Origin of the sequence: Burkholderia sp. WP42, assembly GCF_000745665.1 — a bacterium.
In the GTDB taxonomy this organism is placed as follows: domain Bacteria; phylum Pseudomonadota; class Gammaproteobacteria; order Burkholderiales; family Burkholderiaceae; genus Burkholderia; species Burkholderia vietnamiensis.
On sequence record NZ_JQJT01000022.1, the window covers coordinates 1 to 56,860 of the forward strand.

The 56,860-nt window shown below is 67.4% G+C and carries 51 protein-coding genes (1 of these 51 cut by a window edge); 30 read left to right on the forward strand and 21 right to left on the reverse strand.

Going from position 1 to position 56,860, the window contains the following annotated elements; all coding sequences use genetic code 11:
• A partial coding sequence (locus EX20_RS32890) for a hypothetical protein (protein WP_208449665.1) occupies positions 1-261 on the forward strand: 261 nt, incomplete at its 5' end.
• A gap of 307 nt (positions 262-568) precedes the next feature.
• On the opposite strand, the gene EX20_RS14285 is transcribed toward EX20_RS32890, so the two are convergent.
• A complete protein-coding gene (locus tag EX20_RS14285; RefSeq protein WP_011883164.1) occupies positions 569-1,345 on the reverse strand; it encodes an enoyl-CoA hydratase in 777 nt (258 codons plus the stop codon).
• A 129-nt stretch (positions 1,346-1,474) separates the two neighbouring features.
• On the opposite strand from EX20_RS14285, the gene paaN reads away from it, so the two are divergent.
• From paaN to paaK, 5 genes are all read left to right on the forward strand, one after another.
• Positions 1,475-3,181: a phenylacetic acid degradation protein PaaN gene (gene paaN, locus EX20_RS14290; protein WP_034193964.1), complete on the forward strand. Its 1,707-nt coding sequence runs from the start codon at positions 1,475-1,477 to the stop codon at positions 3,179-3,181.
• 96 nt (positions 3,182-3,277) lie between these two features.
• Complete coding sequence (gene pcaF / locus EX20_RS14295; RefSeq protein WP_034193965.1) at positions 3,278-4,480, forward strand: 3-oxoadipyl-CoA thiolase; 1,203 nt, start codon at positions 3,278-3,280, stop codon at positions 4,478-4,480.
• Positions 4,481-4,525: 45 nt separating this feature from the next.
• A complete protein-coding gene (gene paaG / locus EX20_RS14300; RefSeq protein WP_034193966.1) occupies positions 4,526-5,317 on the forward strand; it encodes a 2-(1,2-epoxy-1,2-dihydrophenyl)acetyl-CoA isomerase PaaG in 792 nt (263 codons plus the stop codon).
• Between the two features lies 1 nt (position 5,318).
• A complete protein-coding gene (gene paaI, locus EX20_RS14305; RefSeq protein ID WP_034193967.1) occupies positions 5,319-5,771 on the forward strand; it encodes a hydroxyphenylacetyl-CoA thioesterase PaaI in 453 nt (150 codons plus the stop codon).
• 38 nt (positions 5,772-5,809) lie between these two features.
• A complete protein-coding gene (paaK, locus tag EX20_RS14310; RefSeq protein WP_011883159.1) occupies positions 5,810-7,108 on the forward strand; it encodes a phenylacetate--CoA ligase PaaK in 1,299 nt (432 codons plus the stop codon).
• Positions 7,109-7,300: 192 nt separating this feature from the next.
• On the opposite strand, the gene EX20_RS14315 is transcribed toward paaK, so the two are convergent.
• Both EX20_RS14315 and apaG read right to left on the reverse strand, forming a co-directional pair.
• Positions 7,301-8,533, reverse strand: coding sequence for a murein transglycosylase A (locus EX20_RS14315; RefSeq protein WP_011883158.1), 1,233 nt, complete (start codon positions 8,531-8,533; stop codon positions 7,301-7,303).
• Positions 8,534-8,612: 79 nt separating this feature from the next.
• Complete coding sequence (gene apaG / locus EX20_RS14320; RefSeq protein WP_034193968.1) at positions 8,613-8,987, reverse strand: Co2+/Mg2+ efflux protein ApaG; 375 nt, start codon at positions 8,985-8,987, stop codon at positions 8,613-8,615.
• A 176-nt stretch (positions 8,988-9,163) separates the two neighbouring features.
• Here apaG and rpe point away from each other — a divergent pair, with 176 nt between their 5' ends.
• The 8 genes from rpe to EX20_RS14360 all read left to right on the forward strand — a co-directional run bounded on the left by rpe (position 9,164) and on the right by EX20_RS14360 (position 16,473).
• Complete coding sequence (gene rpe, locus EX20_RS14325; RefSeq protein ID WP_034193969.1) at positions 9,164-9,850, forward strand: ribulose-phosphate 3-epimerase; 687 nt, start codon at positions 9,164-9,166, stop codon at positions 9,848-9,850.
• A 4-nt stretch (positions 9,851-9,854) separates the two neighbouring features.
• Positions 9,855-10,610, forward strand: a complete 756-nt coding sequence (locus EX20_RS14330; protein WP_034193970.1) for a phosphoglycolate phosphatase — start codon at positions 9,855-9,857, stop codon at positions 10,608-10,610.
• 358 nt (positions 10,611-10,968) lie between these two features.
• Positions 10,969-12,462, forward strand: a complete 1,494-nt coding sequence (gene trpE, locus EX20_RS14335) for an anthranilate synthase component I (protein ID WP_011883154.1) — start codon at positions 10,969-10,971, stop codon at positions 12,460-12,462.
• A 13-nt stretch (positions 12,463-12,475) separates the two neighbouring features.
• A complete protein-coding gene (locus EX20_RS14340) occupies positions 12,476-13,075 on the forward strand; it encodes an aminodeoxychorismate/anthranilate synthase component II (protein WP_011883153.1) in 600 nt (199 codons plus the stop codon).
• 13 nt (positions 13,076-13,088) lie between these two features.
• Positions 13,089-14,120, forward strand: a complete 1,032-nt coding sequence (gene trpD / locus EX20_RS14345) for an anthranilate phosphoribosyltransferase (RefSeq protein ID WP_011883152.1) — start codon at positions 13,089-13,091, stop codon at positions 14,118-14,120.
• A gap of 29 nt (positions 14,121-14,149) precedes the next feature.
• A complete protein-coding gene (gene trpC, locus EX20_RS14350) occupies positions 14,150-14,935 on the forward strand; it encodes an indole-3-glycerol phosphate synthase TrpC (protein ID WP_011883151.1) in 786 nt (261 codons plus the stop codon).
• Positions 14,935-15,561 carry a CYTH domain-containing protein gene (locus EX20_RS14355; protein WP_034193971.1) on the forward strand — a complete coding sequence of 209 codons (627 nt, stop codon included), beginning with the start codon at positions 14,935-14,937 and terminating at the stop codon, positions 15,559-15,561. Before trpC ends, EX20_RS14355 begins: the two co-directional genes overlap by 1 nt.
• A gap of 12 nt (positions 15,562-15,573) precedes the next feature.
• A complete protein-coding gene (locus EX20_RS14360; protein ID WP_034193972.1) occupies positions 15,574-16,473 on the forward strand; it encodes a uracil-DNA glycosylase in 900 nt (299 codons plus the stop codon).
• 123 nt (positions 16,474-16,596) lie between these two features.
• Here the strand turns inward: EX20_RS14360 and EX20_RS14365 are convergent, their stop codons facing one another.
• From EX20_RS14365 to EX20_RS14380, 4 genes are all read right to left on the reverse strand, one after another.
• Positions 16,597-17,193: an FMN-dependent NADH-azoreductase gene (locus EX20_RS14365; RefSeq protein WP_014722373.1), complete on the reverse strand. Its 597-nt coding sequence runs from the start codon at positions 17,191-17,193 to the stop codon at positions 16,597-16,599.
• Between the two features lie 144 nt (positions 17,194-17,337).
• Positions 17,338-19,137 (reverse strand): M61 family metallopeptidase, encoded by a 1,800-nt coding sequence (locus EX20_RS14370; protein ID WP_034193973.1) that lies wholly within the window; start codon positions 19,135-19,137, stop codon positions 17,338-17,340.
• Positions 19,138-19,263: 126 nt separating this feature from the next.
• Positions 19,264-19,992, reverse strand: coding sequence for a DsbC family protein (locus EX20_RS14375; RefSeq protein ID WP_034193974.1), 729 nt, complete (start codon positions 19,990-19,992; stop codon positions 19,264-19,266).
• Positions 19,993-20,082: 90 nt separating this feature from the next.
• Positions 20,083-21,261 carry a UbiH/UbiF family hydroxylase gene (locus EX20_RS14380; RefSeq protein WP_011883145.1) on the reverse strand — a complete coding sequence of 393 codons (1,179 nt, stop codon included), beginning with the start codon at positions 21,259-21,261 and terminating at the stop codon, positions 20,083-20,085.
• A 248-nt stretch (positions 21,262-21,509) separates the two neighbouring features.
• Here EX20_RS14380 and ychF point away from each other — a divergent pair, with 248 nt between their 5' ends.
• Entirely contained in the window at positions 21,510-22,604 is a 1,095-nt protein-coding gene (ychF, locus tag EX20_RS14385) for a redox-regulated ATPase YchF (protein WP_011883144.1), read from the forward strand.
• Positions 22,605-22,768: 164 nt separating this feature from the next.
• Here the strand turns inward: ychF and gabP are convergent, their stop codons facing one another.
• On the reverse strand, positions 22,769-24,160 hold the full coding sequence (gene gabP, locus EX20_RS14390) for a GABA permease (RefSeq protein ID WP_034193975.1): 1,392 nt from the start codon (positions 24,158-24,160) through the stop codon (positions 22,769-22,771).
• Positions 24,161-24,740: 580 nt separating this feature from the next.
• On the opposite strand from gabP, the gene EX20_RS14400 reads away from it, so the two are divergent.
• Together EX20_RS14400 and ettA are read left to right on the forward strand one after the other, a co-directional pair.
• On the forward strand, positions 24,741-25,049 hold the full coding sequence (locus EX20_RS14400; RefSeq protein ID WP_034193977.1) for a DUF3761 domain-containing protein: 309 nt from the start codon (positions 24,741-24,743) through the stop codon (positions 25,047-25,049).
• A 187-nt stretch (positions 25,050-25,236) separates the two neighbouring features.
• A complete protein-coding gene (gene ettA / locus EX20_RS14405; RefSeq protein ID WP_014722364.1) occupies positions 25,237-26,904 on the forward strand; it encodes an energy-dependent translational throttle protein EttA in 1,668 nt (555 codons plus the stop codon).
• A 131-nt stretch (positions 26,905-27,035) separates the two neighbouring features.
• Here the strand turns inward: ettA and EX20_RS14410 are convergent, their stop codons facing one another.
• From EX20_RS14410 to EX20_RS14425, 4 genes are all read right to left on the reverse strand, one after another.
• Positions 27,036-27,659, reverse strand: a complete 624-nt coding sequence (locus EX20_RS14410) for an HAD family hydrolase (protein ID WP_011883140.1) — start codon at positions 27,657-27,659, stop codon at positions 27,036-27,038.
• Positions 27,656-28,207, reverse strand: a complete 552-nt coding sequence (locus tag EX20_RS14415) for an isochorismatase family protein (RefSeq protein WP_034193978.1) — start codon at positions 28,205-28,207, stop codon at positions 27,656-27,658. Before EX20_RS14415 ends, EX20_RS14410 begins: the two co-directional genes overlap by 4 nt.
• Before the next feature lie 74 nt (positions 28,208-28,281).
• On the reverse strand, positions 28,282-30,096 hold the full coding sequence (locus EX20_RS14420) for an aminopeptidase P family protein (RefSeq protein ID WP_011883138.1): 1,815 nt from the start codon (positions 30,094-30,096) through the stop codon (positions 28,282-28,284).
• Between the two features lie 18 nt (positions 30,097-30,114).
• Positions 30,115-30,369 (reverse strand): hypothetical protein, encoded by a 255-nt coding sequence (locus tag EX20_RS14425; RefSeq protein ID WP_011883137.1) that lies wholly within the window; start codon positions 30,367-30,369, stop codon positions 30,115-30,117.
• A gap of 176 nt (positions 30,370-30,545) precedes the next feature.
• On the opposite strand from EX20_RS14425, the gene EX20_RS14430 reads away from it, so the two are divergent.
• The 7 genes from EX20_RS14430 (at position 30,546) to EX20_RS14460 (ending at position 36,649) form a co-directional block, all read left to right on the forward strand.
• Entirely contained in the window at positions 30,546-31,262 is a 717-nt protein-coding gene (locus tag EX20_RS14430) for a response regulator transcription factor (protein WP_011883136.1), read from the forward strand.
• 71 nt (positions 31,263-31,333) lie between these two features.
• Positions 31,334-32,632 (forward strand): glutamyl-tRNA reductase, encoded by a 1,299-nt coding sequence (hemA, locus tag EX20_RS14435; RefSeq protein ID WP_011883135.1) that lies wholly within the window; start codon positions 31,334-31,336, stop codon positions 32,630-32,632.
• 80 nt (positions 32,633-32,712) lie between these two features.
• Positions 32,713-33,795, forward strand: coding sequence for a peptide chain release factor 1 (gene prfA, locus EX20_RS14440; RefSeq protein ID WP_014722360.1), 1,083 nt, complete (start codon positions 32,713-32,715; stop codon positions 33,793-33,795).
• A gap of 7 nt (positions 33,796-33,802) precedes the next feature.
• Positions 33,803-34,645, forward strand: a complete 843-nt coding sequence (gene prmC, locus EX20_RS14445) for a peptide chain release factor N(5)-glutamine methyltransferase (RefSeq protein ID WP_011883133.1) — start codon at positions 33,803-33,805, stop codon at positions 34,643-34,645.
• 67 nt (positions 34,646-34,712) lie between these two features.
• Positions 34,713-35,024 (forward strand): Grx4 family monothiol glutaredoxin, encoded by a 312-nt coding sequence (grxD, locus tag EX20_RS14450; RefSeq protein ID WP_011883132.1) that lies wholly within the window; start codon positions 34,713-34,715, stop codon positions 35,022-35,024.
• Positions 35,025-35,036: 12 nt separating this feature from the next.
• Entirely contained in the window at positions 35,037-35,633 is a 597-nt protein-coding gene (locus tag EX20_RS14455; protein ID WP_011883131.1) for a UbiX family flavin prenyltransferase, read from the forward strand.
• A 224-nt stretch (positions 35,634-35,857) separates the two neighbouring features.
• Positions 35,858-36,649 carry a DODA-type extradiol aromatic ring-opening family dioxygenase gene (locus EX20_RS14460; RefSeq protein WP_034193979.1) on the forward strand — a complete coding sequence of 264 codons (792 nt, stop codon included), beginning with the start codon at positions 35,858-35,860 and terminating at the stop codon, positions 36,647-36,649.
• Between the two features lie 106 nt (positions 36,650-36,755).
• Here EX20_RS14460 and EX20_RS14465 read toward each other — a convergent pair whose 3' ends face one another.
• On the reverse strand, positions 36,756-38,354 hold the full coding sequence (locus tag EX20_RS14465) for an APC family permease (protein ID WP_011883129.1): 1,599 nt from the start codon (positions 38,352-38,354) through the stop codon (positions 36,756-36,758).
• A 420-nt stretch (positions 38,355-38,774) separates the two neighbouring features.
• On the opposite strand from EX20_RS14465, the gene EX20_RS14470 reads away from it, so the two are divergent.
• On the forward strand, positions 38,775-38,978 hold the full coding sequence (locus EX20_RS14470; protein ID WP_006477070.1) for a cold-shock protein: 204 nt from the start codon (positions 38,775-38,777) through the stop codon (positions 38,976-38,978).
• A 122-nt stretch (positions 38,979-39,100) separates the two neighbouring features.
• Here EX20_RS14470 and EX20_RS14475 read toward each other — a convergent pair whose 3' ends face one another.
• The 3 genes from EX20_RS14475 to EX20_RS14485 all read right to left on the reverse strand — a co-directional run bounded on the left by EX20_RS14475 (position 39,101) and on the right by EX20_RS14485 (position 42,930).
• The gene (locus tag EX20_RS14475; RefSeq protein WP_011883128.1) at positions 39,101-40,351 is read right to left on the reverse strand and encodes an Hsp70 family protein; all 1,251 of its coding nucleotides are present in this window, start codon (positions 40,349-40,351) and stop codon (positions 39,101-39,103) included.
• Between the two features lie 280 nt (positions 40,352-40,631).
• Positions 40,632-41,237, reverse strand: a complete 606-nt coding sequence (locus EX20_RS14480; RefSeq protein ID WP_014722357.1) for a nitroreductase family protein — start codon at positions 41,235-41,237, stop codon at positions 40,632-40,634.
• A gap of 406 nt (positions 41,238-41,643) precedes the next feature.
• Positions 41,644-42,930 (reverse strand): MFS transporter, encoded by a 1,287-nt coding sequence (locus EX20_RS14485; RefSeq protein WP_011883126.1) that lies wholly within the window; start codon positions 42,928-42,930, stop codon positions 41,644-41,646.
• A gap of 217 nt (positions 42,931-43,147) precedes the next feature.
• Between EX20_RS14485 and EX20_RS14490 the strand changes: the two genes are divergently transcribed.
• Positions 43,148-43,771, forward strand: coding sequence for a TetR/AcrR family transcriptional regulator (locus EX20_RS14490; protein ID WP_011883125.1), 624 nt, complete (start codon positions 43,148-43,150; stop codon positions 43,769-43,771).
• An 82-nt stretch (positions 43,772-43,853) separates the two neighbouring features.
• Positions 43,854-44,435 (forward strand): DUF1415 domain-containing protein, encoded by a 582-nt coding sequence (locus tag EX20_RS14495; RefSeq protein WP_034194014.1) that lies wholly within the window; start codon positions 43,854-43,856, stop codon positions 44,433-44,435.
• A gap of 64 nt (positions 44,436-44,499) precedes the next feature.
• Here EX20_RS14495 and EX20_RS14500 read toward each other — a convergent pair whose 3' ends face one another.
• The 3 genes from EX20_RS14500 to EX20_RS14510 form a co-directional block, all read right to left on the reverse strand.
• On the reverse strand, positions 44,500-45,390 hold the full coding sequence (locus EX20_RS14500) for a class I SAM-dependent methyltransferase (RefSeq protein WP_011883123.1): 891 nt from the start codon (positions 45,388-45,390) through the stop codon (positions 44,500-44,502).
• Between the two features lie 89 nt (positions 45,391-45,479).
• A complete protein-coding gene (locus tag EX20_RS14505) occupies positions 45,480-46,613 on the reverse strand; it encodes a methyltransferase (protein ID WP_034193980.1) in 1,134 nt (377 codons plus the stop codon).
• A 98-nt stretch (positions 46,614-46,711) separates the two neighbouring features.
• Positions 46,712-47,206 carry an LEA/WHy family protein gene (locus EX20_RS14510; RefSeq protein ID WP_011883121.1) on the reverse strand — a complete coding sequence of 165 codons (495 nt, stop codon included), beginning with the start codon at positions 47,204-47,206 and terminating at the stop codon, positions 46,712-46,714.
• Between the two features lie 645 nt (positions 47,207-47,851).
• Here EX20_RS14510 and EX20_RS14515 point away from each other — a divergent pair.
• The gene (locus tag EX20_RS14515) at positions 47,852-50,020 is read left to right on the forward strand and encodes a M1 family metallopeptidase (protein WP_034193981.1); all 2,169 of its coding nucleotides are present in this window, start codon (positions 47,852-47,854) and stop codon (positions 50,018-50,020) included.
• A gap of 115 nt (positions 50,021-50,135) precedes the next feature.
• Here EX20_RS14515 and EX20_RS14520 read toward each other — a convergent pair whose 3' ends face one another.
• Both EX20_RS14520 and EX20_RS14525 read right to left on the reverse strand, forming a co-directional pair.
• Positions 50,136-51,164: a transporter gene (locus EX20_RS14520; RefSeq protein WP_034193982.1), complete on the reverse strand. Its 1,029-nt coding sequence runs from the start codon at positions 51,162-51,164 to the stop codon at positions 50,136-50,138.
• A 179-nt stretch (positions 51,165-51,343) separates the two neighbouring features.
• The gene (locus EX20_RS14525) at positions 51,344-52,330 is read right to left on the reverse strand and encodes a hypothetical protein (protein ID WP_034193983.1); all 987 of its coding nucleotides are present in this window, start codon (positions 52,328-52,330) and stop codon (positions 51,344-51,346) included.
• Positions 52,331-52,451: 121 nt separating this feature from the next.
• On the opposite strand from EX20_RS14525, the gene EX20_RS14530 reads away from it, so the two are divergent.
• Positions 52,452-53,297 carry a M15 family metallopeptidase gene (locus EX20_RS14530; RefSeq protein WP_014722348.1) on the forward strand — a complete coding sequence of 282 codons (846 nt, stop codon included), beginning with the start codon at positions 52,452-52,454 and terminating at the stop codon, positions 53,295-53,297.
• A gap of 301 nt (positions 53,298-53,598) precedes the next feature.
• On the forward strand, positions 53,599-56,860 hold the 5' portion of the coding sequence (gene tssM, locus EX20_RS14535; RefSeq protein ID WP_034193984.1) for a type VI secretion system membrane subunit TssM. The gene runs 680 nt beyond the window's last position; the window shows 3,262 of its 3,942 coding nt (coding positions 1-3,262); its start codon is at positions 53,599-53,601; its stop codon lies off the right edge, out of view.

The following is a 56,860-nucleotide window of genomic DNA, read 5'->3' on the forward strand; positions in this document are numbered from 1 at the left end:
TTCAGTTTAAACCTGTTACTGTTTTCGGTTCCGTTAAGAACCGGTCGCTCACTCAAAGCTGACAGGTATATGAATCTCTTCATAAACCTGACTTACTTTAGTGTGAGACTCTTGATACTTTCGCTTTCTGATCCGAAGATCAGCTCGCTTCCATCAAGCGCCCACACTTATCGGCTGTTAATTTTTAAAGAGCATTTCTGCGAGGAACTTCGTGTTTCTCAGCAGCGCTGCGTTTTCAGCAGCAGAGAAGCGAGATTATGAACCGTCTTTCTTCACTCGTCAACAACTTTTTGAACTGCTTCGTTGTGACGGTGAGGGGTTCAGCTTCGTGTGCGTTCGGGTCACTACAACCACCCCAACCGCACCGCTTCCCTTCTTCTCCCGCGCCGCGTTTCCGGTAGCGCGAAAGAGGCGTGATTCTATGCACCCGCCCCTCGCAATGCAACCCCTTTTGTGAAAATATTTTGAAAAAGCCCCGCACGCTGCCGCGTGCGGGGCTTCAGGTCCGACACGTCGGATACCGCTGATTGCGTTCGTTAGGCAGCGCGTGGCGCTGCCGTCGCCCGAGTCAGCGGTTCTTGAATACCGGCTTCCGCTTCTCGACGAATGCCGCCATCCCTTCCTTCTGATCTTCCGTCGCAAACAGCGAATGGAACAGGCGGCGCTCGAAGTGGACGCCCTCGGCCAGCGTCGTCTCGTACGCGCGATTCACCGACTCCTTCACCATCATGACTGCCGGCAGCGAAAACTCGGCGATCGTCGTCGCAGCCGCAACCGCTTCGTCGAGGAGTTTGTCGGCCGGCAGCACACGCGACACGAGCCCGGCGCGCTCGGCTTCGGCCGCATCCATGAAACGTGCAGTCAGGCACATGTCCATGGCCTTCGCCTTCGAGACCGCGCGCGGCAGACGCTGCGTGCCGCCGGCGCCAGGCATCACGCCCAGCTTGATCTCCGGCTGGCCGAACTTGGCCGTATCGGCCGCGAAGATGATGTCGCACATCATCGCGAGTTCGCAGCCGCCACCGAGCGCAAACCCCGCCACGGCCGCAATGATCGGCTTGCGGATCTCGCGGACGGTCTCCCAGTTACGCGTGATGTAGTCGCCGCGGTACACATCCATATAGGAATAGGTGGCCATCATGCCGATGTCGGCGCCGGCCGCGAACGCCTTCTCGCTGCCCGTCACGACGATCGCGCCGATTTCGTCGTCTGCGTCGAACGCCTTCAGCGCCGCACCCAACTCATCCATCAACGCATCGTTCAGCGCATTGAGCGCCTTCGGACGGTTGAGCGTGATCAATCCGACTCGCCCTCGGGTCTCCACCAAGATGTTCTCGTAAGACATCTATTTCTCCTCGATCAATGAAATGAGAAACGCCTCGCACACGCGAATAGTTTGATGCTAACATTCTCCGACCAACCGGTCGGTTAATTAATCGATCCAACCCTTCTCACTGTCCATCAGGCTGCCGTCATGACCCATGCACTGTTCACGAAGCACGAAGACACGCTGAAACACGCCCTCGCCGCCATCGAGAGCCGCGGGTACTGGAGCCCGTTTGCGGAAATGCCGAGTCCCAAAGTGTACGGGGAAAGCGCGAACGCCGATGGCGAAGCCGCGTTCAAAGCGCATCTCGGCAGCGTGTTCGAGCTCGACCAGCCGGCGTCCGGCGGGACCGTCGGCGCGGAGCAGTCGCCATACGGGATCCCGCTCGACATCCGCTATCCAAAATCGACGCCCGACGAGTTGATCGCCGCGGCAGCCGCGGCCCAGCTTCAATGGCGTGAAGCCGGCCCGAGCGCATGGATCGGCGTCAGCCTCGAAATCCTGGCACGGCTGAATCGCGCGAGCTTCGAGATCGCCTACAGCGTGATGCATACGACGGGCCAAGCCTTCATGATGGCATTCCAGGCCGGCGGCCCGCACGCGCAGGATCGTGCGCTCGAAGCAGTCGCCTATGCCTGGGACGAGCTGCGCCGCATCCCCGCCGATGCGCATTGGGAAAAGCCGCAGGGCAAGAACCCGCCGCTCGCGATGCACAAGCGCTATACGATCGTCCCGCGCGGCACCGGCCTCGTGCTCGGCTGCTGCACGTTCCCGACCTGGAATGGCTACCCCGGCCTGTTCGCCGACCTCGCCACCGGCAACACGGTGATCGTCAAGCCGCACCCGGGCGCGATCCTGCCGCTCGCGATCACGGTCCGCATCGCCCGCGACGTGTTGCGCGAAGCCGGCTTCGATCCGAACGTCGTCACGCTGCTCGCGACCGAGCCGAACGACGGCGCGCTCGTGCAGGACCTCGCGCTGCGCCCCGAAATCAAGCTGATCGACTTCACCGGCAGTACGCAGAACGGCACGTGGCTCGAACGCCATGCTCACCAGGCGCAGGTGTACACGGAGAAAGCCGGCGTCAACCAGATCGTGATCGACTCGACCGACGACCTCAAGGCCGCGGCCAAGAACATCGCGTTCTCGCTGGCGCTGTACTCCGGCCAGATGTGCACGGCGCCGCAAAACATCTACGTACCGCGCGACGGCATCCAGACCGCGGATGGCCATGCGAGCTTCGACGACGTCGCCCAGGCCATCGCCGGCGCCGTGCAGAAGCTGACCGGCGACGCTGCACGCTCCGTCGAGCTGATCGGCGCGATCCAGAACGAAGGCGTGAGCGCGCGCATCGACGACGCCCGCAAGCTCGGCCGCGTGCTCGCCGACAGCCAGACGCTCGTGCATCCCACCTTCGCCAACGCTCGCGTGCGCACGCCGCTCGTGATGCAGCTCGACGTGGCCGACCGCGCGAAGTTCACGCAGGAGTGGTTCGGCCCGATCTCGTTCGTGATCGCGACCGACTCGACCACGCAGTCGCTCGATCTCGCCGGCGAGATCGCTGCCCAACACGGCGCGCTGACGCTGTCCGTCTACAGCACCGACGCCAACGTGCTCGACGCTGCGCACGAAGCGGCGATTCGCGGCGGCGTCGCGCTGTCGATCAACCTGACGGGCGGCGTATTCGTCAACCAGTCGGCCGCGTTCTCGGACTTCCACGGCACCGGCGCGAACCCGGCCGCCAACGCGGCACTGGCCGACCCGGCGTTCGTCGCCAACCGGTTCCGCGTCGTGCAAAGCCGAGTGCATGTTGCACCGAAGGCGGCGCCCGCGGAAGCTGGCCATACGGCATAAGCCGAACGGCCGAGGTGCAAATTCGGCCACGTTCTCTACCATGAACGAATCCGCCAACCGGCGGGTTCGTTGCCCATCGACACGCCCGACACTCCCATGACCGACGCCTACATCTGCGACGCGATTCGCACCCCCATCGGCCGCTACGGCGGCGCCCTGAAAGACGTTCGAGCCGACGATCTCGGCGCGGTGCCGATCAGCGCGCTGATCGAACGTAACCGCAACGTCGACTGGACCGCGCTCGACGACGTGATCTACGGTTGCGCGAACCAGGCAGGCGAGGACAACCGCAACGTCGCGCGCATGTCGGCGCTGCTGGCCGGCCTGCCGAGCGCCGTGCCCGGCACGACGCTGAACCGGCTGTGCGGCTCCGGCATGGACGCCGTCGGCACGGCCGCGCGCGCGATCAAGGCCGGCGAGGCGCGCCTGATGATCGCGGGCGGCGTCGAAAGCATGACGCGCGCGCCGTTCGTGATGGGCAAGGCCGCCAGCGCGTTCGCCCGCCAGGCCGACATATTCGACACGACGATCGGCTGGCGCTTCGTCAATCCGCTGATGAAGCAGCGATACGGCGTCGATTCGATGCCGGAGACGGCCGAGAACGTCGCGGTCGATTACGACATCAGCCGCGCCGACCAGGATCTGTTCGCGTTGCGCAGCCAGCAGAAGGCCGCGCGTGCGCAGCAGGACGGCACGCTCGCGGCGGAAATAGTCGCGGTGACGATTCCGCAGAAGAAGGGCGACGCCGTCGTCGTGTCACGGGACGAGCACCCGCGCGAAACGTCGCTCGACGCGCTTGCCAAGCTCAAGGGCGTCGTCCGTCCCGACGGCTCGGTGACGGCCGGCAACGCGTCCGGCGTCAACGACGGCGCCTGCGCGCTGCTGCTCGCCAACGCGCAGGCCGCCGATCAATACGGGCTGCGCCGCCGCGCACGCGTCGTCGGCATGGCGACGGCCGGCGTCGAGCCGCGCGTGATGGGGATCGGTCCGGCGCCCGCGACGCAGAAGCTGTTGCGTCAGCTCGGCATGTCGATCGACCAGTTCGACGTGATCGAACTGAACGAAGCATTCGCGTCGCAAGGTCTTGCGGTGCTGCGCATGCTCGGGGTCGCCGACGACGATCCGCGCGTGAACCCGAACGGCGGTGCGATCGCGCTCGGCCATCCGCTCGGCGCATCGGGCGCCCGGCTGGTGACCACCGCGCTTCATCAACTGGAGCGCATCGGCGGCCGCTTCGCGCTCTGCACGATGTGCATCGGCGTCGGCCAGGGCATCGCGATCGCGATCGAACGCGTGTAACCGGCTCGCCGCGCGCCTATAACGAAGTCATGAAGGAGACACTGCATGTCATATGACGCGATCCAGCTGGAGCTCGATCGGGCCGCGAACGTGGCCACGGTCACCCTCAACCGTCCGGACAAGCTGAACAGCTTCACGCGCGCGATGCATCGCGAATTGCAGTCCGCGCTCGATGAGGTCGAGAAAGCCGGCGCCCGCGCGCTGATCCTGACCGGCGCGGGCCGCGGCTTCTGCGCGGGCCAGGACCTTGCCGATCTCGACTTCACGCCCGGCGCTTCGACCGATCTGGGCGCGCTGATCGACGAGCATTTCAATCCGCTGATCCGTCGCCTGCAGCGCATGCCGATTCCGGTCATCGCGGCCGTGAACGGCACGGCCGCCGGCGCGGGCGCGAACCTGGCGCTCGCGTGCGACCTGGTGTTCGCCGCCCGCTCGAGCAGCTTCATCCAGGCGTTCGTGAAGATCGGCCTCGTGCCCGACTCGGGCGGCACGTGGTTCCTGCCGCAGCGCATCGGCATGGCGCGCGCGCTCGGATTGGCACTGACAGGCGACAAACTCGGCGCCGAGCAGGCCGAGCAATGGGGCTTGATCTGGCGCGCGGTCGACGACGATGCGCTTGCCGCGTCGGTCCGTCAGGTCGCCAGCCAGCTCGCCCAGCAGCCGACGCTCGCGATCGCATCGATCAAGCAATCGATGCGCGACAGCATCAGCAACACGCTCGACCAGCAACTCGACGTCGAGCGCGACCTGCAGCGCAAGCTCGGCCAGTCGTACGACTATTCGGAAGGCGTCAAGGCGTTCATCGAGAAGCGCGCGCCGCGCTTCGAGGGGCGTTGACATGACAGCCGCCCTTCACCCGCTCGACCCCGACGCAGTCGCGCGCGCGACTGCGCAGGCCATGTACGAGGCGGACGCCTGCAGCCGCGCGTTCGGCATGGAAATCGCCGAGGTGCGCGCCGGCTACGCACGTCTGCACATGCGCGTGCGGCCGGAATTCCTGAACGGGCATCAGACCTGCCACGGCGGCATCATCTTCACGCTCGCCGACTCGACGTTCGCGTTCGCATGCAATTCGTACAACCTGAATACCGTTGCGGCCGGCTGCTCGATCGAGTACCTGCGGCCGGTCCACGGCAACGACGTGCTGACGGCAGAGGCAACCGAGCAGACGCGCAGCGGCCGGCACGGCATCTACGACGTGCGCGTCATGAATCAGGCCGGCGAGACCGTCGCGATGTTTCGCGGCAAGTCGGCGCAAATCAAGGGCACGGTGCTGCCTGAAGATCGCTGACGCCCGCGGCTCGCACATAACAAACACTGGAGACACGCATGACTACCGCGCTACCGCTCGAGCCGATCGAGACCGCCTCACGCGACGAACTGACTGCGCTGCAGCTCGACCGCCTGAAATGGTCGCTTCGGCACGCCTACGAAAATTCCCCGGTCTATCGCAGCAAGTTCGACGAAGCGGGCGTTCATCCGGACGATCTGAAAACGCTCGCCGATCTGGCGCGCTTCCCGTTCACGACCAAGAGCGACCTGCGCGACAGCTATCCGTTCGGGATGTTCGCGGTGCCGCAAGACCAGATCTCGCGCATTCACGCGTCGTCGGGCACGACCGGCAAGCCGACCGTCGTCGGCTATACCGCGCGCGACATCGATACGTGGGCCGATCTCGTCGCGCGCTCGATCCGCGCGGCCGGCGCCCGCCGCGGCGACAAGGTCCACGTCAGCTACGGCTACGGCCTGTTCACCGGCGGCCTCGGCGCGCATTACGGCGCCGAACGCGCGGGCCTCACGGTGATTCCGTTCGGCGGCGGGCAGACCGAAAAGCAGGTGCAGCTGATCCAGGACTTTCGGCCCGACATCATCATGGTGACGCCGAGCTACATGCTGTCGATCGCCGACGAGATCGAGCGCCAGGGCCTCGACCCCGCGCAGAGCTCGCTGCGCATCGGCATCTTCGGCGCGGAACCGTGGACCAACGACATGCGCACGGCCATCGAGCAGCGCATGGGCATCGACGCGGTCGATATCTACGGGCTGTCCGAGGTGATGGGCCCGGGCGTCGCGTCGGAATGCGTGGAGACCAAGGACGGCCCGACCATCTGGGAAGACCATTTCTATCCGGAAATCATCGATCCGGACACCGGCGCGGTGCTGCCGGACGGCGAACTGGGCGAGCTGGTGTTCACGTCGCTGACGAAGGAAGCGCTGCCGATCATCCGCTACCGGACGCGCGACCTCACGCGCCTGCTGCCCGGCTCCGCACGCACGATGCGCCGGATGGAAAAAATCACCGGCCGCTCGGACGACATGATGATCGTGCGCGGCGTGAACGTGTTCCCGACGCAGATCGAAGAGCAGTTGCTGAAACAGCGCGCGCTCGCGCCGCACTATCAGATCGTGCTGACGAAGGAAGGCCCGCTCGACGTGCTGACGCTGAACGTCGAGCCGTGCCCGGAGACGGCTCCCGACACCGCGGCGATCCGCGCGGCGAGCCATGCGCTCGCGCACGACATCAAGTCGCTGATCGGCGTGACCGCGGTCATCAACGTGCTGCCGGTCAACGGGATCGAGCGCTCGGTCGGCAAGGCCCGACGCGTGATCGACAAGCGCAAGGGCTGAACCCGCAGCGCGGCTTCGTGACGGGCCGCGCGCGCACGGATGCCGGCGCCGCTCGCCGCAGCCCAGCCCGCTCGCCACGTTCCGCGATGAAAAACACCCCAAAGGCCGGATCGACGATCCAGCCTTTGGGGTGCAGCAATTCGAGGCCGTGTCGGCACGCCGGCTACAGCTTTACGCCGGCGCGGCCGCGCATCACGAATTCGGGAACAGCAGCCACATCCGGCCAACCTGCTTCATCCGGCCGGCCTGGTCGCCCGCATCGTCGCCGAGCCCCCAGAAATAGTCGGCGCGCACGCCGCCGCGGATCGCGGAACCCGTGTCCTGCGCGAACACGAGCCGGTTCATCGGTGTATTCGTCAACGGGCGTGTGGTCTGCAGGAACACCGGCGTGCCGAGCGGGATCGACGACGGATCGACCGCGATCGAGCGCTCCGGCGTGAGCGGCACCCCGAGCGCGCCGATCGGGCCTTCCGCGCCACCGTGCGGTGCATCTTCCTTGGTCGGCATGTCGCGGAAGAACACGAAGCGCGGGTTCGTGTCGAGCAGCGCGTCGACGCGTGCCGGATTCGCCTTCGCCCATGCCTTGATGCCCTGCATCGTCGCCTGCGCGGGCGTCAGCTCGCCGTGATCGATCAGCCATTTGCCGATCGAGCGGTACGGCTGGTTGTTGGTGCCGCCGAAGCCGACGCGCATCACCGAACCGTCGTCGAGCAACACGCGCCCCGACCCCTGCACCTGCAGGAAGAACGCCTCGATCGGATCGTCGACCCACACGAGTTCGTTGCCGTTCAGAATGCCCGCGCGCTCGAGCTGCGCGCGCGCCGGCAGCGCCGTGCCCGCGCGATAGCCGGCCGGCCAGCGGTACAGCGCGTACTGGTAAGGGCCGCGACGCACCCGCGAGCCGTGCAGCAGCGGTTCGTAATAGCCGGTCACGAGACCGTCCAGCGTACCGTCGGTATTGGCGAACTGAAACGGCGTGAAATACGTTTCGAAGAATGCGCGCGCGCTGCTCACGTCCAACTCGTCGAGCCGGTTGGCGGCTGCGCACGCGCGCTGCCAAGCCGGCTGGCGCGCGAGCCGCACGCAGTTCTGCCGCAACGCGGCCGTCGCGCCGATCAGCGCATCGTCCTGCCAGCCCGGCACCTGCTGCCAGGCCACCGGCGTCAGTCGCTGCGCGGCGACCTGCCCCGGCACGATCGCCGCGCCCGTCGGCGGCTTGAGCGCCGACGTCCGCGTCGGCGCGCTGCCGCATGCCGCGAGCAGCGCGGCCGCCGCGGCGGCGGCCAGCCAGCCGGCCGCCCGGGCGCCAAACCACATACAATGTCCGTTCTTGATGGAAACCGCCATGTCAGATTTTCTCGACCAATATCCGATGCTCATCTTCGGGCTCGAAGCTTTCGTCGCGCTTGCGCTGCTGATCTTCATCGTCGTGTGGACGTCGTCGGGCAGAAAGAAACACGCACGCGACAACGACCGCCAGCCGCGCTGAGCGCCCGCCGCACGCTCAATGCAGCGTGCGCGGCATGTGCAGCGCAAATTCTTCGACGGGCGCCTCGAACCGCTCACCGTCTTCCGCCACGCAGAAATACGCGCCGCGCATCGTGCCGACCGGCGTCGCGATCACGGCCCAGCTCGTGTACTCGAAATGTTCGCCCGGCTGCAGCAGCGGCTGGTGCCCGACGACGCCGAGCCCCTTCACTTCCTGCACGTGATTTTCGCTGTCCGTGATGATCCAGTGACGGGCGATCAGTTGCGCTGCAACGTGCCCCGTATTGCGGATGGTCAGCGTGTACGCGAATGCGTATTGACGTCGATCCGGGTCGGATTGTTCCGGCAAGTAACTGGTTTTCACCGAAACGGTGAACTGATACTGACTCATGGTGTTTCCGCTGTAGGTAACCGCCCGCGCCATCTGTAGCGCCGGGCCGCGGCGCGCCGCACTGGTTCGGCATTCTATGCGCAATCGGGCCGCCACCGCACGGCTCGCCGCCGCGCACGCGGTCGCCGGACGGTAGAATGGCGGTTTTGCGCCGCAGCGTCCCCCGCTCCCCTGTCATGACCCAATTCCGCATCGCCCCCAGCATCCTGTCGGCCGACTTTGCACGGCTCGGCGAAGAAGTCCGCAACGTGGTCGCCGCCGGCGCCGACTGGATTCACTTCGACGTGATGGACAACCATTACGTGCCGAACCTGACGATCGGCCCGCTCGTCTGCGAAGCGATCCGCCCGCACGTGCAGGTGCCGATCGACGTGCATCTGATGGTGCGCCCGGTCGATCGTATCGTGCCCGATTTCGCGAAAGCCGGCGCGAATCTGATCAGCTTCCACCCGGAAGGCTCGGACCACATCGACCGGACGCTGTCGCTGATCCGCGACCACGGCTGCAAGGCCGGCCTCGTGTTCAATCCGGGCACGCCGTTGAACTATCTCGACCACGTGATGGACCGCCTCGATTTCGTGTTGCTGATGTCGGTGAACCCCGGCTTCGGCGGCCAGTCGTTCATCCCGGAAACGCTGAACAAGCTGCGCGAAGCGCGCGCGCGCATCGACGCGTACACCGAACGCACGGGCCGCGAGATCCTGCTCGAGGTGGACGGCGGCGTGAAGACCGACAACATCGCGGAGATCGCGGCAGCCGGCGCCGACACGTTCGTCGCGGGCTCGGCGATCTTCGGCAAGCCCGACTATCGCAAGGTGATCGACGAGATGCGCGCGGCACTCGCGACGGTCGAGCGGAGCTGACGCCGTGGCCGATTCCTCGCTCGACGCTTGCGCGCCACCCGACACCGGCGCCCCGATCCGTTTCGCGGCGCCGCGCATCGATGCGGCGCTGATCGACCTCGACGGCACGATGGTCGACACGGCCGACGATTTCACGGCCGGGCTGAACGGGATGCTCGCGCAGCTCGGCGCGCCGGCCACGTCGCGCGACGAGGTGATCGGCTACGTCGGCAAGGGCTCCGAGCATCTGATCCAGAGCGTGCTGGCGCCGCGCTTCTCGCAGGCCGACTCGCAAGCGCGCTTCGACGATGCGCTCGCGATCTACCAGGCCGAGTACGCGAAGATCAACGGCCGGCACACGCGGCTCTATCCGGAAGTGACCGCCGGCCTCGATGCGCTGCATGCGGCCGGCATCCGGCTCGCGTGCGTGACGAACAAGCCGCACCGCTTCGCGCTCGAGCTGCTCGAGCAATACGGGCTGATCGATCGCTTCGGCATCGTGCTCGGCGGCGACAGCGTCGCGCGCAAGAAGCCCGATCCGCTGCCGATGCTCGCGGCATGCGACGCGCTCGGCGTGGCGCCGCACGCGGCGGTCGCGATCGGCGACTCGGAGAACGACGCGCTGGCGGGCCGCGCAGCCGGGATGGCGACGCTGACGGTGCCGTACGGCTACAACCACGGCAAAGCTATACAAACGATAAATTCGGATGGTATAGTCGACTCGTTGCTGGTCGCAGCACGCGCGATCGCCGCGCACAACGCCGGCCGGCCAACCATCTGATTATTTCTTCCATCCGCATGTTTCTGAATAAAAAACGGAGTCTGAGCAGCATCGACCGGGGAGCCTGGCCCTGGCGTCGCTGGTCGCGCTGACCTCTTCGATGAGGTACGCTGAAGCCCGTCTTCAGCGCCGTTTTTTATCTCGCTGCGCATCCGCGCGCCGATCGTCGCACCACCTCCGAGTTCTACCGCATCCGAACGCCTGCGTTCAGGATCGGCCGCAGGCTCGCGACGCTCACGCCCGGAGTGCCGGCCGGCAACAGGCACTTCTCGATCGACCGCCCTTTCGCCGACGGCAGCCGCGCAGCGTCAAGTGATCCCTGGCGCACGCCGCCGCTCGTCCCGAACAGGACCGGAACATGACCGAACTCGAATTCCAATCGCTTGCGAACGAAGGCTACAACCGCATTCCGCTGATCGCGGAAGCACTCGCCGACCTCGAAACGCCGCTGTCCCTCTACCTGAAGCTGGCGCAGCCCGAACGCGCGGGCGCCAACTCGTTCCTGCTCGAATCGGTGGTGGGCGGCGAACGCTTCGGCCGCTACTCGTTCATCGGCCTGCCGGCACGCACGCTGGTGCGCGCCCGCAACGGCGTGTCCGAAGTCGTGCGCGACGGCGAGGTGATCGAAACGCACGACGGCGACCCGTTCGCCTTCATCGAGTCGTTCCAGGCGCGCTTCAAGGTCGCGCAGCGCCCGGGCCTGCCGCGCTTCTGCGGCGGCCTGGCCGGCTATTTCGGCTACGACGCCGTGCGCTACATCGAGAAGAAGCTCGCGAACACCGCGCCGCGCGACGATCTCGGCCTGCCCGACATCCAGCTGCTGCTCACCGAGGAAGTCGCGGTGATCGACAACCTCGCCGGCAAGCTGTACCTGATCATCTATGCCGACCCGGCGCAGCCCGAGGCGTACACGAAGGGCAAGCAGCGTCTGCGCGAACTGAAGCAGCGCCTGCGCACGACGGTGCAGCCGCCCGTCACGTCGGCGAGCGTGCGTACCGAGACGTTCCGCGAATTCAAGAAGGAAGACTATCTGGCCGCCGTGCGTCAGGCGAAGGAATACATCGCGGCCGGCGAGCTGATGCAGATCCAGGTCGGCCAGCGGCTGACCAAGCCGTACCGCGACAATCCGCTGTCGCTGTATCGCGCGCTGCGTTCGCTGAACCCGTCGCCGTACATGTATTACTACAACTTCGGCGATTTCCACGTGGTCGGCGCATCGCCGGAAATCCTCGTGCGCCAGGAAAAGCGCGGCGACGACCAGATCGTCACGATCCGGCCGCTGGCCGGCACGCGCCCGCGCGGCAACACGCCCGAGCGCGACGCCGAACTCGCGACCGAATTGCTGAACGACCCGAAGGAAATCGCCGAGCACGTGATGCTGATCGACCTCGCGCGCAACGACGTCGGCCGCATCGCGCAGATCGGCTCGGTGCAGGTGACCGACAAGATGGTGATCGAGAAGTACTCGCACGTGCAGCACATCGTCAGCTCGGTCGAGGGCAAGCTCAAGCCCGGCATGACGAACTACGACGTGCTGCGCGCGACGTTCCCGGCCGGCACGCTGTCGGGCGCGCCGAAGGTGCGCGCGATGGAGCTGATCGACGAGCTCGAGCCGGTCAAGCGCGGGCTGTACGGCGGCGCGGTCGGCTACATGTCGTTCTCGGGCGAGATGGACCTCGCGATCGCGATCCGCACGGGCCTGATCCACAACGGCAACCTGTACGTGCAGGCGGCGGCGGGCGTCGTCGCCGACTCGGTGCCCGAATCCGAATGGCAAGAGACCGAAAACAAGGCGCGCGCGGTGCTGCGTGCGGCCGAACAGGTCCAGGACGGCCTCGATAGCGACTTCTGACCGGAGACTGACCATGCTGCTCATGATCGACAACTACGACTCGTTCACCTACAACCTGGTCCAGTACTTCGGCGAACTGGGCGAGGACGTGCGCACCTACCGCAACGACGAAATCACGCTCGACGACATCGCGCGCCTGAACCCCGACACGATCTGCCTGTCGCCCGGCCCGAGCAACCCGCAGCACGCGGGCATCACGCTCGACGTGCTGCACGAGTTCGCGGGCAAGAAGCCGATTCTCGGCGTGTGCCTCGGCCACCAGGCGATCGGCGAAGCGTTCGGCGGCCGCGTCGTGCGCGCGAAGACCATCATGCACGGCAAGGTGAGCCGGATCGAAACCGACGGCCGCGGCGTGTTCGCCGATCTGCCGAAGCATTTCGACGTCACGCGCTACCACTCGCTCGCGATCGAGCGCGAATCGCTGCCCGACTGCCTCGAAGTGTCCGCGTGGACGGACGACGGCGAGATCATGGGCGTGCGCCACAAGACGCTGCCGATCGAAGGCGTGCAGTTCCATCCGGAATCGATCCTGTCCGAGCATGGCCACGCGCTGCTCGAGAACTTCCTGAAACAGCATCGCGCAGCCGCCCGCGCGAGCGCGCCGGCCGCCTGACCGGAGACGCACGATGACGATTACCCCGCAGGAAGCGCTGCAGCGCACGATCGAACACCGCGAAATCTTCCACGACGAGATGCTGCACCTGATGCGGCTCATCATGCGCGGCGACATGTCGCCCGTGATGGCGGCCGCGATCATCACCGGCCTGCGCGTGAAGAAGGAGACGATCGGCGAAATCGCCGCCGCCGCGACCGTGATGCGCGAGTTCGCGCACCACGTCGAGGTGCCGGACAACTCCAACTTCGTCGACATCGTCGGCACGGGCGGCGACGGCGCGCACACCTTCAACATCTCGACCGCGTCGATGTTCGTGACGGCCGCGGCAGGCGCGAAGGTCGCGAAGCACGGCAACCGCGGCGTGTCGAGCAAGTCCGGCAGCGCCGACGTGCTCGAGGCGCTCGGCGTGAACATCGACCTGCAGCCGGATCAGGTTGCCGCGTCGATCGCCGAAACCGGCATGGGCTTCATGTTCGCGCCGAACCATCATCCGGCGATGAAGAACATCGCGGCCGTGCGCCGCGAGCTCGGCGTGCGGACGATCTTCAACATCCTCGGCCCGCTGACCAATCCGGCCGGCGCACCGAACCAGCTGATGGGCGTATTCCACGCCGACCTCGTCGGCATCCAGGTGCGCGTGATGCAGCGCCTCGGCGCGCAGCACGTGCTGGTCGTGTACGGCAAGGACGGGATGGACGAAGTGTCGCTCGGCGCGGCCACGCTGGTCGGCGAATTGCGCGACGGGCAGGTGCACGAATACGAGATCCATCCGGAGGACTTCGGGCTCCAGATGGTGTCGAACCGCACGCTGAAGGTCGAAAATGCCGACGAATCGCGCGTGATGCTGCTCGGCGCGCTCGACAACCAGCCGGGCGTCGCCCGCGAGATCGTCACGCTGAACGCCGGCACCGCGCTCTACGCGGCCAATGTCGCCGCGTCGATCGCGGACGGCATCCAGCTCGCCCGCGAAGCGATCGCGAGCGGCAAGGCGCGCGCGAAAGTCGACGAACTCGTGCGCTTCACGCAGCAGTTCAAGCGCTGACTCCCCTCACGAATCCAGCAGGAACCCACATGAGCGACATTCTCGACCGAATCATCGCAGTCAAGCGCGACGAAGTCGCGGCGGCCATGCGCAGCACGCCGCTCGAGGCGCTGAAACTCGAAGCATCGGCGCGCGACCTGCGCGACTTCGTCGGCGCGCTGCGCGCGAAGCAGGCCGCCGGCCAGCCCGCGGTGATCGCCGAAGTGAAGAAGGCGAGCCCGTCGAAAGGCGTGCTGCGCGAGCATTTCGTGCCGGCCGACATCGCGCGCTCGTACGCGACGCACGGCGCTGCATGCCTGTCGGTGCTGACCGACGAACAGTTCTTCCAGGGCAGCGTGCGCTACCTCGAGGAAGCGCGCGCGGCCTGCACGCTGCCGGTGCTGCGCAAGGACTTCATCGTCGACGCGTACCAGATCCTCGAGGCGCGCGCGATGGGCGCCGACGCGATCCTGCTGATCGCGGCCGCGCTCGACACGCCGCTGATGCAGGAACTCGAAGCGTATGCGCACTCACTCGGCCTCGCGGTGCTGGTCGAGGTTCACGACCGCAACGAGATGGAACAGGCGCTCACGCTGAAGACGCCGCTCGTCGGCATCAACAACCGCAACCTGCGCACCTTCGAGACGACGATCCAGACCACGCTCGACATGCTCGACATGGTTCCGGCCGACCGCATGGTCGTGACCGAGTCGGGCATCCTGTCGCGCGCGGACGTCGACACGATGCGCGCGGCGAACGTGAACGCGTTCCTCGTCGGCGAAGCGTTCATGCGCGCGGACGAGCCGGGCGCGGCACTCGCGCGGATGTTCTTCTGATGGCGATCGAACGGGAGATCAAGCTCGCGCTGCCGGCCGGTCAGGCCGAGGCCGCGCGGCACTTTTTCGAAACGCTGACCGGCGAAGCCGGCCAGACCATCACGCTCGCGAACGTCTATTACGACACGCCCGAGCTCGCGCTCGCCCGGTCGAAGAGCGCGGTGCGCGTGCGCCGCACGCCGCACGGCTGGCTGCAGACGTTCAAGACGGTCGGCAGCGCCGAGGCCGGCCTGCATCGCCGCCATGAATGGGAGCTGCCCGTCGCCGGCGACGCGCTCGAAATCGACGCGCTCGTCGCCGCCTGCGACGTGCCGGAAGCCTCGACCGCATTGCGCGACGCCGCGCCGGCGCTGCACGCGCTGTTCCGCACGGATTTTTCGCGTACGCTGTGGCGCGTCGCAATCGGCGGCGCGACCGTCGAGGCGGCGGTGGACGTCGGCGAGATCGTCGTTCAGACGCAAAGCGATACGCGCCGCGAACCGATCAGCGAAATCGAACTCGAACTGATCGACGGCCCGGAAGCGGCGCTCGCGACGCTCGCCGCCGAATTGCAGCAGGCGCTGCCGGGCCTCGCCCCCGAAAACATCAGCAAGGCGCAGCGCGGCTACCGGCTGCGCGCGCAATAACCCGCATCACGCATGGCAACCCGCAAGACTCTCCGTACGCCGCAACAGGCGTCGCTGTTCGACGATCCCGCGCCGGAACCGGCGCAGCACGATGTTCCCGCCGCCGCACCCGCGCGTCCGCGCACCGGCAAGAAGGCCGCGGAAGCGGCTCCGGCGCGCGCCGCACAGCCGCAGGCCGGCGCCGCCACCGACGTCCCGCACCTCGCCGCCCAATTCGACGCGCTGCCGGCCGTCTGGCGCGACGTGCTGAAGCCGTTCACCGACAGCGACGCGTACGCGCCGCTGTGTCGCTTCGTCGACGACGAGCGCGCCGCCGGCAAGACGGTCTATCCGACCGACGTGTTCCGCGCGCTGCGCCTGACGAGCCCGGACGACGTGAAGGTCGTGATTCTCGGCCAGGACCCGTACCACGGCGACGACCGCGGCACGCCGCAGGCCCATGGCCTCGCGTTCTCGGTGCCGCCGGCCGTGCGCACGCCGCCGTCGCTGCGCAACATCTTCAAGGAAATCGCAGCGAACTTCGGTCACGACACGCCGCGCCACGGCTGCCTCGACACGTGGGCGCGCCAGGGCGTGCTGCTGCTCAACACCGTGCTGACGGTCGAGCGCGGCGCCGCCGCGAGCCACGCGAAGCGCGGCTGGGAGCAATGCACGGACACGCTGATCCGCGAGCTGGCCGGCCGTCATCGCGGCCTCGTGTTCATGCTGTGGGGCGCACACGCGCAGGCGAAGCGCGCGCTGTTCGATGCGAACGCCCATTGCGTGCTCGAAGCGCCGCATCCGTCGCCGCTGTCCGCGCACCGCGGTTTCCTCGGCTGCCGTCACTTCGCGCTCGCGAACGAGTATCTGGTCGAAGCGGGCCGCGAACCGATCGACTGGCGGCTGCCGGAGATCGCCGAAACGCTCGCCTGACGCACGTCGCCGGCTTGGCGTGGGCGCCGGCCGCAACGCAAAAACGCCGCGCCCTGTCGGGACGCGGCGTTTTCGTCTGACGACGCAGCGCGGCACGGCCGCGCCTCTGCGCACCTGTCCGCATTACACGGCGGCGATCGCCTCGCGCGCACCTGCGAGCGCGGCGCTCTGCGCATCGGGCCCGAGGTTCAGGCCTTCGGCGTGGATGAAGCTCACGTCGGTCAGGCCGATGAAGCCGAGGAAGGTGCGCAGGAACGGCGTCTGGCTGTCGTTCGGCGTACCGAGGTACTTGCCGCCGCGCGCGGTGACCACGTGCACCTTCTTGCCCTTGATCAGGCCTTCCGGACCGTTCTCGGTATAGCGGAACGTGACGCCGGCACGGGCGATCCAGTCGAAATACGTCTTCAGTTGCGACGACACGCCGAAGTTGTACATCGGAGCGGCGATCACGACGATGTCGGCCGCCTGCAGTTCGGCGATCAGTGCATCGCTCTTCGCGACGATCGCATTCTGTTCCGCGCTGCGCTGGTCGGCCGGCGTGAAGAACGCGCCGAGCACCGTTTCGTCGAGGTGCGGCAGCGCGTCGGCCAGCAGGTCGCGCACGACGACCTGGGCGCCGGGGTTCGATTGTTGCAGCTTTGCCGTCAGTTCGCTGGCCAGCAGCGTGGACTGCGCACCTTGCGAGCGCGCCGCGGAATTGATTTGCAGAATGGTCGTCATGTCAGGCTCCAGTTGGATTGCGCTTGGTCAGCGCGAGTGACGCCATTGTGCGTGGCCACATCGTCGCGAAAAAGCGGGGCTCCGGCGACGGATTGTTGCATCAGCAGAACAATCGGCCGCCGGTCGGGCGCAGCCCGCCCGCGCTCAGCCGTTCAGCCAGGCTTCCCGGGCGTTGCGCGCGGCGGCCGGCTTCGCGGCCGCGGTCAGCCGGTAGCGCGTGACGTCCGGGCCGTCGAGCTTCAGCTTCACGGTCCGCAGCTCGTCGCGCCGGAACGCGTGGATCTCGACCTTGTCGCCCGGCCGGTAGCGCGCGAGCAGCGCGTCGAGGTTCGTGCCGGTGATGCGCAGGCCGTCGAGCGCGATCAGCGTGTCGCCGGCCGACAGCCCCGCGCGGTGCGCGCCGCCGCCTTCGTAGACGGCCGCCAGCGTGCAGTCCGCGCCGCCGCGCAGGCGCGCGCCGATGCTCGGCTTCGCGGCCGCGCCGTTCGCGACTTCCGGCACGAGCGTCACGCCGAACGGCGCGAACAGTTCGGCGAGCGGCAGGTCGCGCGTGCCGTGCACGGCGTCGGCGAACAGGCGGCCGAGCGCGACGCCGGTGGCTTCCTCGATCAGCGCGTCGACTTCGTCCTCGCCGACGCCCGCCTGCTTGCCGCGATAGAAGTCGCGCCCGTAGCGCTGCCACAGCAGGCGCATCACGTCGTCGAGCGACTTGCGGTTGCGCGTTTGCGCGCGAATCGCCAGATCGAACGCGAGCGCGACGAGCGAACCCTTCGTGTAGTAGCTGACGATCGCGTTGGTCGCGTTCTCGTCCTGCCGGTAATACTTGATCCACGCGTCGAACGAGCTGTCGGCGACGCTCTGCTTCAGGCGGCCCGTGCCGCGCAGCACGCCGCCGATGGTGCGGCCGAGCGCGGCGAAGTATTCGTCCTGCGACATCAGCCCGCTGCGCACCAGCATCAGGTCGTCGTAATACGACGTGAAGCCCTCGAACAGCCACAGCAGCGACGTGTAGTTCTCGCGCCCGAGGTCGTACGGCACGAACGCGGCCGGCTTGATGCGCTTCACGTTCCACGTGTGGAAGTATTCGTGGCTGCACAGGCCGAGGTAGGTACGATAGCCTTCGGTCGTTTCCGGCCGTCCCTTCACCGGCAGGTCGGTGCGGTTGCAGATCAGCGCGGTCGACGCACGGTGCTCGAGGCCGCCGTAGCCGTCGCTGACCGCGAGCGTCATGAACACGTAGCGGTCCATCGGCGCCTTCTTCGACTTCGGCTCGAACAGCGCGATCTGCGCTTCGCACACGCGCTTGAGGTCGGTACGCAGGCGCTCCATGTCGAGCTGCGTCACGCGCCCGGCGATCACGATGTCGTGCGGCACGCCGTGCGCTTCGAAGCTCGCCAGCGCGAATTCGCCGATCGTGACCGGATGGTCGGCCAGTTCGTCATAGTTCGCCGCGCGATAGGCGCCGAACCCGTACCGCCGCGTGCCGCGCGCCTCGGGCAGCGACGTGCCGACGCGCCACGTGCGGAACGCCGGGCCGGCCGGCTTCGCGATGTCGACCTCGCACGGTGCGTCCTCGCGGCCGGCAACGCTCAGAAACACCGCGGTGGCGTTGAAGAAGCCGCCCGCTTCGTCGAGATACGCGGAGCGCACCGACAGGTCCCACGCATAGACGTCGTAGCGCAGCGTCAGCGCGCCGCTCACCGGCGCGGCCTGCCACGTGTTCTTGTCGGTCTTGGCGATCCGCACCTTGCGGCCGGCGTCGTTGAACGCGGCGAGCGTGACGATGTTGCGCGCGAACTCGCGCACGAGATAGCTGCCCGGAATCCAGACCGGCAGCGCGAAGCGCTGGCCTGCGGGATCGGGGTCGGCGACCGTCACCGAGACTTCGAACAGGTGCGCGGCAAGATCTTTCGGGGCAATCGAATAGCGGATCGGCTGGGTCATCGTGGCAATCGGTCGGAAATCGGTCGGAGATCGAACGGGATAAGGCGGCGAAAACGACGAGAGGCGCCGGCGGGTGTCGCGGGCGCCCCTCGCTGGCCGGGCGTTGCGGCCCGGCGTGTCGGTCGGTTACTTGCTCGACGCGAGCGCCTGGTTCAACTGCTCGGCCGAAACGGCGCCCGGCAGGCGGCGACCGTCCGGCAGGAAGATCGTCGGCGTGCCGGTGACGTTCATCCCGTGGCCGAGCGCGAGGTTCTTGTCGAGCGCGGTGGTGTCGCAGGTGCCGGCGCCGGACGGCGCGCGATGGTCGATCATCCAGCTTTCCCACGTCTTCGCGCGATCGCTCGCGCACCAGATCGCCTTCGACTTCGCGGTCGAATCCGGCGACAGCACCGGGTACAGGAACGTGTAGACGGTCACGTTGTCGATCGACTGCAGCGTCGTCTCGAGCCGCTTGCAGTACGGGCAGTTGGGGTCGGAGAACACCGCGATCTTGCGTGCGCCGTTGCCCTTCACGACCTTGATCGCGTTCGCGAACGGCAGGCTCGCGAAATCGATCCGGTTCAGATCGGACAGGCGTGCGTCGGTCAGGTTCTTGTGCGTCTTGGTGTCGACGAGATCGCCGAGCAGCACGTAGTCGCCCGCTGCGTCGCTATAGATGATCTGCGAGCCGAGGTTCACCTCGTAGAGGCCCGCGACCGGCGATTTCGACACGCTCTTGATCGGCGCGTCGCTGCCGAGACGCGCCTGCAGCGTGGCTTTCAGCTTGTCGGTGGTTTGGTCGGCCTGCGCGGTACAGCCAAGCGTCGCCATCGTGACGGCGAGCGCCAGCGAGGCGATGCGGATCGTTCTTTTCATCGGGTTGGTCCTTCAGCTCAATCGAAGTGCACGTCACAGTGTACGCCGTAACGGGCACCTGTCCGACAGGACCGCCATGCGAGGGTTCGATCAGCCGAGCGCGGCCGACACCAGCCAGCGCTTCACGAGCGGCTGCGCGCCGACGAACGCCATGCCCGCGTTGCGCACCGCCTTCGCGAGCGGGCCGGGCACCGAGAACAGCCGCTGCAGCCCGTCGGTCGCGACCATCAGCGCGCGGATGTCCTCGCGGCGCGCGCGCTCGTAGCGGCGCAGCAGCACCGTATCGCCGAGGTTGCGGAAGCTCTCCTTGCTCGCGATCGCATCGGCGAGCGACGCGACGTCGCGCAGCCCGAGGTTCATCCCCTGCCCCGCGAGCGGATGGATCAGATGCGCGGCGTCGCCGACGAGCGCGACGCGCGGCGCGATCAGCTTGTCGACCGTCTGCAGCGCGAGCGGGAAACCGGCCGCCGGCGTCACACATTCGAGCGTGCCGACCTGACCGTGCGACACGCGTTCGACTTCGGCGGCGAGCTGCGCGGGATCGAGCGCGAGCAGCTGATCGGCGTGCGCGGTCTGCGCGGACCACACGAGCGACACGTGGCCGTCGGGCAGCGGCAACAACGCGATGATCTCGCCTTCGTGGAACCACTGGTACGCGGTCTCGCGGTGCGGCAGCGACGCCTTGAAGTTCGCGACGACGCCCGTCTGCCGGTAATCGCGGCGCTCGACCTTGGCGCCCATCTGGGAGCGCACCCACGAATGGGCGCCGTCCGCGCCGACCACGAGGTCCGCCTCGACCACGTGCCCGGACGACAGCGTCAGGACGGCCGCATCGTCGCGCACGTCGAAGCCCTGCGCGCGCGCGTCGAACCACGTGAGATTCGGCTGGAACCGCAGCGCGGCGTCGAGCGACGTCTCGATCAGCGACGATTCGACGATCCATGCGAGCTGCGGCACCGACGCCTGGTACGCGGAGAAATGCAGCTCCGCGTGGGCATCGCCGTACACGCGCATGTCGTACACCGGCGCGAGCCGCCCGTGGTCGAGCGCCTGCCAGACCCGCAGCCGTTCGAGCAACGCCTGCGAACTGGAGGACAGCGCGTAGATGCGCGTATCGAACGCGAGATCGGCGGGGCGCGGGGTCGCCGGCTGGGCGAGCAACGCGGTCTTGTAGCCGGACTGGGTCAGCGCGAGCGCGGCCGTCTTGCCGACGAGCCCGCCGCCGACCACGGCGACGTCGAAGGTGTGGTGGGCAGTCATGGCGCGCATTATAGCCGCGGGGCCGAGCCCTTACGCGGCCGGACTTTGCGGGAAATCAGCAGAATCGCCCGTGGCTGCGCCAATGCGGCGGCCGGTCGCGTCGGGGCGTTCCGGCCAAGGCCGGAAACCGGGGCGTCGGCACGGTACAATAGCGCCTTTGAACGTCGGCCCGCCGCGCCTCGCGCGCCGGCCGTCCCTATTTTCCCGCGCCGCCGCGCTCCGTCCGGCCGCGCCGCCCCACCCGTCCGAAGGATTCCATGAGCCTCAAATGCGGCATCGTCGGCTTGCCCAACGTCGGCAAGTCCACACTGTTCAATGCGTTGACGAAGGCCGGCATCGCCGCCGAGAACTACCCGTTCTGCACGATCGAGCCGAACGTCGGCATCGTCGAAGTCCCCGACACGCGCCTGAAGGCGCTGGCCGAAATCGTGAAGCCCGAGCGCGTCCTGCCGGCCGTCGTCGAATTCGTCGACATCGCGGGCCTCGTCGCCGGCGCGAGCAAGGGCGAAGGCCTCGGCAACCAGTTCCTCGCGAACATCCGCGAAACCGACGCGATCACGCACGTCGTGCGCTGCTTCGAAGACGACAACGTGATCCACGTCGCCGGCAAGGTCAGCCCGATCGACGACATCGAAGTGATCAACACCGAGCTCGCGCTCGCCGATCTCGGCACCGTCGAGAAGGCGCTCACGCGCTACTCGAAGGCCGCGAAGTCGGGCAACGACAAGGAAGCGGTGAAGCTCGCGGCGGTGCTCGAGAAAGTGCGCGCGCAGCTCGACCAGGGCAAGGCCGTGCGCAGCCTCGACCTGTCGGACGACGAGCAGGCGCTGCTCAAGCCGTTCTGCCTGATCACGGCGAAGCCCGCGATGTACGTCGCGAACGTCAAGGACGACGGCTTCGACAACAACCCGCACCTCGAAGCGGTGCGCAAGTACGCGGAAAGCGAGAACTCGCCGGTGGTCGCCGTGTGCGCCGCGATCGAGGCGGAAATCGCCGATCTCGACGACGCCGACAAGGAAGCGTTCCTCGCGGACATGGGCATGGAAGAGCCGGGCCTCGACCGCGTGATCCGCGCGGGCTTCAAGCTGCTGGGCCTGCAGACCTACTTCACCGCGGGCGTGAAGGAAGTGCGCGCGTGGACGATCCATATCGGCGACACGGCGCCGCAGGCGGCCGGCGTGATCCACACCGACTTCGAGCGCGGCTTCATCCGCGCGCAGACGATCTCGTTCGACGACTTCGTCGCGTACAAGGGCGAACAGGGTGCGAAGGAAGCCGGCAAGATGCGCGCGGAAGGCAAGGAATACGTCGTGCACGACGGCGATGTGATGAACTTCCTGTTCAACGTCTGATACCTGACCGCCGATGCCGGGCGAGCGCCCCGGCATCGCACCACGCGAACCGTCGCGAAAAGCAAATGGGCCGATCGGCAAGTGCCGATCGGCCCATTTTTCATCACGCGGCCTGCCCGCGTGCCGGCGGCGGGCAGCGCGCCCGCCATCCGGTCGTCACGTCGTCAAGTCGCCGAGACTCGCCCGCCGGCCACCGCGCGCGCATCGCGCGCACGCTTGTTCAGCCACGAAGCGAACAGCACCAGCAGCGCCAGCACGGCCGTCGCGCCCACTTCCATCCGGTGCGCCTCGCTCACGAACATCACGGTCAGCGTGCCGCAGATGAACAGGATCACCGCCCACGTGAGCCACGGGAACAGCCACATCCGCAGCGTCAGGTCCGCGCCCGTCGATTCGAGCGTCTTGCGCATCCGCAGCTGCGAGATCGCGATCACGAGATACACGAGCAGTGCGATCGCGCCCGAGGTCGCGAGCAGGAAGCCGAACACCTGCTCCGGCATCAGATAGTTCGCGATCACCGTCAGGAAGCCGAACGCGGTCGACGCCAGCACGGCCGCGCGCGGCGTGCCGGTCGAATCGGTGCGGTGCAGGAACGCGGGCGCGTCCTTGCGCTTGGACAGCGAGAACAGCATCCGCGACGCCGTGTACAGCGCCGAGTTCAGGCAGCTCGCGACCGACACCAGCACGATCACGTCGATGATCGCCTTCGCGTTCGGCACGCCGATCAGCTCCATCGCACGCTGATACGAGCCGTGCTTCGGCAGCAGCGGATCGTTCCACGGCACGATGGCGGCGACGACGAGAATCGAGCCGAGGTAGAACAGCGTGATACGCCAGATCACCGAGTTCGTCGCGCGGACGATCTGGCGCTGCGGGTTGTCCGATTCCGCGGCCGCGATCGTCACGATCTCGGTGCCGAGGAACGAGAACATGGTCGTCAGCATCGCAGCCAGCACCGCGCCCGCGCCGTTCGGCATGAAGCCCTGATGCGCGAACAGGTTCGACACGCCCGACACCGCCGGCGCCGGAACGATGCCGAGGATCGCGGCACCGCCGATGCACAGGAACACGACGATCGCGACCACCTTGATCAGCGCGAACCAGAATTCGAATTCGCCGTAGTTCTTGACCGAAAAGAGATTGGTGATCGTCAGCAGCAGCGTGATGCCGAGCGCGAAGATCCAGGTCGCGACGCCGGGGAACCACGCATTGAGAATGGTCGCGGCGGCCGTTGCCTCGATCGGAATCACCAGCACCCAGAACCACCAGTACAGCCAGCCGATCGAGAAGCCGGCCCAATGGCCGATCGCGCGATCGGCATAAGTCGAGAACGAACCGCTGTCCGGATGCGCGACGGCCATCTCGCCGAGCATGCGCATCACCAGCACGACCAGCACGCCCGCGATCGCATACGCGAGGATGGAAGCCGGGCCGGCCTCCGCGATGGCGTGGCCGGAGCCCACGAACAAGCCCGCGCCGATGACGCCGGCAATCGACATCATCGTCACGTGCCGCTGTTTCAGACCCGTGCCGAGGCCTGTGTTGCTTCCACTCATATGTCTCTCTCCAAAAAACGGTGCCGGTACGACCGGTTGTGGCATGAAGGCGGCGAGGGAGTTGTCGTTGTTGTATCCGCTGCCCGCCGCGCATGCGTCGCATGCGGACCAGGAGCCGGATCGGCCGGTCTGGTCGGTGCGCGACGCAGTCTGCGAAGCTGCGGGTGCGATGCGGCGCTCAGCGCGCCGGCGCATCGCGTGCGCCCGTTCCGTCGGCCGTCGGTCGGCCGCCTTCGAAGCGAAGGAGTGTAAGCATCAAACGGTTCTGAACTAAGAACCAATTGAAGAATTTCGATGGAACCACTGGTTGCATCGATGGTCGTCGATGCAACGCCTGGTGTCGGTTCGGCGGCCGGGCGGCCGGGCGAGCGGCGCGAGCGCGCTATCGGGCGCTCGCCATGGGGCCGTCACCATATCGTGCGGCAGACGGGCGACGCGAGCGTTGCCGCGTGCCGGTTCGCGGCAGCGGCGACGGCCTTCGCGTAGCATCGCGGCGTCGGCGCGCGGTCCGCGGCAATGCTTCGCGCCCCGCCCGCTCGACCTGCGAGCCGCCATCGACCACATCATCCGGAGACCCACCATGCCCGCCACGCTGCGCCGCGCCACCCGCATCGCGACCGTCGCGGCCGCGCTGTTCGTCGCGTGCACCGCGCTGCCGCCCGCCGCACACGCGTATCGCGCGTCGCCCGGTTACGGCAGCGAAGCGGATCTCGACCGGCACGACACGTACCGCAATCGCGACGGCGACACCGTGCACGCGCCCGCGCATTCGAGATCGGGCCGCGTACCCGACGGCGCGAGCGCACGTTGCCGCGACGGCACGTACAGCTTCAGCCGCCATCGGCGCGGCACGTGTTCGGGGCACGGCGGCGTCGCCGCATGGTTGTGAAGGCGGGTCGGCCGAATGGCCGGCGCCGCGCCAGCGGCAGGCGGCGGCGAAGTACAATACGCGCTCGCGCCGCCGCCACGCGGCGCCACGGCCGCGCCGCGCGCCGCGCGCTCCGTACCGACTCATCCGACGCCACGCTCGCCCATGCGCCGCGCGGCAGTCTCAACCCTCTGACTTTCACACCCAAATGGCCCAATACGTTTTCACGATGAACCGGGTCGGCAAGATCGTGCCGCCCAAGCGCCAGATCCTGAAGGACATCTCGCTGTCGTTCTTTCCGGGCGCGAAGATCGGCGTGCTCGGCCTGAACGGCTCGGGCAAGTCGACGCTGATCCGCATCATGGCGGGCGTCGACAAGGACATCGAAGGCGAAGCGACGCCGATGCCGAACCTGAACATCGGCTATCTGCCGCAGGAACCGCAGCTCGACCCGACGAAGACGGTGCGCGAGGCGGTCGAGGACGGCCTCGGCGACCTGTTCCAGGCGAACAAGAAGCTCGAGGAAATCTACGCCGCGTATGCGGAACCCGACGCCGACTTCGACGCGCTCGCGGCCGAGCAGGCGAAATACGAAGCGATCCTCGCGTCGAGCGACGGCGGCAGCCCCGAGCAGCAGCTCGAAGTGGCCGCCGACGCGCTGCGCCTGCCGCCGTGGGACGCGAAGATCGAACACCTGTCGGGCGGCGAAAAGCGCCGCGTCGCGCTGTGCAAGCTGCTGCTCGAAAAGCCCGACATGCTGCTGCTCGACGAGCCGACCAACCACCTCGACGCCGAGTCGGTCGACTGGCTCGAGCAGTTCCTGGTGCGCTTCCCCGGCACCGTCGTCGCCGTCACGCACGATCGCTACTTCCTCGACAACGCGGCCGAGTGGATTCTCGAACTCGACCGCGGCCACGGCATTCCGTGGAAGGGCAACTACAGCAGCTGGCTCGACCAGAAGGAAGAGCGCCTGAAGCAGGAAGAAGCGTCGGAATCGGCGCGCCAAAAGGCGATCAAGAAGGAACTGGAGTGGGTGCGCCAGAACCCGAAGGGCCGTCAGGCGAAGTCGAAGGCGCGGATCGCGCGCTTCGAGGAACTGAACAGCCAGGAATACCAGAAGCGCAACGAAACGCAGGAAATCTTCATTCCGGTCGGCGATCGCCTCGGCAATGAAGTGATCGAGTTCAAGAACGTCAGCAAGTCGTTCGGCGATCGCCTGCTGATCGACAACCTGAGCCTGAAGATCCCGGCCGGCGCGATCGTCGGCATCATCGGCCCGAACGGCGCCGGCAAGTCGACGCTGTTCAAGATGCTGACCGGCAAGGAGCAGCCGGATTCCGGCGAAGTCGTGCTCGGGCCGACGGTGAAGCTCGCGTACGTCGACCAGAGCCGCGATGCGCTCGACGGCTCGAAGACGGTGTTCGAGGAAATCTCCGGCGGCGCCGACGTGCTGACGGTCGGCAAGTACGAAACGCCGTCGCGCGCGTACATCGGCCGCTTCAACTTCAAGGGCGGCGACCAGCAGAAGATCGTCGGCAACCTGTCGGGCGGCGAGCGCGGCCGCCTGCACCTCGCGAAGACGCTGATCTCCGGCGGCAACGTGCTGCTGCTCGACGAACCGTCGAACGACCTCGACGTCGAAACGCTGCGCGCGCTGGAAGACGCGCTGCTGGAGTTCGCGGGCTCGGTGCTGGTGATCTCGCACGATCGCTGGTTCCTCGACCGGATCGCGACGCACATCCTCGCCTTCGAAGGCGATTCGCAGGTCACGTTCTTCGACGGCAACTACCAGGAGTACGAAGCCGACAAGCGTGCGCGCCTCGGCGAGGAAGCGGCGAAGCCGAAGCGTCTGCGCTACAAGCCGATCAGCCGCTGATCGGCACGGGGCGGCGTCCGGCGCGGTGCGCGGCAACGCGGGGCCGCACGCCCGCGCCGCCGCTTCGGGATCGCCAAAACGAAAGCGGGCCACTGGCCCGCTTTTCTATTGGCTCAACGCCCGACGCTCGCCTACGTGAGCGCGCCCAGCTCGCGCAGGCGCGCCTCGGTCGCCGCCGCGCTCGTGTGATGGATGCCGTGCCAGCCGAGCGCGGTCGCGGCCGCCGCGTTGTTCGCGTTGTCGTCGATGAACACGAGTTCATGCGGCGCGACACCCGGCAGATGCGGTTCGATCCGCGCGTGCATTGCGCGGTAGATCGCCGGATCGGGCTTCACGAGCTTCACGTGGCCCGACACGACGATGTCCTTGAAGCGTCGCAGCACCGGGAAGTTGTCCCACGCATACGGAAACGTCTGCGCCGACCAATTGGTCAGCCCGAACAGCGGCATGCGCTGCGCATCGAGCCGCTCGACCAGCGCCGCGCCTTCTTCGAGCACGCCGCCGATCATCTCGTGCCAGCGTGCGTAGAACGCCCGAATCAGCGCCTCGTGTTCCGGAAACTTCGCGACGAGTTCGTCGGTTCCTTCGTCGATCGTCTGCCCGCCGTCCTGGCGGACCACCCAGTCCATCGCGCACACGTGCGTGAGGAACCAGCGGCGCTGCGCTTCGTCGGGAATCAGTTGCCGGTACAGATACTCGGGGCTCCAGTCGATCAGCACGCCGCCGAAATCGAATACCACCGCCTTGATCGTCATGCGAACTCCGTTGCGAGCACGTCCGCGAGCGGACGCGGCGTCACCGCGTTGCCCGACAGCGTGCTGTTTTCCCACACGAACTGATGGTGCGCGACGATCTGCGCGGCCGACAGATGCGTGCGCTCGTTGGTCGTATGCAGATCCGACACGACGCTCGTCCGGTAGCCGAGCAGCGCCGCGCGGCGCGCGGCCGCATCGACGCAGAACTCGGTCGCATAGCCGCAGATCAGCACCGACCGGATGCCGTGGCCGTCGAGCTGCGCGGCGAGCGGCGTGTCGTGGAACGCATCGCTCATCTGCTTGCGGATGCGCCAGTCGGCGGGGCCGACGCTCAGCGCGTCGTGCAGTTCCCAGCCGGGTGTGCCGGGCACGATGTCGTCGTCCGCGTCGCCGTCGTGCTGCACGAAGCACACGGGCGCATTCGCCGCGCGCGCGGCCGCGGTCAGGCGGTTGATGCCCGCCACGACGTCGTCGAGCCGGTACACGGGCCGCGCCCGCTGCAGCAGCCCGCGCTGCATGTCGATCACGATTACTGCGGTGTCTGCCATCGCGTGCCCTCGGTGATGGTCCGGCCGCCGTGCGGCCGGTATGCGGCGTTTGCTTTGCCGTGCGTCGGGCCGGGTCAGATCGGTTGCGTGCGCACGTCGAGCCAGGCCTTCGCATCGCCGCTCACGTGCCGGCCGACCCGCTCGCGCACGCTCGCGTGATACGCGTTCAGCCAGGCGCGCTCTTCTTCGTGCAGCATCTCGATCAGCACGCAGCGCGTGTCGATCGGGCACAGCGTGAGCGTCTCGAACGCGAGGAAGTCGCCGAATTCGGTCTGCCCGGCCGCGCGATTCACGACCAGGTTCTCGATCCGGATCCCCCATTTGCCGGGCCGGTACACGCCCGGCTCGATCGACGTGATCATCCCCTCTTCCATCGCCGTGTGCGGCTCGGCCGGCGCGTAGTGCGAAATGACCTGCGGCCCTTCGTGCACGTTCAGGAAATAGCCGACGCCGTGACCGGTGCCGTGGCCGTAGTCGAGCCCGGCCGCCCACATCGGCGCGCGCGCGATCGCATCGAGCATCGGCGAGCGAATGCCGCGCGGGAAGCGCGCGCGCGACAGCGCCATCATCGACTTCAGCACGATCGTGAAATCGCGCCGCTGCAGATCGCCGACCGTGCCGACCGGCACGACGCGCGTGATGTCGGTCGTGCCGCCCGTGTACTGGCCGCCGGAGTCGATCAGCAGCAGGCCGTCTCCGGCGATCGTCGCATGCGACGCGGGCGTCGCGTGGTAATGCGGCATCGCGCCGTTCGCGTTGAAGCCGGCGATCGTCGCGAAGCTCGGCGACACGTAGCCGGGACGCCGGGCGCGCGCGGCCGTCAGCTGCTCCTCGATCGTCAGCTCGGTGATCGGCTCGCGGTTCACCGCCTGCTCGAACCACGCGAAGAATTCGGCGAGTGCGGCGCCGTCGTGCTCCATCGTCACGCGCACGTGCTCGATCTCGGCGGACGTCTTGCGCGACTTCGCGAACGTCGACGGGTTCACGGCCTCGATCAGCTTCACGCCGGCCGGCACGGCCTCGAGCGTGCCGAACGTGACGCGGCGCGGGTCGATCAGCAGGCTCGCGCCGTCGGGCAGCGCACCGAGCGCCGCGCGCGCGGCGTCGTACGCGCGGACCTCGACGCCGTCCTGCGCGAGCGATGCGGCCAGCGCCGGCGGCACCTTGCCGTCGGCGACGAACAACGTCGCGCGCTCGGCGCCGATCAGCGCGTGCGCGACGAACACCGGGTTGAAGTTGACGTCGGCGCCGCGCAGGTTGAACAGCCACGCGAGATCGTCGAGCGTCGACACGAAGTGCCACTGCGCGCCCTGCGCGTGCATCGCGCGGCGCACTTCGGCGAGCTTGCTGGCGCGCGTCGTGTCGGCCTGCGGCGCCGTGTGCTCGAACACCGCGGCGCCCGGCAAGCCAGGGCGCTCGGGCCAGATCGCGTCGAGCAGGTCGAGATCGGTGCGCAGCGCGATGCCGCGTGCGTCGAGCGCGGCCGTCAGCGCGCGGGCGGCCGCGATGCCGAGCACCGCGCCGTCGACGCCGACCGTCGCGCCGGCCGGCACGTTCTGCGCGAGCCAGTCGACGTGCGGCGCGCTCTGCTGGCCGCTCGTCATCTTCATCAGCTGAACGCCCGTGCCGGCAAGCTCGGCCTCTGCCTGCACCCAGTAACGGCTGTCGACCCAGAGCCCGGCGAAATCGGCGGTCACGACCAGCGTGCCGACCGAGCCGGTGAACCCGGACAGCCAGCGGCGCGCCTGCCAGCGCTCGGGCAGGTACTCGGACAGGTGCGGATCGGCGGACGGCACCAGATAGGCGGCCAGGTCCTCGCGGACCATCGCACCGCGCAGCAGCGCGAGGCGGGCCGGCACCGACGAGACTTCGGGGAGACGGGCATTCATGATTTCACCTGAGAGCTTTCAGCGACGGGCCGACACGGCGACCGTCACGGCTACGGCGAGGAACGCGACACCGGTGCAGACCGGCCATTCGAGCGTTTCGCCATCGTAAAACAGTCCGGAGAGGTTACCGGCCATGCGCGCGGCGGCGGCGGCCACGATGCCGACCAGCACCGCGATCCACCATGCCGGCCGGCCTGCGCGCCGCAGCGGGTGCAGCCACCGGCCGAACAGCCCGACGGCCGCTCCGAGAACAATGATTCCAAACCAGTTCATTCGACGCCTTCTATAAATTCAGATTCGTCCCATAGGCGTGAACGTTGCCAGCGGCTAGCATCGACTCATCCATCCATCGAAACCCCCGACCAGCCGGGCGCCGCGAACATTCGAGTGTAGGGGCCGACCTGACGTTATGGCAAGCGCGCACCGGCAGCCGTATTGAAGAAATCCTCATGCGAATTGCCCTGATCGATCCGGAGGCGCGCCATGCTGCGCTCCTGAACCGCCTGCTGTTCGCCGGCGGTCACCTCTGCCACGCGTTCGAGTCGAGCGCGGACTTCTTCGAGTGGCTCGCCACCGACACCTGCGACATGCTGATCACCGGCAACTGGGCCGGCGATCACCCGGCCGAGGAAGTCATCCCGCGGGCGCAGTCGATCCTGCCCGGGCTGCCGGCCATCGCCGTGATGCAGCGCGCGCGGGAAAGCGAAGTGGTGTCGTGCCTGCACGCGGGCGCGGACGACTGCGTCGTGCGCCCCGTGAGCGGCCCCGAGTTGCTGGCGCGCGTCAATGCGTTGAGCCGGCGCGCGGGCGTGCGGCGGCCGCCGAATCGCGCACGCGAAACGTTCGGCGAATACGCGTTCGACGTGATCCACAGCGTCGTGCGCTTCGGCGATTCGGTCGTCGCGCTCACGCCGAAGGAATTTCGCTTCGCCGAGTTGCTGTTCGCGAACCTGTCCCGGCCGGTGTCGCGCGCCCACATCCTCGAAACGGTGTGGGCGCGTCACCGCGACATGAAGTCGCGCACGCTCGACACCCACGCGTCACGGCTGCGCTGCAAGCTGCAGCTGCTTCCCGAACGCGGCTACCGGCTCCTGCCTCTGTACGGCTACGGCTATCAGCTCAACCGCGTGCCGGTCGAGGCCCCCGCCTGCGCGCCGCCCGGCTGACGTACCCGCCACGCGCTGAGTGAGGAAATCGCCGAGACGCTATAATATGGGGCTAAACGATAGCCCCTGATATGCAACTCCTCACGATCGGAATCAATCACCACACTGCGCCTGTCGCCTTGCGCGAACGCGTGGCGTTTCCGCTCGAGCAGATCAAACCGGCTCTCGTCACGTTCAAGAACGTGTTCCTCGGCCCCCAGGCGCCGAACACGCCCGAAGCGGCGATCCTCTCCACCTGCAACCGCACCGAGCTCTATTGCGCGACGCATGATCGCGCCGCGCGCGACGGGGCGATTCGCTGGCTGTCGGAGTACCACCGGATTCCGGTCGACGAACTCGCGCCGCACGTCTATGCGCTGCCGCAATCGGAAGCGGTCCGGCACGCATTCCGCGTCGCGTCCGGCCTCGATTCGATGGTGCTCGGCGAAACCCAGATTCTGGGCCAGATGAAGGACGCCGTGCGCACCGCGACCGAAGCCGGCGCGCTCGGCACCTATCTGAACCAGCTGTTCCAGCGCACGTTCGCGGTCGCCAAGGAAGTACGCGGCACGACCGAGATCGGCACGCAGTCGGTGTCGATGGCCGCCGCCGCGGTGCGCCTCGCGCAACGCATCTTCGAAAAGGTGGCGGATCAGCGCGTGCTGTTCATCGGCGCGGGCGAGATGATCGAGCTATGCGCGACGCATTTCGCCGCGCAAGGCCCGCGCGAGCTCGTCGTCGCGAACCGCACCGCGGAGCGCGGCCAACGGCTCGCCGAACGCTTCGGCGGCCGCGCGATGCCGCTGTCGGACCTGCCGACGCGCATGCACGAGTTCGACATCATCGTGTCGTGCACCGCGTCGACGCTGCCGATCATCGGCCTCGGTGCCGTCGAGCGCGCGGTGAAGGCACGCCGCCACCGGCCCATCTTCATGGTCGACCTCGCGGTGCCGCGCGACATCGAGCCCGAAGTCGGCAAGCTGAAGGACGTGTTCCTCTACACGGTCGACGATCTCGGCGCGATCGTGCGCGAAGGCAACGCGTCGCGCCAGGCCGCGGTCGCCCAGGCCGAGGCGATCATCGAGACGCGCGTGCAGAATTTCATGCAATGGCTCGACACGCGCAGTGTCGTGCCGGTGATTCGTCACATGCATACGCAGGCCGACGCACTGCGCCGCGCCGAAGTCGAGAAGGCACAAAAGCTGCTCGCACGCGGCGACGATCCGGCCGCCGTTCTCGAAGCGCTGTCGCAGGCGCTCACCAACAAGCTGATCCACGGCCCGACGAGCGCGCTGAACCGCGTGAGCGGCGCCGATCGCGATTCGCTGATCGACCTGATGCGCGGCTTCTACCAGCACGCGCCGCGCTCGAACGACCAGTCCGGCCACTAGCGACGGTCGGCGCGACGCCGCCGGCGGCGCGCCGGCCTATCCTTTTCGAATACCCTTGCCCGGGAGCGCCGCTCCACACCATGAAGACGAGCATGCAACGCAAGCTCGACCAGCTGTCTGTCCGGCTGGCCGAACTCAATGATCTGCTGAGCCGCGAAAACGTCACGGCCGATCTCGACCAGTACCGCAAACTGACGCGCGAACACGCGGAGCTCGGGCCGGTCGTCGAGCAGTACGCGCTGTGGCGCCAGTCGCGCAACGACGAAGCGGCCGCGCAGGAATTGCTCGCGGACGCGTCGATGCGCGACTTCGCCGAAGAGGAGATTCGCAGCGCACGCGAGCGCATGACCCGCCTCGAAGGCGAATTGCAGAAGATGCTGCTGCCGAAGGACCCGAACGACGATCGCAACATCTTCCTCGAAATCCGCGCCGGCACCGGCGGCGACGAATCGGCGCTGTTTGCGGGCGACCTGCTGCGCATGTATCTGCGCTACGCGGAACGCCAGCGCTGGCAGGTCGAGATGATGTCGGAGAGCCCGTCGGACCTCGGCGGCTACAAGGAAGTGATCGTGCGGATCGCCGGCCAGGGTGCGTATTCGCGGCTGAAGTTCGAGTCGGGCGGCCATCGCGTGCAGCGCGTGCCGGCCACCGAGACGCAGGGGCGCATCCACACGTCCGCGTGCACGGTGGCGGTGATGCCGGAAGCCGACGAGATCGGCGAGGTCGAAATCAATCCGGCCGACCTGCGGATCGACACGTTCCGCGCGTCGGGCGCGGGCGGCCAGCACATCAACAAGACCGACTCGGCGGTGCGCGTCACGCACATTCCGACCGGGATCGTCGTCGAGTGCCAGGACGACCGTTCGCAGCACAAGAACAAGGATCGCGCGCTGAAGGTGCTCGCCGCGCGCATCAAGGACAAGCAGTATCACGAGCAGCACGCGAAGGAAGCCGCGACGCGCAAGAGCCTGATCGGCTCCGGCGACCGCTCTGAGCGCATCCGCACCTACAACTTCCCGCAGGGCCGGATGACCGACCACCGGATCAACCTGACGCTGTACCGGCTCGAGGCGCTGATGGACGGCGACCTCGACGAACTGATCGGCGCGCTCGTCAGCGAGCATCAGGCCGAACTGCTCGCGTCGCTCGGCGACGCCGACTGAGGCCGCGATGCCCGAGCTCACCGCCGACGATCTGTTGCGCGCGTCGCCGCTCGACGCGGTCGATGCACGCGTGCTGCTGTCGCACGCGCTCGGCTGGACCCGCACGCAGCTGATCACGCGCGGCGATGCGCCGCTCGAGCCGGCGGCGATCGCACGCTACCGCGCGCTCGAGGCACGCCGCGTGGCCGGTGAGCCGGTCGCGCAGCTCGTCGGGATGCGCGAGTTCTTCGGCCGGCCGTTCGACGTGACGCCCGACGTGCTGATCCCGCGCCCCGAAACCGAGCTGCTGGTCGAAGCCGCGCTCGACGCGATCGACGGCCGGCCGCATCCGGCCGTGCTCGATCTCGGCACCGGCAGCGGCGCGATCGCCGTGTCGATCGCGGCCGAGCGGCCCGACGCCCGCGTATGGGCGCTCGATCGCTCGCCGGCCGCGCTCGAAGTCGCGCAGCGCAACGCCGCCAAGCTGCTCGACGCGCGGCGCCCCGGCGGCCCGCTGCACTGGCTGCAGAGCGACTGGTACGCCGCGCTCGACCCGGCGCTCGCGTTCGATGCGATCGTCAGCAACCCGCCGTACATCGCGCAGCACGATCCGCACCTCGAGCAGGGCGATCTGCGCTTCGAGCCGCGCGGCGCGCTCACCGACGATGCCGACGGCCTGAGCGCGATCCGCACGATCGTCGCGGGCGCCGGCGCGCATCTGAAACCGGGCGGCACGCTGTGGATCGAGCACGGCTACGACCAGGCCGAAGCCGTGCGCGCGCTGCTCGCGTCGCACGGCTTCGTCGCGGTCGAATCGCTCGCCGATCTGGCCGCGATCGAGCGTACGACCGGCGGCCGCCTGCCCGGCTGACGCCCGGCCCGCGCGGATGAAATCCGCTATCATTTCGATCTAACGCCCCGCAAACGCAAGGTCAGTCATGGACACCCAACAACGTATCAAGCAAATCGTCGACGAAAACCAGGTCGTGCTCTTCATGAAGGGCAACGCGCAATTCCCGATGTGCGGCTTCTCGGGCCGCGCAGTGCAGGTGCTGAAGGCCTGCGGCGTCGATCAGTTCAAGACGGTCAACGTCCTCGAGGACGACGAAATCCGCCAGGGCATCAAGGAATTCTCGAACTGGCCCACCATCCCGCAGCTGTACGTGAAGGGCGAATTCATCGGCGGCTCGGACATCATGATGGAGATGTACCAGTCGGGCGAACTGCAGCAACTGTTCGCCGCCGCGTAAAGCCCGTCCCGCATGGCATCTTCCAGCGCGCCGCCACGCCGGCTGATCGTCGCGATCACCGGCGCCACCGGCGCGGTCTACGGCCTGCGGCTGCTCGACATGCTGCGCGCAGCCGGCGGCGTCGAGACCCACCTGCTGGTGTCGAACGCCGGCTGGCTCAACGTCCAGCATGAACTGAAGCTGTCGAAGGCCGACGTCGAAAGCCGCGCGGACGTCGTGCATTCGGTGCGCGACGTCGGCGCGACGATCGCGTCCGGCTCGTTCGCCACCGACGGCATGGTGATCGCACCGTGCTCGATGAAGACGCTCGCAAGCGTCGCACATGGTCTGTCGGACAACCTGATCACGCGCGCGGCCGACGTCACGCTGAAGGAACGTCGCCGTCTCGTGCTGATGGTGCGCGAAACGCCGTTCAACCTCGCCCATCTCCGCAACATGACCGCCGTGACCGAAATGGGCGGCATCGTGTTCCCGCCGCTGCCCGCGTTCTACGCAATGCCGAAGACGATCGAGGAACTCGTCGATCAGACCGTCACGCGTGTGCTCGACCTGTTCGCGCTCAGCGCGCCGATGACGACGCCGTGGGCCGGCATCCGGGCCGCGCAATGAGCCGCACGACGCGCCGTACATCGGCGTCGTTCTCCGCGTAACGCCACGCGATCTGCCCGCTAATCAGTCGAGGTGGGCGGCTTGCGATCGCGCCGACACCGCCGCGCCAGGCTTCGCGCCGATTATCAACTCCAGCGATTCAATCAAATTCCGCCCCACCCGTTTATTGACGCGTGGTACACGCCTATAGTCATAGGCAATCCGTTCCTGAAGGCTGCCTCACCATGAACCGCTTGCCGTCGCTTTACCTGTCCCACGGTGCGCCGACGCTGCCGATCGATCCGTCGCTGCCGTCGGCGGCGTTTACGCACCTCGGCGCCGAATTGCCGCGCCCGCGCGCGGTGCTGATGCTCTCCGCGCACTGGGGCACGCAGCAGCCGGTCGCGAGCGTCGCCGCGCAGCCTGAAACGATCCACGACTTCTACGGTTTTCCGCGGGCGCTGTACGAGATCCGCTATCCGGCGCCCGGCGCACCGGAGGTCGCCGAGCGCGCAGCCGAGTTGCTGAACGCGGCCGGCATCGCAACCGCGACGACCGAGCACGGCCTCGACCACGGCGCATGGGTGCCGATGCTGCTGATGTTCCCGGATGCCGATGTGCCGGTCGCGCAGTTGTCGATCCAGCCGCGCGCCGACGCGGCCCATCATTTCGCGCTCGGCCGCGCGCTGCGGCCGCTGCGCGACGAAGGCGTGATGGTGATCGGCTCGGGCCAGATCACGCACAACCTGCGCGCGGCGGATTTCGGCGCGGCGCCGGAGGATGCGGACCCGCGCGTCGCCGAATTCACCGACTGGTTCGAGGCGCGCCTCGCCGCGCGCGATGTCGACGCGCTGCTCGACTATCGCCGGCAGGCGCCGCACGCGGCGCTCATGCATCCGACCGACGAGCATCTGCTGCCGGTGTTCGCCGCGCTCGGCGCGGCCGACGACGACTATCGGCTCGGCATCCAGTCGCTCGGCACGTATCAGCGCGTGCTGGCGATGACGAACTACGTGTTCGCGAGCGCCGCCGCCTGAACCCGACGCGGCGCTCGGCGCACCAACAAAAAGCCCGCCGGAGCGATGCTCCGGCGGGCTTTCGTATGTTTGCTGCCGCCGCCGAATCCGGCGGCAGTCGATCGCGTCAGGCGCCGATCCCTTCGAGGATCTCGTCGTGCGATTCGCGCTCGTCGAGGTACTGCGTCCGGTAGCCGGTATTCACGCCCCAGAAGTAGAACCCGAGCGAGATCACCGCGACGACCAGCATGTCCCAGCCGTACGGCAGCACGCCGTGACCGCCGAACTCCTTGCTGCCGATCAGCGACAGCACGGCCATCGTCGGCAGGTAGGCGACCAGCCACCACGCGGCCTTCAGGTCCGCGCCCCAGCCGCCCCAGCCGGCCTTCGCCTGGAAGAAGAAGTACACCGGCAGCGCGACGACCATCAGCAGGATGATTTCGCCGGTCAGCGGCCACTTCGCCCAGTACAGGATCAGCGACGCGCAGACGAACGCGAACGGTGCGATCAGCTTCATCAGCGGAATCGACAGCGGACGCTCGATGTCGGTAGCCGCGCGGCGCAGCGCCATCAGGCTGATCGGGCCGGTCAGGTACGAGATCACCGTCGCGACCGAGATCACCGCCGCGAGCGAGCTCCAGCCGCGGAAGAAGAACAGGAACACGAACGACACGAGCAGGTTGAACCACATCGCCTGGCGCGGCACGCCGTAGATCGGATGCACGTTGCCGAACATCTTCGGCATCGTGTTGTTGCGCTCCATCGCGTAGATCATGCGGGTGGTCGTCGCCATGTAGGTCGTGCCGGTGCCGCTCGGGCTGATGAACGCGTCGACGTACAGCAGGATCGCAAGCCAGTTCAGGTTCAGCGCGATCGCGAGCTCCGCGAACGGCGACGAGAAGTTGAAGTGCGCCCAGCCCTTCGCGACGTCGGCCGGGTTGACCGAGCCGATGTAGGCCATCTGCAGCAGCACGTAGATCACCAGCGCGAGCAGGATCGACGTGATCACCGCGAACGGCACGCTGCGCGACGGATTGCGCGCTTCGCCGGCGAGGTTCACCGGGCTCTGGAAGCCGTTGAACGCGAACACGATGCCGCTCGTCGCGACCGCGGTCAGCACTGCCGACCAGCCGTACGGCGCGAAGCTCGCATTCGACGCCGTGCCGAGGTTTTCCGAGTGGAAGCTCGACAGCATCAGCCCGAGGATCGTGAGGCCCGGAATCAGGAACTTGAAGATCGTGATCGCGGTGTTCGCCCGCGCGAACGCCTTCACACCCCAGTAGTTCAGCAGGAAGTAGATGACGACCAGCACGGCCGACAGCAGCAGCCCCGGTGTCGACAATTCGCCGTTCACGAACAGCGCATGCGCCCAAGGATAGGGCCACGTGCTCATGTACTGAATCGACGCTTCGGCTTCGATCGGAATCACCGACACGATCGCGATCCAGTTCGCCCAGGCGCTGATGAAGCCCACCAGCGAACCGTGCGAGTAGCGCGCATAGCGCACCATGCCGCCCGACTCGGGGAACATCGCGCCCAGTTCCGCATACGTCAGCGCAATCGCGAGAATCACGACCGCACCGATGATCCACGCGCAAATCGCCGCCGGACCGGCGATCTTCGCGGCTTTCCAGGCGCCGAACAGCCAGCCCGAGCCGATAATCGAACCCAGCCCCGTCAGCATCAATGCAAACGGGCCGATGTTCCGTTGAATAGAACTCTTCACATCCTCTCCTGTGTCTCAAAAAGCATGGTCGGCCTGCGGTCCGGGATCGGCTCGGACAGCACCGCGCACGCATTCTTGGGGGGGACGGGACACCCGATCGGGGCAACCCGTCCGCGCGGCGCGTAGTTTAACGGTTGCACCTGCGAGTTGGCGCCAAAATCGTTCGGCCCCTACAAAAAATTCGCGCCCCTTGCAAGTTTTGTAAACCTGAACTCCGCAATAACCCTGAGTGAATGGAAATACGGTTGACCGCGCGACCGATTAGCCGTATAAACAACGTTGCAGGATTTCAAGCGGCGAGTGAATTGGTTCTTTCGTAGTTCGCCCATCAACGGTACTCCGGTGGTCCTATTACCCCTTCCTTGATTTTCCGCACCCCATGGGCTTCGGCCCCGTTTTATCTTTTTAGGAACAAGTAACATGGCAACCGGTACCGTCAAGTGGTTCAATGACGCAAAGGGCTTCGGCTTCATCACCCCGGAAGGCGGCGGCGACGATCTGTTCGCGCACTTCTCGGAAATCCGCGTCGAAGGCTTCAAGACGCTGCAAGAAAACCAGAAGGTTGAATTCGAAGTGAAGACGGGCCCGAAGGGTCTGCAAGCTGCGAACATCCGTCCGGTCTAAGTTCGGCGCGATATTTCGTGTAGAAAAGCCCCGCTTCGGCGGGGCTTTTTGTTTTTCCGGCACGGCACGGCGCGGCAGCATGGCCGGGCCGCCGGCCGCTTCGCGCGGCCGGCTCGTCCCGTTCAGCCGAACAGGCGCTGCGCGTGAATGCCGAGCCCCGTCGCGACGCTGGCGAGGCGATCGCCGAACACCGGCTGCGCGTCCGGGAACGCACCGGCCAGCGCACTGGACAGAAACGCCAGCCCGGTCGAGCCGCCGGTGAAATACAGCGCGCCGACGTCGCGCGGCGCGATGCCCGCGAGCCGCACCGTTTCGCGCGCCGCCTCGACGATGCGCGCGGTGTCGTCCACGCTCGCGGCCACCAGACGGTCGGCGTCGAAGGCGATCTGCAGATCCTCTTCGACGTCGTTCAGGTCGATCATCGTCTCCCCGCCCGCCGCCACGCCGATCTTCGCCTCCTCCGCGCGCGCCATCAGCGCGTGCCCGAGCCGTTGCTCCACCACACGCAGCAGCCGCTCGTGCTGCCGCACGTCCAGGTAGAGGTGCTTCATCAGCTTCAATTCGCCCACGCGCTTCGGCGTGTAGACGGTGTTGATGAGGTGCCAGGTCGCGAGGTCGAAGTAGATCCGGTTCGGCAGTTCGCGGCCTTCGGGATCGAGCGCACGGTAGCCGAACGCGGGCAGGATCGCCGCCAGTTCGACGCGCCGGTCGTAATCGGTGCCCGCGACGTGCACGCCGTGGTGCGCCAGCACGTCGTCCTTGCGTTCGAGACGCGCCATCCGCTGCGGCCCGACCCGCACCAGCGAAAAGTCGGACGTGCCGCCGCCGATGTCGGCGACCAGCACGAGCCGCTCCGCCTGCTGGCGCGACTCGTAGTCGAACGCGGCCGCGATCGGCTCGTACTGGAAATGCACGTCGGAGAAGCCGACCGCACGTGCGGCTGCTTCGAGTTGATTCTGGGCAAGGCGGTCCGCGCGCGGATCGTCGTCGACGAAGAACACCGGTCGGCCGAGCACCGCGCGGCCGAGCGGCGCGCGCGCCTTGGCCTCCGCCTTGCGCTTCAGGTGCGTGAGGAAGCGCGCGATGATCTCGGTGTACGCGATTGCGCTGCCGTCGCCGAGGTCGGTCGTGGTTTCGGCGAGCGGCGAGCCGAGGATGCTCTTCATCGAGCGCATCAGGCGGCCGTCGAAACCGTCGATATAGGACGCGAGCGCCGCCCGGCCGAATTCGACGGTTTCCTCGTCGTTGTTGAAGAAGATCGCGGTGGGCAGCGTCAGGTGCTCGCCCTCGACGGGCGCGAGACGCATGCCGTCGCCGTCGGGCAGCGCCACGGCGGAGTTGGATGTGCCGAAGTCGATCGCGCAGTAAGTCATCGGAAGGTGCCGCAACGTGGCCGGCGCGAAAACGGAAAGGACGGGCTTTTTAACATGAAGCCCGCCGGATCACAACCGGGACGGGCATCGGTATCGCGCCGCGGTTCGATCAGACGAATCGGTGTGTCGGTCGTGACCGTGGTCGGCGCACCGGATTGGTGGTGCGGGCGGCGGCGGCGCGTTGGCCGGGCTGTTCGCACCGTCAGCGCCGTCACGCGCTCGCCACACCGGCGCGCGGCCGACGCGCGGCTCGCCCGCGCACCGAGCCGCGCTCGGCGGCTCAGGCCGCCGCGTCGAAGCCCTTCTTCCACGCGCCGGCATAAGCGATCTCGCCGATCGCATGGCGTGTGCGCGGGGCCTTTTCGCGGTCGCGCAGCACCGGATCGAGCTTGTCGACGTTGCCGTAGTGGCCGAGCGAGATGATTGCCGGAATCGCGACGTCGGCCGGGATCTCGAACGCGTCGCGGAACGCCTTCGCGTCGAAGCCGCTCATCTGGTGTGCGGCGAGCCCGAGCGCGTGCGCCTGCAGCACCAGCGACATCGCCGCCGCGCCGGCGTCGTACAGCGCGGTCGGCGCCGGTTCGCCCTTCGGCGTGAACGTGTGCGCGGTGACGGCGATCAGCACCGGCGCCGGCGCGTTCCACCCCTGGTTGAACGGCACCAGCGTTGCGAACGCGCGTTTGAATGCGGCTTCGTCCTGCGTGCGATCGAACACGATGAAGCGCCACGGCTGCGCGTTGTACGCGGACGGCGCCCAGCGCGCGGCTTCGAGCACCGCGTGCAGATCGGCGGCGCTGATCGGCTCGTCCGAATACGCGCGCGGGCTCCAGCGGCCCGAGATCAGATCGTGAATCGAAACAGTGGTGGGGGCAGGTTTGACGGACATGCGGTTCCTCGCTGACATCGATGAAGGGGCGCGAACGCCCGGCGAACCGCAAGCATAACCGCTTGGGCGATCACGCGCCCGCACATCCCGCGCAATGCAAATCGACGATCCTGCATAGGCTCGCGAAGCCGGCCAGCGCGGGCCGCAACCGGCTTGCCGAGCATCGCGCGCGACCTCGGCCGGTCGATCTATACGGGGGCAGCCGCGCAACCGTGCGTGTCCCGGCATGGCCCTGCGTGCGCGGTGCGTGCCTCATGCGTGCCTGATGCACACCTCGTGCGCCCCCCCTGGATACCCGTGCATGCTTCCTGCGTGCGCCGTGTGCCCCGTGCGCGCCTCGTACATGCTTCTTGCGCGCCCCGCGCGCAGGCGCCGTGCGCCGTGCGCCCCCGCCGGCCAACCACCCTCAAACAGCCGGCTGCGCCGCAGCCCGCGACGGGCCGCGGTTGATCCGCAGCACGATGAGCGCACCGACGATGCACAGCCCGCCCGAGATCATCGAAGCAACCGTGTAGGTGCCGAGGCTCGCCCGCAGCAGCCCGGCGCCGAGCGCCGCGAAGGCCGCGCCGAGCTGGTGGCCGGCGACGATCCAGCCGAACACGACGGGCGCCGCCGCCTTGCCGAACACGTCGGTGGCGAGCCGCACGGTCGGCGGCACGGTCGCGATCCAGTCGAGCCCGTAGAACATCGCGAACAGCGGCAGCCCGAAGAAGTCGATGCCGAACGCATGCGGCAGATAGATCAGCGACAACCCGCGCAGCCCGTAGTACCAGAACAGCAGCACGCGATTGTCGTAACGGTCGGACAGCCAGCCCGACAGCGTCGTGCCGAACAGGTCGAACACGCCCATCGCGGCCAGCAGCGACGCGCCCTGCACTTCGGTCATCCCGTAGTCGCTGCACATCGCGATCAGGTGCGTGCCGACGTAGCCGTTGGTGCTCGCGCCGCAGATGAAGAAGCTGAAGAACAGCAGCCAGAAGTCGCGCGAACGGCTCGCCGTCAGCAGCGTGCGGAACGCGACCGCGAGCGGATTCTCCTTGGTCGCGTCGGGCGCGGCCGGCGCGTCGGCCGGCTCGCCGTACGGGCGCAGCTTCACGTCGGCCGGCCGCTCGGGCAGCAGGAACGCGACCAGCGGAATCACCAGCGCAGCTGCCACCGCGACGACCAGCACCACCGGGCGCCAGCCGTGGCGCTGCGCGATCGCGGCGAGCATCGGCAGGAATACCAGCTGGCCGGTGGCCGTGCTCGCGGTCAGGATGCCCATCACGAGGCCGCGCCGCGCATGGAACCAGCGCGTAACGAAGGTCGCCGACAGCGTCAGCGCGACCACGCCGGTCGAGCAGCCGACCATCAGCCCCCACACCACGACCATCTGCCAGCTTTGCGTCATCATCGACGACAGCGCGACGCCCGCGCTCAACGTGACCAGCGCGGTGAGGATCGTCGGCCGCAGCCCGAAGCGCTGCATCGCCGCCGCCGCGAACGGGCCGGTCAGCCCATACAGCGCGATGTTGACCGAAATCGCCAGCGAAATCGCCGCGCGGCTCCAGCCGAGTTCGCGCTCGAGCGGCACCATGAGCACGCTGGGCGTCGCCCGCGTGCCGGCCGCCGCCAGCAGGATCAGGAAAACCACCGCCGCCGCGAGCCATCCGTAGTGAAAGCGCCCGCCGATTCGTGTCACCGCCCAGTTCATCTCGTCGTTCTCCAGTTGGCGGCCCGCGCTCGCGCATGCGCCGCCACGTCACCGCCGGGCCACCTCCGCCGCACGCTGCGTCGGCTGACCCTGGCCGACACCTGGCATTTGTCCGTCGCTCCGATCAGCATTGTTACCGACTGGTCACAAGTGTGTTGCGATCGTAGTGACCAGTCGGTAACATGTCAAGCAATTCACCATGCAGTCGAGGGTCATCATGTCGGGCATCGAGGCGGCCAACAAGGCGCCGGCACGCCGCACGCGGCGGCCGGTCACCGCGGCCGCCGCGCAGGAGCATCTGCTGCGCGCAGCAGAGGAGCTGTTTTACAGGGAAGGCGTGCGGGCGGTCGGCGTCGAGGCGGTCGTGGAACGCGCGGGCGTCAACAAGATGAGCCTGTATCGCCAGTTCTCGTCGAAGGACGAGTTGATCCTCGCCTATCTGGAGCGGATGGATGCGTGCTTCTTCGAGCGTTTCGATACGAGCGTCGCGAAGCATCCGGGGCAGCCGAAGGCGCAGCTGATCCAGTATTTCGTCGATCTCGCCGAGCGCGCGACGCAGCAGGACTATCGCGGCTGCCCGTTCGTCAACGTCGCGGCCGAGTTTCCCGACGCGTCGCACCCGGCGCGCGAGCGCGTCGCGCAGAACAAGGCGCTGCTGATGAAGCGGCTCGTCGAGCTGTGCGAAGGCGCCGGCGCGCGCGCGCCGCAGGCGCTCGCCGATGCGCTCGCGCTCGTGATCGAAGGGATCTACGCAGCCAGCCAGACCTACCGGCACGGCGAAACGCCGATCGGCACCGCGCCCGCGCTGGCGACGCAGCTGATCGAGGCCGCGTGCGCATGACGGACGACGCAAGTCAGATTGCAGCGCGCGCCGGCCGGCTACAATGCGCCCCTCGCTGCCGCGCTACCCGACCGCCTTCGCCATGACCGACACCCGCCCCGGCCCGCACGATTCGCACGACGACATCCTCGCCGCCACGCGGCACTGGCTCGCGCGCGCGGTGATCGGGCTCAATCTGTGCCCCTTCGCGAAGAGCGTGTACGTGAAGGAGCAGGTGCGCTACGCGATCAGCGAGGCGACGACGCTGGAAGACGCGCTCGCCGATCTCGAAACCGAGCTGCGCGCGCTCGAAGCGGCCGATCCGCAGCGTATCGACACCACGCTGCTGATCTTTCCGCGCGTGTTCGCGGACTTCGTCGACTACAACGATGCGCTGTTCTTCGCCGACCGGCTCGTGCAGCAATTGCGGCTCGGCGGCGTACTGCAGATCGCGAGCTTTCACCCGGCGTACCGGTTCGAAGGCAGCGAAGCCGACGACATCGAGAACTACACGAACCGCGCGCCTTACCCGATGCTGCACCTGCTGCGCGAGGACAGCATCGCGCGCGCGGTCGACGCGTTTCCGGACGCGTCCGCGATCTACGAGAAGAACCAGCAGACGCTGCGCCGCCTCGGCCACGATGGCTGGCGCGAATGGATGGAGCGGCCGGGCGACGACGTCTGACCCGTCGCGCGCCGGCCGCCGGCGCATGTCACACCCGCGGCGTGCCTGACGTACGCCCTGCGCGTCAGCCCGCGTGATCGGCCGCAGGCTGCGCGTCCGGCGCCGCGGCCGCCGGCACGAAGAAGCGCTCGTTCAGCTCGGCGAGCCCGAACATCGCGAGGATTTCGTTCAGCCGCTCGCTGGGCTTGCGGCGCGGCAGGTTCTTGTATTGCGCGATGATCAGCTCGTTCTTCATCGAGTGCTCCCAGCCGACCAGCTCGGTCACGCTCACCTGATAGCCGTGCGCCTCGAGTTGCAGGCAGCGCAGCACGTTGGTGATCTGGCTGCCGAATTCGCGCGTATGCAGCGGATGCCGCCACACTTCCGTCAGCGCATTCGCGAGCGACTTGCCCTTGTTCTTGCGCAGCACGCCGGCGACTTCCGCCTGACAGCACGGCACCAGCACGATGTGCTGCGCGCGCTTGGCGAGCGCGAAGCGGATCGCATCGTCGGTGGCCGTATCGCACGCATGCAGCGCGGTGACGACATCGACCGTCTCGGGCAGCTGCGGCGACGTGATCGAATCGGCGACCGACAGGTTCAGGAACGACATCCCGCCGAACCCGAGCCGCGCGGCCAGCTCGGCCGAGCGCGTGACGAGCTCCTCGCGCGTCTCGATCCCGTACACGTGCGACGCGAACGCCGGCGTGCCGTGTCCCGGCTGCTGCTTGAAGAACAGGTCGTACAGGATGAAGCCGAGATACGACTTGCCGGCGCCGTGATCGACGAGCGTCACGCTGCCCTTGTCGGCCTGCACGCTCGCGAGCAGCGGCTCGATGAACTGGAACAGGTGATACACCTGCTTCAGCTTGCGACGGCTGTCCTGGTTCAGCTTGCCGTCGCGGGTCAGGATGTGCAGTTCCTTGAGCAGCTCGACGGACTGCTCCGGACGGATTTCGTAGGTCTTGTTCGACATCGTGAAGCGGCGCCGGGCCACGGTCGGTCGACCACGGCCCGGCGGCGGGGATTCGTGAGGAATGGCGACAGTTTACCGAAAATGCGCGCTCAGGCTCGCGCGCCGAGCCGCCAGAGCGACGTGACCTCCGCGCGGCGCGCCGCGTGGAGCGGGTCGTCCGCGTCGGCGGCCTTCGGATGCGCGGGGCGGATGTCTTCGCGGCCGAGCACGACCAGCCCGGCTTCGTCGATCCATTGCAGCAGCGTGTCGCGCGAGCGCAGGCCGAGATGCTCGGCAAAATCGGACAGGATCAGCCAGCCTTCGCCGCCCGGTGCGAGATGCGCGGCGAGGCCCGACAGGAAGCCGCGCAGCATGCGGCTGTCGGGATCGTAGACGGCGTACTCGATCGGCGCGCTCGGGCGAGCCGGCACCCACGGCGGATTACAGACGACGAGCGGCGCACGGCCGGCCGGAAACAGATCGGCCGCGACGACGTCGACGCGATCGGCATGGCCGAGCCGCGCGACGTTCTCGCGCGCGCATGCGAGCGCGCGCGGATCCTGGTCGGTCGCGACGACGTGCTCGACGCCGCGCGCCGCCAGCACGGCCGCGAGCACGCCGGTGCCGGTGCCGATGTCGAACGCGAGCGAGGTGGCCGGCAGCGGCGTGCGCGCGACGAGTTCGACGTATTCGCCGCGCACCGGCGAGAACACGCCGTAATGCGGATGGATCGGCGCGCCGCCGAGCGCGGGAATCGGCACGCCCTTCTTGCGCCATTCGTGCGCGCCGACGAGGCCGAGCAGTTCGCGCAGCGACACGACCGACGGCGTGCCGCCCGGCCCGTAGGCTTCCTCGCACGCGGCGCGCACGTCGGGCGCGCGGCGCAGCGGGATCGTGTAGTCGGCGTCGAGCGGAATCAGCACCATGCCGAGCGTGCGGGCGCGCTGCGACTGCGCGAGGCGGTGCAGGTTGAACGCGTCGACGCCGGCCGCGGCCTTCGCCTTTTTCGGCTTGCGTTCGACGCGCCGCGCCAGCGCCTGCACGAGCTGGCGCGCGTTCTGGAAGTCGCCCTGCCAGACCAGCGCGGTGCCCTCGCACGCGAGGCGGTAGGCGGCGTCCGCGGTGATGCGGTCGTCGGCCGGCACGGCGCGCCGCGGCGGCTGCACGCCCGCTTCGGAGCGCCAGCGCACGGCATGTTCGACGCCGTCGGCGTCGGTCCAGTGGAAAACGGGGAAATCGGTCACGCGAGCTCGGCTACGGTTGGCTTCAGACAGGCGGTGCAGACGCACCGCGCGGACGACACCATACCGCGCTTTGCCCGTCCCGGCAAAACGGCGGCCGGCTAGCCGCCCCACGCCGGCAGCGCCGGCATGCGCAACGTGCCGGCGTCGCGAAAGTGCACGGCGCCGAGCGCGCCGCCCGCGAGCCGCCCGCGCAGCGCATACGGCAACTCGCCGCTCGCGGCCGCGCCGGGCAGATTCCACGCCTGGCGCGCGGCCGCGAATGCCGACACGGACACCGGCACGTCGATCACGGCCTCGCCGAAGCGCGGCACGACGCCCGAGCGATCGCTGACGCCGCTCGCGAACGGCGAGCCGTTCACCTCGAGCGCGACCGAGATGCCGTCGTATTCGATCGGCGTGTCGTTCGGGTTCTGCACGCGCAGCTTGAGGGCGAAGCGCATCTCGAGGCCCTGTCCGGGCAGCGGATCGAGCCCGGCGACCGTCACGGACACGGGCTCGCGCGTGAGGCCCGCGCAACCGCCGAGCATGAACAGCGCGGCGAACAGCAACAGCGCGGCGCGCAGCGGTGCGATACGGAACAGGGCGCGGGTCATCGGCAGGCCTCCTTGGCGGCAATCGGCGGAATGGATCGTCGCTGCATTGTACCGACCGCGCCCCGATTCGTAGTTTCCACTTCGCGGCGAGATCGTTAATAGATTAAAACTACGGAAACGACTGAAGCCTCCGAAAGCGAATTAATACCGACCGGCATTCAATGCCATGCAAAAAATTCTAGATATACGCTTTCTAATTTTTTCGTTTCCTTTACCCAAAACCATCAAGTATATTTACGCATCCTTCGAGCAGGCCGACAAACCTCGAAGCCGCATGACGGCGATTTTACGGAACGGCGACATGCCGTCCTGCCGTACTGCGGCCCGGCGCGGTCCGCCCCGTGGGTCGTCGTTTCAAAGGGAATCAAGGGAATGCGTGCCCGCGCAGGGCGCGCGGCCCCGTGTCGTGCGCGCGAAATCAATTCAGTACAACCCGCGCACGGCCATTTTGAACCGGCAAGTCAACCGATATCCGGAAACACAGAGGGGGCAGTAAACCATGATTACCTTCACGTAGTCGGCCGCCGTCTTTTTCGAATAAACCGTCATTGGCATCCGTCATCGCCACCGATTAACGGCGAGGGATTTCCTTTGCCGGCGTTTTCGCAGCACTGAACGATTCTTTCAACAATCGAGGTTTCAGTCATGCCGATCAACATTCAGAAGATGCGTTATCTGCCGCTGGTTGCCGCACTCGCGCTCGCGGGCTGCGGCGGCGACGACGGCGGCTCGGGCTCCGCTTCCGCGCTCAGCTCGGCCGGTGCGCCGCAAGCGAGCTCGTCGCCGGCGGTCGCCACGGCGCCGAGCGCGTCCAACGTCGACAAGAGCGTGTCGCCGGTCGAACTGCCGGACACCGTGGTGCCCGTCAACTACCGGCTGTGGTTCCGCCCGAACGAAGCGCTGAACGCGTTCGACGGGCGTGCGGACGTCGAAATCAAGGTGCTGAAGCCGGTCAACAACATCGTGATCGCCGGCCACCGGATCAAGTTCACGAACGGCCGCATCACGCTGCAGCCGGGCAACATCCAGCTGATCGCGACGCCGCAGGACAAAGGCGACTTCTACCAGCTGCGCCCCGCTGCCGGCACGATCGCACCGGGCAACTATTCGCTGCACATGGAGTGGTCGGGGATCATCAACTTCAAGTCGTACGACGATCCGGTGAACCACACCGGCGGCAGCTGCGGCGACGATCCGTATCCGGGCTGCTCGGCCGCCGAAGGCGTGTTCCGCGTCGACCTGAAGAGCACCGACGGCACGACGAGCGGCGCGATCCTCACGCAGGGCGAAACCAACCTCGCGCGCCAGTGGTTCCCGGGCTGGGACGAACCGGCGTTCCGCCCGACCTATGAAGTGACGGCCGAAGTGCCGCAGAACTGGCGCGTCGTGTCGAACGCGGCGGAGAAGCCGTCGACCAACGTCGGCGGCGGCTACAAGCTCGTGCAGTTCGAGAAGACGCCGCCGATGCCGTCGTACCTGCTGTTCTTCGGCGGCGGCATGTTCGACACCTACGAGGACAACTTCACGAGCCCGCTGCCGGGCGCCAAGGGCAGCCTGCACCTGCGCGTGTTCACGCCGCCGGGCATGAGCGACTGGGCGAAGCCGGCGATGGACCGCACCAAGCAGGCGCTCGACTTCTACTACCGCTACACGGGCATCCCGCTGCCGCTGACGAAGTTCGACACGGTCGCCGCGAACGACGCGTTCAAGGAGCAGAAGGACCTGAACTTCGGCGGGATGGAGAACTGGGGCTCGATTCTCGAGTTCGCAGACGACATCCTGCCGCAGCCGGGCCAGCCGATGTCGCATTACGGTAACGAGGTGCTGACGCACGAAGTCGCGCACCAGTGGTTCGGCGACCTCGTCACGACCGACTGGTGGGACAACGTGTGGCTCAACGAGTCGTTCGCGACGTTCTTCGAAAACAAGACGACGATCCAGTTCTTCCCCGACGAGTTCAGCTGGCTCGACCAGGTGAAGAACAAGTACCGCGTGATCAACCGCGACATCGGCCCGAACGCGTTCCCGGTCGCGCCGAACTTCAACGACTGGGCGTCGAACGACTTCGTGCTGAGCGCCAGCGCGTTCACGTACGACAAGGGCGGCCATGTGCTGAAGACGCTCGAGAACTATCTCGGCGAGCAGACCTTGCGCAAGGGCCTGCAGCAGTACCTGGTCGACTACTCGTTCGGCAACGGTACGCCGAAGCGCCTGTGGGACGAGCTGTCGAAGGCGAGCGGCCAGCCGGTCGGCCCGATCGGCGACAGCTACGTGCGTCAGACCGGCGTGCCGCTGGTCACGCTCGACACGCAGTGCGACATGACGAAGAACCAGACGATCGTCACGCTGAAACAGCAGCCGTTCCCGAACACGAACGCGTATCCGGGCCTGCAGTGGACGGTGCCGATCACGCTCGCGTACGGCCAGGGGCTCGCACAGCGCACGACGCTCGCGCTGAAGGACACCCAGGCGCAGACGCGCGTCGACGGCTGCACGGGCGTGGTCGCCGATCCGAGCGGGCTCGACTACTACGTCGTGAACTACAGCGACGCCGCGTGGAGCGGCCTGCTCACGCAGGTCAACAGCTCGACCGATCCGGTGCTGCTCGCGAACCTGAAGAGCGAGGCCGCGCTGCTCGTCGCGAACAACCTCGCGCCGGCTTCGCGCTCGACGTCGATCGGCTCGGTCGCTTCGCCGGCCGCGATGAAGCTGCGTCAGACGCCGAGCTTCGGCGGCATCGCACCGACGACGAAGGAGCGTCCGTCGCTGCGCTACCAGGGCATGTTCAAGCCGCGCAAGACGCTGGTGCAGTAACGGCGACGGCGGCGCTCGCCCGGCCGGGGCCGCCGCATGCGCGGCGCCGGCCGGCGTTCGAACCGTCTGGTCCTGCGCCGGGCCCCGCATGCGGGGCCCGTTTTTTTGCGCGCCGCTAGCGCTCGCCGCGCCGGCGAAACGCCCACCATGCGGCCAGCGCGGTGAAGCCGGCCACCAGCAGCACCATCAGCCAGAAGCCGTGCTTGTTCTCCGCGAACGGCACGCCGCCGACGTTCATCCCGAAGAAGCCCGCGACGATGTTGATCGGCAGCGCGATCACCGTGACGAGCGTCAGCGTGAACAGCGTCCGGTTGTTCTGCTCGTCGAGCCGCGAGCCGATCTCCTCCTGCAGCAGCTTGATGCGCTCGTTGAGCCCCGACAGATCGCCGAGCACCAGCGAGAACTCTTCGGTCGACTCGCGCAGCTCCTGCACGTCTTCGGCATGCAGCCATGCGGGCGGTTTCGCGAGCAGCCGGAAGATCGAGCCGGGCTCGGGCGCGAGCATGCGCTGCAGGCGCGTCAGCGTGCGGCGCAGCGCGCCCAGCTCGACGCGATTCGACGTGAGCCGCTGCGACAGGAAGCGATCCTCGATGCGGTCGACGTCGACGCTCGTGCGCCGCATGATCTGAATCAGCAGGTCGGCCTGGTCGCGCAGCAGATGCACGAGCAGCTCGGCCGGCGACCGGAAGCGCTCGCCGTCGCGCACGCACGCGCGCAGCGTGTCGACCGAGCGCAGCGGCTTCATCCGCGCGGTGACCATGATGCGCCGCTCGACGTGGACGAACAGCGTCGCGATCTCCGACGGCGTCAGCTCGAGGTTGAACATCACGTCGTTGACGATCGCGCGCAGCGCGCCGTCTTCCTGCTCGATGCGCGTCGAGCGCGAGCCTTCGTGCAGGAACGCGAAGAAGCTGTCGGGCAGGCCCAGGTGCGTGCGCATCCAGCGCTCGCTCGCGCCGTGCGCCAGATTGAAGTGCAGCCAGACGAAGTCGTCCGCGGCGGACGCATCGCGCGCGCGGCACGTGCGCAGCCATGCGGCCGCTGCCTCGGCATCGAGCGTCGCGCCCGATCCACCCGGCGTGAAACGGAATCCGCACACCATGCCGGACGTATCGGCGCCGTAAGTCTGTACGATCAGGTCCATCGTGTCGAAGGTCGTGCCGCGTCGGTCGCGCCGGAAAATGAAAGGAAACGTATGCCCGACGCATGTGACGCGCGCGTGACGCGCTCGCCGTCACCCGCTGCGGGCACGGCGACGGCCCAAACGCAATGCGCCGCCCGGAGGGCGGCGCATTGGCGACGAACCGATCGGCGTGACGCCGGTTACTGCCGCGTCTCCGGCGATTGCGCCGCGCTCGGGCACGCCGGATCCTTGCCCCAGTGACCGTCGCACACGCGCCAGCGGCACAGCTGATCCTCGAAGAAGCCGCGCTGTTCGCATTCCTTCACGCGCGCGGCGAGCGAACCGCCGGTCGTCGCGGCCGTCTTGGTCGGTGCGGCCTGCGCCTTCTGCGCGGCGGCCTTCTTGTCGGCCGGCTTGGTGCGTGCGACGAGCGCGGCCAGCAGATCCGCATCCGGATCGTCCTTCGCCGAGGCCTTCGCGTTCGCGGTGCGCGCCGTCGCGTCGCGCCGCTTCTTCGCCTGTGCGAGCTCCGCCTGCTGCTCCTTGTGGCGCTTGCGCGCTTCCGCCCTGGTTTCGGTCTTCGTGTCTGCCTTCGCGTCGGCCTTGCCGCGTGCGGCGAGCTTGTCGCTCTTCGCGCCGTTGGCCTTCGCGCTCTTCGTCGCAGCGGCGGCGGCCGTCGCGGCGGCGACGCCGGTCGCGGCCGTGCCCGATGCGTCGGCGGCGCCGTTCGCGAGCGCGCGCGACAGGCGGCTGTTGTCCGCGCCCGACGCCGCGGACGATGCGGATGCAACGGTTTGGGATGCGGCGTCGTCATTGACGATCGTCGCCGGTTGCGCGGCCGGCGTCGCGGACGCGGCCGAGGCGGCATTCTGCGCGACCTGCGCGGCAGCGCCGCTGGCGGGCTCGGCCTTCGCGGGCGCCTGAGCAGGCGCGGCCGCCACGACGGCGGGCTCGGCTGACTGCTGCTGCCAGCGCCACGCGCCCCAGCCGCCCACCGCCACCACCAGTGCGACGATCGCCGCGATCGGCGCCTTCAGCGAACGGCGCGGCGCTTCGGCCGGCGGCGTGACGCGTCCTTCCAGATTCGCGAGAATGCGCGACTGCTGCGGCCCGCCCTCGCCTGCCGGTTTGGTGTCGGACAGGAGGCTAGGCGGGGTTTTCGAATTGGTATTTTCCGGCGCACTCATTCAGCGTCTCATTGAATCCTGGTTTAATTCACCGCGATAATATAGCCCGGCCTCTCAAGGCAGCCTGATTCTAAGAGCAAGCATTGCAAAACACAATCAATTCCAATTTCCGGGGATATCGTTGATTGCCGTCGCCCTCGTCGCCTATTTCGCCCTCGCCGTCGCGGTCGCGGCACTGTTGCTTTTACCGGGTATCCGCGCGGCCGTTTTCGATTCGGTCGCGCAATTTCATGGCCGCCTGACGCGCCGCGCAACCGATCGCGCCGCCCGCACGCGCAGTCAAATTGTTAAATCGGCAAGCGTTACGCGCGGCGCATTAAGCGATGTGCAAAATTTACTGATTCGACGGCGCTTGATGATTATGGTATCGGCAGGTATTCTTGCGACGCCGCCATTGGTGGCCATTGCGTTACGCGGTCGGCAATTGTTTCAGTACGACGACACCGCGCGCGTGCCCGACGAGAAGATCGCCGCGCTGTTGCAGGGCGAGCAGCTCGTGCCGCCGCCGCCGTTGCCGCCTGAAGTGTTTGCGACGCGGGAGGTCGAGCAGGTGCGGCCCGCGCTCAAGGATGCGAGCCGCGACTGGAACCTGCTGGATCCCGATTTCCGTACGCGTTTGCTGCTGGTCTACAAGATCATGCACGAACAGTATGGTTACGAGATGGCGCTGCTGGAGGGTTATCGGAGTCCGGAACGTCAGAACCGGCTCGCGCAAATGGGCACCAACGTGACCAATGCGGCCGCTTTCCAGAGCTATCACCAGTTCGGGCTCGCAGCGGACAACGCATTCCTGCGCGACGGCAAGCTGGTCATTTCCGAGAAAGATCCGTGGGCGATGCGCGGCTACCAGTTGTACGGGCAGGTTGCCGAGCAGGTCGGCCTGACGTGGGGCGGCCGATGGAAAATGATGGATCTCGGACACGTGGAATACCATAAACCCGGTTTTAAACTGGGACGCGGCAGCTAGTCATGGCTGCCGGACAAGAAATAATGAGGGCGGCATGGGGCTTTTCAAACACCCGGCAGGAAATGATTTGGGCGGCGCAATCGATCGGGCATTCCGTTGCGCGATTTTTTCGGGCGCCCGCTTCCGTTTTAATTCTCACGGCATCCTTTCATTAATGCGCGCGCCTTCTCCGATGCCGCGGGCGCATTGATGCCAGCCCTTTTCATCCCGCCTGACAGCGCGGCGACACATCGCGGCGCCACGCTGTCCGCTCGGCGCGCCCGCGTCGCCTCACCGAATCGCACCGGAACCTGAACGTCCTATGCAACGCATCCTCAACGTGCTGACTCATCCGCGTACGCTCTCGATCGTCGGGATCGTCGCGCTAGCGGCGATTCTCTTCATCGTCGCCGACATGCTGCAGCTGCCGCTGCTGTGGGCCGCGCTCGCGTTCGCGGCGATCCTCGTGCTGTGGCTCGCCGTCGCGTTGTGGCGCCGCTGGCGCGTGAAGCGCGCGAACCAGCAGCTCGGCCAGGTGCTCGAAGAACAGGCCGAAACCGGCAAGATCACGGCGCCCGCCGCGGCCGCGCTCGCGCCCGACACGAAGACCGCCGACCTCGACGTGCTGCGCACGCGCCTGTCCGATGCGGTGAAGACGATCAAGACGTCGAAGATCGGCCAGGTGTCGGGCGGCTCCGCGCTGTACGAACTGCCGTGGTACATCGTGATCGGCAACCCGGCCGCGGGCAAGAGCAGCGCGGTGCTGAACTCCGGCCTGCAGTTCCCGTTCGCCGACAAGAACAGCGCGGTGATCCACGGCATCGGCGGCACGCGCAACTGCGACTGGTTCTTCACGACCGAAGGGATCCTGCTCGACACGGCCGGCCGCTACTCGGTGCACGAGGAAGACCGCAGCGAGTGGCTCGGCTTTCTCGGCCTGCTGAAACGCTACCGGCCGAAGGCGCCGATCAACGGCATCATCGTCACCGCGAGCATCGCCGAGCTCACCGGCAACCGCCCCGAGTTCGCGATCAACCTCGCGAAGAACCTGCGTCAGCGCGTCCAGGAGCTGACCGAAAAGCTCGAAGTGTTCGCACCGGTCTACGTGATGTTCACGAAGGCCGACCTGATCACCGGCTTCACCGAATTCTTCAGCAGCAGCGACAAGCACGAATACGACCGCGTGTGGGGCGCCACCCTGCCCTACGAACCGGACGAGAAGCGCGACGTCGTCACGCTGTTCGACGAGCGCTTCGAGGAGCTGTACGAGGGGCTGAAGGAGATCAGCGTCGCGCAGCTGTCGCTGTCGCGCGGCAACCAGCTGTCGCCGGGCCAGCTCAGCTTCCCGCTCGAATTCTCGACGATCAAGCCGGCGCTGCGCGCGTTCCTCGCGACGCTGTTCGAGAACAACCCGTTCCAGTACAAGCCGATCTTCCGCGGCTTCTACTTCACCAGCGCACTGCAGGAAGGCGAGACCAACAGCGCCGCCGCGCAGCGCATCGCTCAGCGCTTCGGCCTCGACGCGAGCGCGCTGCCGAAGCCGCACAGCGCATTTTCGAAGAACGGCTTCTTCCTGCGCGACCTGTTCTCGAAGGTGATCTTCGCGGACCGTCAGACCGTGCGCCAGTTCGCGAGCCCCACCAAGACGCGGCTGCGTTACGCGACCTTCTTCGGCTTCGTCGCGGCGCTCGCGCTCGCGCTCGGCGGCTGGACCTGGTCGACGATCGGCAACCAGCAGCTCGTCGCCAACGTGCAGGCCGACCTCGACAACGTCACGCGCCTGCAGCAGGGCCGCAACGACCTGCAGTCGCGGCTGCAGGCGATGGACATTCTCGAAGACCGCATCGAGCAGCTCGAGCAGTTCCGCCGCGACAAGCCGATGTCGGTGTCGCTCGGCCTGTACCAGGGCGACCGCCTCGAGCAGCATCTGCTGACCGAGTACTACAACGGCGTGCGGCAGATCCTGCTCGCGCCGGTGTCGCAGAATCTCGCGTCGTTCATGAAGGACGTGAACGCGCACCCCGAGCAGCTCGTGCCGATGACGCGTCCGCCCGAATCGGGCGCGGTGCAGGGCGGCGCGATGCCGGTCTCGACCAATCCGCCGGGCGCCACGCCACTCGCCGGCGCCGCGCAAGGCGCGTCGGCCACGCCGGCCGCCGCGCCGCAACAGCCGGCGGCGCCGCAGGGCGGCCTCTACAGCGACGCGTCGCCGACCAACGTGCAGGACGCGTACAACGCGCTGAAGACCTACCTGATGCTCGCCGACAAGCGTCACGTCGAGCAGGCGCACCTGACCGACCAGCTTGCGCGCTTCTGGCGCGGCTGGCTGGAGACGAACCGGGGCAACATGCCGCGCGACGAGATGATCAAGAGCGCCGAGCGGATGATCTCGTTCTATCTGTCGCGCGTGAACGACGACGACTGGCCGATGATCGACGCGAACCTCGCGCTGGTCGACCAGACGCGCGAGAACCTGCGCCGCGTCGTGCGCGGCATGCCGGCGCGTCAGCGCGTCTACGAGGAAATCAAGGCGCGCGCGTCGACCCGCTTCGCGCCGATGACCATCGCGCGCATCGTCGGCGACGGCAACCAGGGGTTGATCGCCGGCAGCTACGCGATTCCGGGCACGTTCACGCGCGAAGCGTGGTTCGACTACGTGCAGCCGGCGATCCGCGACGCGGCGACCAAGGAACTGCAGGCGAAGGACTGGGTGCTGAACACGTCGACGCAGGACGACCTGACGCTCGAGGGCAGCCCCGAGCAGATCCAGAAGACGCTGGTCGGCATGTACAAGACCGAATACGCGCAGCACTGGCAGAAGTTCATGCAGGGCATCGCGGTGCAGGGCTTCACGAGCTTCGGCCAGGCCGTCGACGGGATGAACCGCCTGGGCGACCCGCAGGATTCGCCGATCCGCAAGATCCTCGAGACCGCGTACGACCAGACCTCGTGGGACAACCCGTCGCTCGCGAACGTGACGATCAAGAAGGCGCAGACGGGCGTGGTGAACTGGGTGAAGCAGTGGTTCACGCGCTCGCAGGCCGGCCAGATGACGGCCGCGAACATCGACATCAACGGCAATCCGGCCGAGGTGCCGATGGGTCCGATCGGCCAGGAGTTCGTCGGGCTCGCGCGGATCGTCGCGACGCACGACGGCACGTCGATGCTCAAGGGCTACATGGACACGCTGTCGAAGGTGCGCACGCGCTTCAACGTGATCAAGAACCAGGGCGACCCCGGCCCCGGCGCGCGTCAGCTGATGCAGCAGACGCTCGACGGCAACGGCTCGGAGCTGGCCGATTCGCTGAAGTTCGTCGACGAGCAGATGCTGACGGGCCTCACCGATTCGCAACGCAAGTCGCTGCGTCCGCTGCTGGTGCGGCCGCTGATGCAGGCGTTCTCGGTCGTGATCCAGCCGGCCAGCGCGGAAGTGAACAAGGTGTGGAACGCGCAGGTGTACCAGCCGTTCCAGAGCTCGCTCGCGACCAAGTACCCGTTCGCGCCGAACGCGAAGGTCGAGGCCGGCGCCGGTGAAATCGCGCAGGTGTTCGGTCCGGACGGCGCGATCGCGAAGTTCGTCGGCA

What these genes read in the sequence shown, in the direction of transcription:
- hemA (WP_011883135.1), top strand. Translation starts at nt 31,334, where the DNA reads ATGCAACTCCTCACGATCGGAATCAATCACCACACTGCGCCTGTCGCC.
- pcaF (WP_034193965.1), top strand. Translation starts at nt 3,278, where the DNA reads ATGACCGACGCCTACATCTGCGACGCGATTCGCACCCCCATCGGCCGC.
- EX20_RS14430 (WP_011883136.1), top strand. Translation starts at nt 30,546, where the DNA reads ATGCGAATTGCCCTGATCGATCCGGAGGCGCGCCATGCTGCGCTCCTG.
- trpE (WP_011883154.1), top strand. Translation starts at nt 10,969, where the DNA reads ATGACCGAACTCGAATTCCAATCGCTTGCGAACGAAGGCTACAACCGC.
- EX20_RS14410 (WP_011883140.1), bottom strand. Translation starts at nt 27,659, where the DNA reads ATGACGATCAAGGCGGTGGTATTCGATTTCGGCGGCGTGCTGATCGAC.
- EX20_RS14485 (WP_011883126.1), bottom strand. Translation starts at nt 42,930, where the DNA reads ATGAACTGGGCGGTGACACGAATCGGCGGGCGCTTTCACTACGGATGG.
- EX20_RS14415 (WP_034193978.1), bottom strand. Translation starts at nt 28,207, where the DNA reads ATGGCAGACACCGCAGTAATCGTGATCGACATGCAGCGCGGGCTGCTG.
- EX20_RS14340 (WP_011883153.1), top strand. Translation starts at nt 12,476, where the DNA reads ATGCTGCTCATGATCGACAACTACGACTCGTTCACCTACAACCTGGTC.
- EX20_RS14355 (WP_034193971.1), top strand. Translation starts at nt 14,935, where the DNA reads ATGGCGATCGAACGGGAGATCAAGCTCGCGCTGCCGGCCGGTCAGGCC.
- EX20_RS14285 (WP_011883164.1), bottom strand. Translation starts at nt 1,345, where the DNA reads ATGTCTTACGAGAACATCTTGGTGGAGACCCGAGGGCGAGTCGGATTG.
- EX20_RS14510 (WP_011883121.1), bottom strand. Translation starts at nt 47,206, where the DNA reads ATGACCCGCGCCCTGTTCCGTATCGCACCGCTGCGCGCCGCGCTGTTG.
- EX20_RS14525 (WP_034193983.1), bottom strand. Translation starts at nt 52,330, where the DNA reads ATGAGTGCGCCGGAAAATACCAATTCGAAAACCCCGCCTAGCCTCCTG.
- EX20_RS14460 (WP_034193979.1), top strand. Translation starts at nt 35,858, where the DNA reads ATGAACCGCTTGCCGTCGCTTTACCTGTCCCACGGTGCGCCGACGCTG.
- EX20_RS14500 (WP_011883123.1), bottom strand. Translation starts at nt 45,390, where the DNA reads ATGTCGAACAAGACCTACGAAATCCGTCCGGAGCAGTCCGTCGAGCTG.
- paaK (WP_011883159.1), top strand. Translation starts at nt 5,810, where the DNA reads ATGACTACCGCGCTACCGCTCGAGCCGATCGAGACCGCCTCACGCGAC.
- prmC (WP_011883133.1), top strand. Translation starts at nt 33,803, where the DNA reads ATGCCCGAGCTCACCGCCGACGATCTGTTGCGCGCGTCGCCGCTCGAC.
- EX20_RS14360 (WP_034193972.1), top strand. Translation starts at nt 15,574, where the DNA reads ATGGCAACCCGCAAGACTCTCCGTACGCCGCAACAGGCGTCGCTGTTC.
- paaI (WP_034193967.1), top strand. Translation starts at nt 5,319, where the DNA reads ATGACAGCCGCCCTTCACCCGCTCGACCCCGACGCAGTCGCGCGCGCG.
- apaG (WP_034193968.1), bottom strand. Translation starts at nt 8,987, where the DNA reads ATGAGTCAGTATCAGTTCACCGTTTCGGTGAAAACCAGTTACTTGCCG.
- grxD (WP_011883132.1), top strand. Translation starts at nt 34,713, where the DNA reads ATGGACACCCAACAACGTATCAAGCAAATCGTCGACGAAAACCAGGTC.
- EX20_RS14420 (WP_011883138.1), bottom strand. Translation starts at nt 30,096, where the DNA reads ATGAATGCCCGTCTCCCCGAAGTCTCGTCGGTGCCGGCCCGCCTCGCG.
- EX20_RS14375 (WP_034193974.1), bottom strand. Translation starts at nt 19,992, where the DNA reads ATGAAAAGAACGATCCGCATCGCCTCGCTGGCGCTCGCCGTCACGATG.
- ettA (WP_014722364.1), top strand. Translation starts at nt 25,237, where the DNA reads ATGGCCCAATACGTTTTCACGATGAACCGGGTCGGCAAGATCGTGCCG.
- paaN (WP_034193964.1), top strand. Translation starts at nt 1,475, where the DNA reads ATGACCCATGCACTGTTCACGAAGCACGAAGACACGCTGAAACACGCC.
- paaG (WP_034193966.1), top strand. Translation starts at nt 4,526, where the DNA reads ATGTCATATGACGCGATCCAGCTGGAGCTCGATCGGGCCGCGAACGTG.
- ychF (WP_011883144.1), top strand. Translation starts at nt 21,510, where the DNA reads ATGAGCCTCAAATGCGGCATCGTCGGCTTGCCCAACGTCGGCAAGTCC.
- EX20_RS14370 (WP_034193973.1), bottom strand. Translation starts at nt 19,137, where the DNA reads ATGACCCAGCCGATCCGCTATTCGATTGCCCCGAAAGATCTTGCCGCG.
- EX20_RS14480 (WP_014722357.1), bottom strand. Translation starts at nt 41,237, where the DNA reads ATGTCCGTCAAACCTGCCCCCACCACTGTTTCGATTCACGATCTGATC.
- EX20_RS14470 (WP_006477070.1), top strand. Translation starts at nt 38,775, where the DNA reads ATGGCAACCGGTACCGTCAAGTGGTTCAATGACGCAAAGGGCTTCGGC.
- EX20_RS14475 (WP_011883128.1), bottom strand. Translation starts at nt 40,351, where the DNA reads ATGACTTACTGCGCGATCGACTTCGGCACATCCAACTCCGCCGTGGCG.
- EX20_RS14425 (WP_011883137.1), bottom strand. Translation starts at nt 30,369, where the DNA reads ATGAACTGGTTTGGAATCATTGTTCTCGGAGCGGCCGTCGGGCTGTTC.
- EX20_RS14490 (WP_011883125.1), top strand. Translation starts at nt 43,148, where the DNA reads ATGTCGGGCATCGAGGCGGCCAACAAGGCGCCGGCACGCCGCACGCGG.
- trpC (WP_011883151.1), top strand. Translation starts at nt 14,150, where the DNA reads ATGAGCGACATTCTCGACCGAATCATCGCAGTCAAGCGCGACGAAGTC.
- gabP (WP_034193975.1), bottom strand. Translation starts at nt 24,160, where the DNA reads ATGAGTGGAAGCAACACAGGCCTCGGCACGGGTCTGAAACAGCGGCAC.
- trpD (WP_011883152.1), top strand. Translation starts at nt 13,089, where the DNA reads ATGACGATTACCCCGCAGGAAGCGCTGCAGCGCACGATCGAACACCGC.
- EX20_RS14380 (WP_011883145.1), bottom strand. Translation starts at nt 21,261, where the DNA reads ATGCGCGCCATGACTGCCCACCACACCTTCGACGTCGCCGTGGTCGGC.
- EX20_RS14455 (WP_011883131.1), top strand. Translation starts at nt 35,037, where the DNA reads ATGGCATCTTCCAGCGCGCCGCCACGCCGGCTGATCGTCGCGATCACC.
- EX20_RS14400 (WP_034193977.1), top strand. Translation starts at nt 24,741, where the DNA reads ATGCCCGCCACGCTGCGCCGCGCCACCCGCATCGCGACCGTCGCGGCC.
- EX20_RS14515 (WP_034193981.1), top strand. Translation starts at nt 47,852, where the DNA reads ATGCCGATCAACATTCAGAAGATGCGTTATCTGCCGCTGGTTGCCGCA.
- EX20_RS14365 (WP_014722373.1), bottom strand. Translation starts at nt 17,193, where the DNA reads ATGACGACCATTCTGCAAATCAATTCCGCGGCGCGCTCGCAAGGTGCG.
- EX20_RS14315 (WP_011883158.1), bottom strand. Translation starts at nt 8,533, where the DNA reads ATGAAGATCAGCAGCGCAAGCGCGACGAAAGCTTCGAGCCCGAAGATG.
- prfA (WP_014722360.1), top strand. Translation starts at nt 32,713, where the DNA reads ATGAAGACGAGCATGCAACGCAAGCTCGACCAGCTGTCTGTCCGGCTG.
- EX20_RS14495 (WP_034194014.1), top strand. Translation starts at nt 43,854, where the DNA reads ATGACCGACACCCGCCCCGGCCCGCACGATTCGCACGACGACATCCTC.
- rpe (WP_034193969.1), top strand. Translation starts at nt 9,164, where the DNA reads ATGACCCAATTCCGCATCGCCCCCAGCATCCTGTCGGCCGACTTTGCA.
- EX20_RS14520 (WP_034193982.1), bottom strand. Translation starts at nt 51,164, where the DNA reads ATGGACCTGATCGTACAGACTTACGGCGCCGATACGTCCGGCATGGTG.